Genomic DNA, 57,671 nt, shown 5'->3' on the forward strand with positions numbered 1-57,671 from the left:
TCTTTTCATAATAAAAACACTCCTATCAAATTCATTTTAATATGAATTCAACAAGAGTGCTTTTTTATTTTGTCTCACTAAATGGGGTCAGTTCGAAATGTTATTTGCTTTTTTAATATTGTTTATTAGTGGATTACTATTAACCTTTATTGAAATTATAGCTTGGGAAGAGAATGGATGGGATATGAGGTTATTGGGAGTCTTTTTAGCATTAACAATGTATTTTTTTTCCATGTTCTATCTAAAACATTTAGTTTTTAATAAGCCCTTAGTAACTATAAATGAAGAGGGATTTTATGATAATTCTTCAATGATAGCTACGGGTGATAGATTAGTGCATTGGAAAGAAGTTAAAGATATTTCCTTAAGATATTTTGGTGGACAGTCATATATTACTGTTGCACTGAAAGATCCATATAAAACATTAGAGCATGAAGATCTAGCGACACGCATGATAGCAGATTATAATACTCAATATACTGAAGGTGAAATTAATATAATGCTTAAATTTGTTACAAAGTACAGTGATGAAGAATGTTTAATGTTTATGCAGAATGCTTTTGAAGAATATAAAAGGAAACAAAAATTGTCTGGAAAAGAAGATAAAGAATTTGCATTTCTAGAGAATACACTTGATTAATTTAATGTCATACTTTACATCAGTAAAGTGTGATTTTTATATTACACGAAATTATATATAATAAAATATAACAGAAAAAATAGAGAGGTATGCTATGTACGGATATGAAGTAACCATCACGAATAGACTGTTAATCGTGTTATCGACGTTTTTAACTATTTTTACGATAGGTCTTTTTTTATTTTTGTATCCCTTGTTTCAGTTTATCCATGGATGGTATCAATTGATTTTAAATATTGGGCTTTTCGTATTATTCATCTTGATGTTCGTTGTTCTGAAACGCTCCAAACATGGTGAAGTTGTTATGATCATCAATGAGAAAGGCTTTTTTGATAGAATATCAAATGATGCTGAACCCAATAAGATGGTTGTCTGGAAGAATGTAAAAGATATTACATTACAAAAGCAGGGTGAAGAAAGTATTATTATAGTACAGTTGATTGATCCGAGGCGTCTATTTAAGGCGAAATCTACATATATAAAAGATGGATGTATACATATAAAGCTACCGAAGCATATAGGTGTTCAGCCAAAGGAATTACTGAGGGTAATGCATAATTACAAAGCATATTATGAATTATATATTGAGGACGAAAAGAAAAAGAAAGCTGAAAAAAAGAAAAAACATAAACAAAAAACAAAACAATAGAGGTCATTATGAGATACATAAAATTATTGATAATAATGCTAATATTGATGCTTGTTTCACCATTCCAAGTTAATGCGTATACATTTCCTGAATTGAATAAAGATCATTTATATGTACAGGATAATGCCAAAATCTTCTCTGATTCAGAAATTGATTATTTAAATCGATACAGTGAGCAACTGGAAGAAGAGACTGGTGTAGAAATGGCGGTATTTACCGTTAATACTACAGGTAAATATCGAGAATTGTACGCTACAGAAGTCATTAATCATTATGGTATTGGGAAAGAAGATTTAGATAATGGGATTGTTATCCTTCTGAATTTGGATAAAGGTAAAAAATATAAAAATCGTGGCATCGAAGTTCGTGTAGGCTACGGACTAGAAGGTTACTTTAATGATGCAAAAGTAGGTCGAATTATCGATAGAAGCGGTTATGAAACTTTAAAGAAAGGTGATTACAGCAAAGGAACAATTGAAGTATATGAAGCATTTTATGATGCGATTGAGGAAATGTACGCAGAGCTTCCTAAAGATGCATCACGAGAAGAAATATACGGATTAAGCAATTACCAATTTGTTATTAGGCAGTTCTATTTAGATTTATATGAAGAAAACGACTTTATAATGAAACCTGTTATTATAATGGCTTATTATTTATTAATTACAACGGTACTTTCATTTTTATTAAAGTATTACACAAAGGACTTTCATGATATATTCGGTGAGAACACAAATGAACGCAGATTTATGATCATGCATGGTCTAGCTGTAAATGGTCGAGCAGCGCGATACATTAAGATGAAATATAATAATCCTTTCGTGAATATATTATTTTTTCTTCATAGCATTCCTCTGTTATTTATGGAATTTGTGTGCATTATATATTTAGAAATTATAGGTGCATTAAAGGGAAAATTAACTTCAACCGGAATATATAATGAGACACGAAAAGACCCGATGTATCCTGACCTTGAAACTGATACGTTAATACGTATGGAGAAATTACTGCCAGTGAAGACAAGAATATTAGATACATCAGCACCTCAGTTTGGCGATGGTACTCCACTTGGAGGGGGTGGTGGATCGAGAGGAGGATCTGGCGGCTCATCAGGCGGTGGTGGATTCGGCGGCGGTTCATCAGGTGGTGGTGGTGCTGGCCGAAGCTTTTAATAAGTATTTTACATTAACAAGAATAAAGCGGATTGAGAATACACATTAAGGATGATACACATTAATGTATAAAGAATAACATAAACCACACTTTTTATGAGTGTGGTTTATTTATTTTTATCAATATTTTATTATTTTAAAATAGTAATTGATGGTAATTAAGATAGGGGGAAGATGATTAATTTAGCAATTATTATTTATGAATAATATAAATATCAACCATTTAAATTGTTGATAAATCATTGCCTTTTAAATCTGAATTATTTTTGTGAGAGAAAAATGTCAAAAAATATGTTACAATAATTAAACTGAAATTACTATATTAAAATATATTAGGGGATATTTATATGGAAAAGTACAAACTGACAAAAATAATTGCTGTTACATGTTTAACCTTCTCGCTTACTATATCGTATTCAATAGCAAATGCGAGTACTATCCCGGAGCAATTACGAAATGATGCTAGTGAACTGCGTGCTGAGCTTGATACTAAGAGACAGTCAGTAAGACAAGAGATTGCGCGTACTAAAGTGGATATAAAACAAAATCATGAAGTGATTAATAATGTGAAAGAAGATATAAATGTTGTGAAGGAGAAGCATGATGACATAGAGCAACAGCATCAAGAATTTAAGGACAAAGCTGATCGCATGATTGAGACGGTAAATCAGGACAAAGCTGATTATGACAGAGTGAAGCAAGATGTAAATGCGCGTATTGATGCTAAAGTAGAGGATATTGATAACAAAGTACAAAATGTTGAAAATACAAAAGATAATATTGTAATCAATACACCAAATTTACCTGATGTCACGATTAAAGAGAAATGGTTTAATGATGCTGATAAACAAACGCTTCAAGGTTTGTTAGATAAGCTTGAGCAAAAAGTGATTACTGATTTACAATATGAAAGAAAAGTGATTGATATTTTAAATCATACGTTAAAATCTTATTTAAAATTACATCAGTATGATTTTAATTTTGATCATCTATTAAATAGTGGGTTTGATATTTCTACATTATCAGAAAGAAATAAAGCTTTGATTGAAAGACTTCAAAATTTAAAGAGCCATAATAAGATAAGTGATGATTCATTTAACATGGAAACCCTGGATATCCTGAAAAATGACCTTAAAGAAAAAGCTGATAAATTAGAACAGCTCAACGCAAAATTGAAATCAGAAGAATCGTCAGATTTAACAAGTGGCTTTGCTGATAATTTTGTAGATAATATTGAAGCAGAACCTGCAGCTCAAACAACTATTCCAGTAAAACAAATGAGTACAAGTCCTACAGAGCATCATTCTAATTTACCTGATTCAGGGGAACAACGTAATACTACTTTAGTTTCAGTCGCTATTTTGCTGTTAATTGTAGCTGTGTTAAGTTTTCTTTTCTCAAGAAAACGCAAAAAATAATTTAGCATTTCATTAATTTAATGATGTCACATTTAAATCTAATGTTTTTAAAGTTATTTTTAAGGTTATAGTACTAATAACTATTAATAATAAGGGAGCAGATACGATGTTAAATTATATCAATAACTTATTCATCGCTAAAGAAATGTTTAACGCAGGTAAGGGAAAGCTTCAGGAAGATGAAAACTTAGTTAAAATGTTTGAAGAGTTTGGTTACTCTAAAGAATTTATGAAATTAATCGGTGGCGTTGAAACGACTGGTGCAGCGTTACTAGCTTTATCTATTTTTAATAAGAAATTTAATCAGGCAGGTTCATTACTTGTTGGTGGTGTGATGTTAGGTGCAATCTATTCGCATTTAAAAGCTGGACAAGGTTATGATGCTACGAAGAATGCGAGAAATATTTTAGCATTGAATACTGCATCGTTACTTGCAAGTTTTAAAGATGAGAAGTAATTTAAGATTTGTATTTAAAATCAATAATTAAATAATAAAACCACAAGTCTTCTTTTGAAGACTTGTGGTTTATTTTAGTTCTCAATTTTATTGTTGATATTACTTTCTCATCAATAATGCACTAACACCTAATGCTGCAGCACCTGCTACAACACCGTAAAACTTTGCGTTTGATTGAGATGCTTCTTTATGTGTGATAAATTGTTGTTTCACTTCATCTTTCGCTACTTTACTTGGTAACTCAACATGATGCATATCTTTAACTTCACCTTTATTTGTATGCACAGGATCAACGATACCTTGTTCTTTCTTCAGTTGATCGAATGACGTGCCGAATCCTTTAACGAATTTCGTTAATACAATAGATCCTTCAATAAAGTCTTTATTTGTTAATACGTTAAGTAATCCTAACCAACCTAAAGGCTTACTTTGGTTATACTCAGTTGAAAGTTTCAAACCTTTGTTAAACTTTAAAATCATTGGCTCGATATCGCTGAAGTTAAATTTACCTAATCCTTGAACAAGTAATAAAGCATTTCTAATAGCCTGATCTGTCTCGGTTTCATTAACAGCTTTTAAAATACGTGTTAAGATAGGATCACTTTGCGCTAATGCAGCATTTGCTGCATTTAATGCTTCATGATCATCAAGTTGCTCAAGTAATCTGAATAATTTGTTCAGTGTATCTTTATGTTGAATTAACTGGTCTTCTAACTCACGTAATTCTTTTGCACGTACCGCTTCAACATCCACTTCCATCGGTTTAACTACTCTTGTAGGTTGCGCCATTATTTATCACCTCTTTTTGATTTAACGATATCTCCAGGGAATACGTAATCAGCTCTATTCCATTTACCTTGAACATTTACGCCCATTTGAGGTACACGGTTACCGAAACGGAAGTTGTTTTCTGGTAATGGTGATTTTCTACTATTATCTAAGATGATTAATTTGGCTTTAGTTTCTTTATATGCTGGTGTTGAAGTATCTTTATCAGCGATAGAACTAGATAGTAGGTTAATTGCTGCATCGCCATTATCGTTCATTGGTAAGTATACTTCTTTACCGAATACGCGGTCAGTAATTAATACGCGAACATCAACTTTACCATAAGGTGATTGAAGTCTTACTAAGTTACCAGTATGAAGTCCTTTTTCATCCGCTAGCTCTTGAGATACTTCTAAGAATGCTTCTGGTGTTTCCATTGCAAGACCTTTAACTTGATAAGTCATATTACCTTCATGGAAGTGCTCAAGTAGACGTCCGTTGTTAACATGGATATCGTATTCTTCAGCATATTCTGTTGGTTCAGTCCAGTCAACAGGGAAGAAGTTAGCTTTCTTATCTTCAAATGGGAACCCATCTGTAAATAATAATGGTGAATCTGTACCATCTTCATGAACTGGCCATTGTAAACTGTTAAAGCCTTCAAGTCTATCGTATGATACACCAGAATAAATCGGTGTAAGTGATGCGATTTCATCCATGATTTCACTTGGGTGGCTGTAGTTCCAATCTGCACCTAAACGTTGTGCGATTTCCTGAATGATTCTCCAGTCTGGTTTAGTACCTTCTAAAGGCTCCATTACTTGATATAAACGTTGGATACGACGTTCTGTATTTGAGAATGTGCCTTCTTTTTCAAAACTTGGAGATGCAGGTAGGATAACATCTGCATATTCAGCAGTTTTTGAGAAGAAGATATCCTGAACAACGAAGAATTTTAATTTCTCGAATCCTTCACGTACGTAGTTGATATTAGAATCAACGATACCCATATCTTCACCTTTAAGGTATAACACATCTAATTCGCCTGCATGCATGGCATCTACCATTTGGTGGTTATTCTGACCAACGTTTGGATTCATTTCAACGCCCCATGCTTTGCTGAACTTATCAAGTACTGCTTTGTCAGCAATCTTTTGATAACCTGGTAAATGCGTTGGCATACTACCCATATCAGAAGCACCTTGAACGTTATTGTGACCACGTAATGGATATGATCCTGCACCTGGTTTCATATAGTTACCAGTAACAAGTAACATATTAGAAATCGCAGTAGAAGTATCACTACCTCCACGTTGTTGTGTAACACCCATCGCCCACATAACTACAGTAGATTTCGCTTCGTGAATCATTTCTGCAATCTTGATGATTTCAGCTTCACTCATGCCAGTATGTTTAGCAGCATATTCAATTGTATATTTTTGTAATCCTTCTACTAAAGCTTCGTAATTATTTACGTGTTTATCGATGAACGCTTGATCTTGCCAGTTATTATCGATGATGTATTTTGTAACAGCATTTAACCATACTAAGTCACTACCTGGGTTAGGACGGACAAACATATCAGCACGCTCAGCAAGTTCATGTTTACGGATATCTACAACTAATAATTTAGCACCACGTAATTTTTGGGCACTCTTTACACGTGTTGCGATAACTGGATGTGCCTCAGCAGTATTTGTTCCTAAGCCGATGATTAATCCAGCGCTTCCGATATCAGTAATTGAACCTGAATCGCCACCATAACCTACAGTTCTCCATAGTCCCATTGTTGCAGGTGATTGACAGTAACGTGAACAGTTATCAACGTTATTTGTTCCTACAACCTGACGTGCTAATTTTTGCATTAAGAATGATTCTTCATTCGTACATTTTGATGATGTGATAAACGCTAATTTTTCTGGACCGCGTGTATCGATTGTTTCTTTGAATTTGCTTGAGATTAAGCTCAGTGCTTCTTCCCATGTTGCTTCTCTAAAGCCATCAGCTTCACGAATCAATGGTTTCGTTAAACGCTCACCTGAATTTACAAAATCCCAACCGAATTTACCTTTAACACAAGTTGAAATTTGGTTTGCTGGACTTTCAGGACTCGGTTCAACTTTTAAGATTTCACGGTCTTTTGTCCATACTTCAAATGAACATCCAACACCACAGTATGTACATACTGTTTTAGTCTTTTTAATTCTATCTTTACGCATTTCTGCTTCAACATCTGAAATTGCCATTAACGGCGTATAACCAGTTTCAACAGCCTTTGTAACTTCTACTGCTGGACGGAATGCATCTTTCAGCATACCTGTTAAGAAGCCAGCTTCACCGACCATACCAACTTCCATCATTGCATTACATGGACATACTGTTGAACAGTGACCACAATTTACACATGAAGAATCATCGATATTTAAATCAGTATTACCGTCCCAGATAACACGAGGTCGTTCTAATTCCCAGTCAATCATTAATGTTTCGTTTACCTGTACATTCTGACAAGCTTGAACACAGCGACCACAAAGTATACATTGATCTGGATCATAGCGATAGAATTTACCGACATTCTTTGGAGCACCTTTTGGTGACTGCGCAGTTGCCTGGTGATCGATTTTTAAGTTTTTAACTGTATTATGTACTGTACAATTACCATTATTAAAATCACAAACAGTACAGTAAAGTTCATGATTTGCTAATATTCTATCCATAGCGATCATTTGTGCCTCAAATGCATCGCTTGAGCCCGTTCTAACAACGTCTCCGTCTTTTAATTCTGTACTACATGCACGAACGAGTTCCCCATTAACTTCAACGATACAAGCATCACAAGTTTCAATGGCCCCTAAATCTGGATGATAACAAAGTGCTGGTACATCAATACCTTTATAACGCAAGTAATCTAAAATACTTACTTGAGTAGGGACATCCATTGGTTTGCCGTTTAAAATAATGCTGACCATTTGAGATGTTGCTTCTTTCATATAAAAACCCCTTTTCATATTTAAGTTTCTAAAACAATATTTGTGCCCAATTTAATTATACGACTAATCGATAAATATTCAAAATAATGTTTAAAGAAATTACATAAAATTTAACATTACTTCTGAAGAATATTTTATGCTAACTGATTTTATAGTAAACGCTTTCAAATTAAATGCCATGAACACTAAAATAAATAGTGTATACAAAAATCCAAACGACTACCCAAATCGTAAGTTTTGTTTTGTATTTTAAGTTTTTACATAAATAGTGAGAAAGAAAATATGCCAATATTGAAACAATCATAAATCGTAATAAACGTGCAGGGATAGAACCTATAATAAATATTGGTAAACTCATGTGGTTTGGCGCTTCAAATCCAAACAGTTTATATGGTACTCCGAATATCGGGCCAGAAATAAGACCGGTGAAAGGGTGATTATTCATAGCCGTTTCAACATGCTCTATCATATAAGGTTGAACAGAAGGAACAGCTAATAATATGTTTTCTACTATGTCAGGATTATGTTTTGCAGTTAAATATATAATTATCCCTCCTGCAAGTGCACCGATGAGTGTTAGTATAAGAACTTTAGTAACTTTTTTTATATTTTTTTCAGTAATGGCAATATAAGATAAAAAAACGTCTGGAATGATAAAAAATATTGTTGCTTCAGCAAATCCCCATAACAATGCGATTAAACTGACCATAATTATCCCCTCAAAACAAATATTTTATGCAAAATGTATTTTATAATTAAAATAGTAATGTGTATAATTACATTAAATATATCATATTAAAATTAATGAGATGAAGTACATGGATAAAAATAAAACAATAAATTATTGTGATAAAAAGCAAGGAGAATTGTATGATTAGTATTTATGAAAGGAGAATTGTATGATTAGTATTTATGAACTGAAACCAAAATTTCAACAATTATTAATGCCTATCGTTGATAAGTTGCGCGCGGTAGGGATGACACCAAACCAAATAACAGTGAGTGCATTGGTTTTATCTATTATTACGGGAGCGATCATTGCATTGAATTACAACAATAGATGGATTTTTTTACTGATGCCGATAGTGATGTTTGTACGTATGGCACTCAATGCAATAGATGGCGTTATGGCAAAGAAATATAATATGAAATCTAATCTAGGTATGTTACTTAATGAAATTGGTGATGTAGTTAGTGATCTTGTATTATTCTTACCTTTTATATTGATAGTGCATGATAAAGGAATCTCTGTTCTTTTGTTTATTGGTTTTTCAATTGTTAGTGAAATGGCAGGAAGTCTTGTCCAGATTATCGGCGCTAAACGCATGTATAATGGTCCGATGGGTAAAAGTGACAGAGCATTCTTGATTGGTTTAGTATCATTATTGATTGCATTGAATATAAAAATTATTCCTTTTATACATATCATCCTGTACATCGCAACATTACTCATTATATTAAATACGTATATAAGAATCGCTAATGGATTGAAAGGAGCATCATATGAATCTGAATAGGTTGTCGGATGAAATGATAACTGTATTGATTGGTATTTTCATAGTACTCATCATTTCAACGATTATTAGTCAAATATTACTCAGGAAATATCCGAATAAAGATACTGAAAATATTTGGTTGCGTGTGAAATCGTGGTGGATGATGTGTATTATTTTCGCGCTCGCACTCATAATACATAAAACAGTGTCCCTTATCTTTATGGCATTTCTTTGTTTTATCGCATTAAAGGAATACTTTTCATTAATTCCAACAAATCGAAGTCATCGTTTAGTATATTTATGGGCGTATTTATCAATACCGATACAATTTATACTCATTTATAAAGGTTTTTATGGATTCTTTATTGTATTCATCCCTGTTTATATGTTCTTGTTTATTCCAATCCAGGCATTGATTGTTGGAGAAACGAAAGGATTTTTACATTCTATGGCAACGATTCAATGGGGAATTATGCTGTTTGTCTTTAGTTTAAGTCACTTAGCATATTTAATAGTGTTGCCGGGTGATGATAATATGGTATCTGGTGCAAGTCTAGTATTATTTTTAGTGATACTTACACAAGCGAATGATGTATTTCAATATATTACCGGAAAACTCTTTGGTAAACGAAAGATTATACCGAAAGTTAGTCCTAACAAAACATGGGCAGGATTTATTGGAGGAATCATTCTTACAACAATTCTCGCAACAATTTTAGGTCCTTTACTTACGCCTTTTACTTTAGCAGGAATGATTATTGCAGGAATATATATCAGTGTTAGTGGGTTTATTGGTGATGTGAATATCTCAGCACTGAAACGTGATTTAAATATAAAAGATACATCTCAGGCAATACCCGGACACGGCGGCATATTAGATCGTGTTGATTCGCTGACATATACTGCACCACTATTCTTTCATTTTACAAGATTCTTCTATTTTTAGAGAGGTGACGTAATTTATGCGCAATATATTGTTTGCACTGATTGTTCGTCCCATTGTATTTGTTGTTTTAGGGTTGAATATTAGAAACTATGAAAGATTACAGCAATCAGGTCCGTTAGTATTAATCGCCAATCATAATAGCCATCTGGATACAATTGTATTAATGAGTCTATTTAAAGGGAAGAGTTTTCGTCATGTACGACCAGTGGCTGCTGGAGATTATTTTCTGAAGAATAAACTATTAAGCTGGTTCTCAACAAAAGTAATGAATATTATACCGATTGAACGGAAGATGACAAAAGATTTTAAAGGGATGTTTCAACCGATATTAGATGAATTAGATAATGATGGTATTATCATATTGTATCCAGAAGGATCACGTGGTGAACCTGAGAAATTATCAAAATACAAATCAGGTATTTATTATTTAATGAGAGAAAGACCGGAAATACCGATTCAGCCAATATTTATGCATGGTTTAGGAAAAGCATTGCCGAAAGATAGCTTTATACTCGTGCCATTTTTTGTTGATATCTTTATAGGTGAACCATTCAAGTTCACTGCCGATAGGAAGTTATTTATGGAAGACGTAACAAATCGATTAAACGTTTTAAGAGATGAAGGAAACTTTAAAGAGTGGTAGTCTATTAAATAAATAATAATTATTAGGGGATGTTTGTATGTTTTTACCACAATTGTTTAAAGTAGAAGATTTTAATGCGCTAATTACTTTCTTGAAAAGAAATTCATTTGCAACGGTTATATCATCGCAAAACGATGTACCTTACGCATCCCAGGTACCAGTCATGGTTGATGTAATTGATGATGAAATTGTATTGTCATTTCATTTAGCAAGACCAAATCCGCAAACAAATACATTAGAAAACAATCAAAATGTTCTGATTCAATTTACCGGTGCACATGGTTATGTATCGTCTTCTTGGTATGAACAAGAAGAAGTTTCTACGTGGAATTATCAGGCAGCGCAGCTAAAAGGAGAATGTGCTGTACTCGATCAAGATGAACTGATGGAAGACTTAAAACGTTTGACTGATCATTATGAAACAGGTGACAATGCGAGAACTTTTGATACGTTAAGTGAAGATGTATTAAAACAGGCTAAAGGGGTTATCGGATATAAAGTAAAGGTTCGTGAAGCGGGTCTTAAATATAAACTAAGTCAGAATAGAAGTGACAAAGATTATAAAAATATCGTCTTGAATTTACGTGATAGTGATAATCAGGATGATAACCGCTTAGCTGATGAGATGGAAAAGATAAGAACGATATAAGGGATAAATAAATACAGGTTATTGATGATAAAATAAGCAAATAAAATGAATAAAAAAATAAAACGTAGTATGATGATACCACTTTGGAGGTGTGGTAATGGAACATATTAAGGATTATGACACATTGGTAGATAAAATGAATCAAGAGAAGTTTGTATTATATGTAATGAGTGAGGGATGTAGTGTTTGTCACGCAGACCTTCCAAAAGTAGAACGCTTAGTTGAAAATTATGATATACCGAGTGCAAAGATTTTAGTCAATGAAATCCCAGAAGCTGCGGGTCAGTTGTCTCTATTTACTGCTCCGGTGATTATATTAAACGCGCAAGGTAGAGAATTTCATAGACAAGCACGTATTATAGATTTTGAAGCATTAGAATATCGTCTAAGTCAGTTAAATGATTTATAGGGAAAGTGAATAAATATAATATGAAATGACAACTTCGGTTGTCTTTTTATTTTGACTTTTTATCAATGTATGATATATTTGTATCTGTATTAGATACAACAACAAATCGGAAGTGAGATGAAGTTCATGGATATTAAATTTTCAGTTGCACTGCACATTATGGTAATGATATCAGAATCAACAGAGGTTCAGAATTCAGACACTTTAGCGAATAGCGTAAATACGAATCCAAGTTATATCAGAAAGATTACAGCATTATTAAAGAAAGCATATTTAATCGAAAGTACACAAGGTAAGAGTGGGATGTCACTTCTTAAATCAAGTCGAGATATTAATTTATTAGAAATTTATCAGGCAGTACATCCAAAAGAAGTGAAACTATTAAATGTTCATACAGACGTAAATCCAGAGTGTCCTGTCGCTCAGAATATTGAAACGGTGCTCAATCCGATATTTACAGATGCCGAACAGCAATTATTTCAATCATTAAAAGCAAGAACGTTAGAAGATGTTATTAAACAAATGAAGGAGAATCATAATGAAAGCCATTCAAATCAAGCAATATAGTAAAGATATTAAAGTAGACACTAATAAAATAATATCGATAATTGATTATAAAAAGTAATTATATAAAAAGAAATTATATAAAATAATATTAGGAGTGAAATACATGTCAGTAGATAAATTATTTGAGCCACTTGTATTAAAGAATGGTGTAACGATTAAAAATAGATTATATAAAGGTGCGATGAGCGAAGGGATGGGTGACAAAACACATCGTCCTACAGAAGAACTAGTTAATGCTTATAAACATTGGGCTGATGGTGGTATCGGGATGTCGCTTACAGGGAATGTAATGGTTGATAGACGTTATCTAGGTGAGCCTGGCAATGTCGTCATTGAAGATGATAGAGATTTAGATATATTAACACGTTGGGCAGATGCAGGTAAACGTAACGGTAGTCATATTTGGATGCAAATTAATCATCCAGGTAAACAAAGCCCTAAATCAGTATCAAAGCAACCGATCGCACCAAGTGCTATCCCGATTGGAGGAGATGCTGGTAGTGCATTTAATCCACCGCGTGAAATGACAATCAATGAAATTAAGGAAACGATTGAACGCTTTGTTACAGCTGCAGTAGTAGCGAAGAAAGCAGGATTTACTGGTGTTCAGATTCATGGCGCACATGGATATTTAGTAAGTCAGTTCTTATCATCAAGAGATAACCGACGTTTTGATGAGTATGGTGGGACTTTAGAGAAACGTATGCAATTCTTAATTGATATTTATACAGGAATGAGAAACGCGCTTGGAGAAGATTTCCCAATCAGCTTGAAGATTAATTCAACAGATTTCAATGATAAAGGATTCTCATTAGAAGATTCAATTGCAGTGATCAAGAAAATGGCTGAATTAGGTATTGATCATATTGAAATATCAGGCGGAGATTATGAGAAACCTGAAATGATGGGTGACGGTGAAGTATACTTCTTAGATTATGCAAAACAAATCAGTGACATAGTAAATGTACCAATTTCAGTTATCGGTGGATTCCGAAAACAAGAAAGTATGATTGATACGATAACGAATACAAATGTAGCGATGATTGGTATTGCAAGACCACTAGTCTTAAACCCTGAATTACCAAATCAACTTCAAAATGGCACATACGAAGATATGACCATTCCAAGACTGACAACGAAAGTGAAGTCACTCGATAAAAAGTTAGGTGGATTTATCGGTATTGCATATTATGAACAGCAGATCAGAAGACTCGGAAACAATCAAAACCCGGTAGTCCATACAAACGCATGGAGTCCATTATTGGATTTAGCAAAAACGCACGGTGCTAGAGCATTCACAAAAAGAAGACGATAACAATCATCCGGGATGTTCATACATCTCGGATTTTTTACGTACATTCCTATCTTAAATAGATGATTTCATTTATTAAGCAAATCAATTTATAGTAAACTTAAGAAAAGGAGTGATATTCATGACTTTGCTAGAACGAATTCAGAACATCGAAATTTTGAAAGATGATCCTATTTATGATGAGATTCATGAGCATAAAGGAAACAATGAAAGATTATCATTTGAAATCAATGATGGCTATAAAACAAATTCAGAAGTATTAAAAATTCTTGGTGAAATGACGAGTCAAACGATTGATGAAAGTGTTGTCGTCTCTCTGCCATTCTATACTGACTACGGAAGACATATTAAATTAGGGAAAGAAATCTTTATCAACAAGAATGTAACGTTTGTTGATTTAGGTGGTATTGAGATAGAAGATAATGTGTTGATCGGACCATCAGCAAGAATAATATCAGTGAACCATATTGTAGATCCAGCGAAACGACGTGGTCTTGTTGTTAATAAAGTTGTTATTAAGAAAAATGCATGGATTGGTGCAAATGTCACTGTATTACCTGGTGTTACAGTTGGAGAGAATTCAATTGTTGCAGCAGATTCAACAGTAACAAAAGACGTACCACCAAATACTATTGTGGCCGGCACACCTGCTAAAGTAATTAAGGAAATTGAATAGGAGCTGATTTGATGAGTACACTTGTTATTATCACTCATCCGGAGATGAATAAATCAATTGTTAATCGTATGTGGAAAGAAGCTTTAATTGAAGCGGATATTGATGTCGTGGATCTTTACGAAATATATTCGGATTCAAAGCTGGATGTTTCTGAAGAGCAACAGAGGTTGCTAAAATACGATAAAGTGATTTTTCAATTCCCGTTCTATTGGTATAGCAGCCCACCATTGTTAAAACAATATCTTGATGAAGTATTCTTGTTTAACTATGCATATGGACCAAAAGGAACAAAGCTAAAGGATAAATCTTTTGGGTTAGCTGTCACTGTAGGTAGTCCGAAATCGGATTACACTGCAAAAGGATTCAATAAGTTTAATATGGATGAATTATTGACTCCATTTGAAGCAACGTTCCATTATGTTGGTGCGCAATATATTGGATACTTCGCGCAATTCGGCACCGTCAATCATGCGACTGAAAGTGAATTGAGAGAAGGTACAAAACGATATATTGAATTTGTGAATAGACAATATGAGAGATGAACTTAATTAAATAAAGAGTAAGTACTGGTAATTGAAATTTATCAGTACTTACTCTTTTTTTCTAGTGATTCAATCCATACTCATAAGAAACACCTAGATTCTCACGTAATGTTTCACCTCATATTCTGTATGGAATAATCCGCGTTCTTGTAAGATAGGAACAACTTGTTCTACGAAATCTTTAACACCATCATGTGATGAGTCTGGAACGATTGAGAATCTGTCTGTCGCATCTGCAACAGCTCCTGGCATACGCCACATCTTAAATTCACCACCATAACCAGAAACCATTTGTAACGCAAGTTTCATCTTGCCGCCTCGCGTTGAATATTCATTAACAGAGATGGGACAAGAGATATTACCGATTCTTAAAATGATGGAGTCTTATGGCAAGAAGCATGGGGAACAGGCAGAAGATTATATGTAACATAATTAAAAGCACAAGAAAGGAGTTTAATTCCTTCCGTGTGCTTTTTAAATTTCAAAATAATAGTGAAAATGATTTTTACATCCCGGATTGAATGGATGCGTACAGTTAGGACATTGAGTAACATTGACATACACATTAATCGGGATTTCTGTTTGGCAAACACCACATAAAACAGCTGTCACTTCAGAATGTATCGGATATTTTTCAGCTGGAGATTTATGATTAATCTCTTCATAACACAAATGACAAGGATAATATGTATTGCTATCAGGGAACCTATAGCACACTACATCTACAGGCGCGTTATAATGCGCACATCTTCCTTGTTCATCTACTGCTATACCTTCTATAAGGTGTTCCGTCATATATTCCACCTCTTACTGTTGTTCTAGTATCCCATCTTCCATATGGTACACTTTATCGAAATACTCAAGTAACCTCGTATCATGCGTTACAACAATCGCTGCCTTATTACTGTCTTTAACGATTGTACGAATCATTTGAATCACTTCAACTGCACGTTTCCCATCTAAACTTGCTGTCGGTTCATCAGCCAGAATAAGCGAAGGGTTAGTGTACATCGCTTTAAGAATTGCAACACGTTGACGTTGTCCGCCTGAGAGTTCAGCAGGGAATTGATTGAGCACATTTTCAAGGCCTAGTTGTTTTACCTGACTTTGAAATTCAGCTGTTTCAATATGATTTTTATTCACTTTGTCTAGTAACTTAAACTGATCTTTGACCTTCAGGAATGGGACTAAATTTGACGACTGTAATATAAATCCTATCTTCTTTAGACGTAGTTTCGCGCGTTGTTTCTCTGAAAGTTTACTTACATCATCATTATCGATTATTATTGTACCGTTTGTTGGTTGCTGAAGTAATCCGGCGATGGTTAAGAATGTACTTTTACCAGAACCAGATGGGCCGATGACAGCTACCATTTCTCCTGCATTGATATGGAAATCAACAGGTTTTAGTGCTTCGACATAAGTTTGGTCTTTACCAAATGATTTGTTAACTTCTTTTAATGTTAATACCATATGCTCACCTTATCCTATCGTTTTTAATGGATCTACTTTTTGGATTGAACGGATAGAGAATAATCCACCGATAATCGCTGTTAATATAATAACGCCGGCATAAATTCCAATCATTGACCATACAAACTTTATTGGTACAACATCAGGTATGATGTTAGCAGTGATTATAGTAAGTATCAGTGCAATGACGACAGCGATAACTGATAAGATTAACGTCTGGATGATTAATGATCGCGCTAAGAAGCCATTGCTAATCCCTTGTGCTTTAAGTAGACCAAATACGGGTGCTTTTTGAATCGTTAATATATAAAGGAATATCCCGATAATAAATGTTGCAATCGTAAATAAGAAATAACTCATGACATCTAGTGTCAGCTTTTGTTCTGTGTAACCTGGCAACTTAGTAATAAACGTTTCTTTATCAATTGCTTCAAAGTCACTATCGATTTTTTGGGCTTTATAATTCGAATCTTTAATTAAAAATGCATTCGCTTTGTCTTTCAAACGGTTCATAGAAAGTTTGTCTGCAGTTGCATTATTACTGTACAACACATTCGCTGCATTATATTTTGCGTTATTTGTAAATCCAACGATCTTTAAATCTTCATCACTACCAGCAATATCCACAGTATCTCCGAGTTTAAAGCCTTTTTGTTTTAATCCATCGTTCGCAACCACTTCGTAATCATCGTTAAAGGACTTACCTTCTGTAATATTAGGATTGATGAATGTGTCTTTATCTATTCCGAATAACAATGTATTTTGTTTTTTATCACCTTTTGCGATGATCACTGCAAGATTCTTAATTGGCGCGACTTTATCGAACTTATTATCCAATGCATCTTGCTCCATTAAAGATTGTGCTAAGTTTCTGTTAGATTCTTTCGTGACGACAATTGCATCTGGATTCCATTTATCAATTGCTTCTCGGTTCATTCCCATTAAGCCATTAGATAGTCCGGAAATTAAAAATAATAAATATGAAATTAAAACAAGTACACCGATAATCAGTGAGAACTTGAGTTTGTTATGCATGATTTCTTTCCAGGCTAAGAACATCTGTTTTCCTCATTTCTATAAAATTTAATGTCTAGATATAGACTCAATTATAGATTAATTGCGACATAATAATGAGTAATATGCATTAAAAATAATCTTTCTATTAAAAGCCTCCTCATTTTATTATACCAATAGTCAATTTATCATGCGAGGTATATGCAAAATGAATGGAAAAGTATATAAAGGGTATTGAATATAACGAAGACATTTATAAGGGGTGAGATAATGATAAAAAAATCCAAAGTTATAATACTTGGAGCAGGTGCTGGTGGTATATCAACTGCAAGTAGATTAAAAAATGCAGGGGTAAAAGATATACTTATTATTGATTATGCGGATAAACATGCATATCAGCCAGCCTGGCCACTTGTAGGTTCTGGGGATGAGAAGAAGAAAGATACGGTTAAGCCTATGAAAAAAGTTATACCGAATGGAATTGATTACGAACAGCAAAAGGTGAAATTTATTCAGCCGGTAGAACGTAAAGTTCATTTGGATAACGGTGAATATGTGATGTATGAATATTTAGTGGTAGCACTTGGCATCCAGCTTGATTTCAATAAGATAGAAGGTTTAGAAGAAACTTTAGGAAAGAATGGTGTATGTACGAACTATCTTTATGATTATTTAGACTATACGTACAAGACGTTGAAACAGACAAATGATGGCAATATCATTGTAACGAAACCGAAATCAGTAATTAAAGGTGGGGTCTCACCAGAAAATTCAATATTTACTTTTGATGAGTTTGTTCATGACAAGAAAAAGAATCAACCACATTTAATCTTTAAGACGGGAAAAGATACGCTATTTCCTGTAGAAAAGTATAGAGCATATATTGAAAAACATTTGAATAATAAGGATATTGAGTATGGATTGAATCAGGAACTTGTGAAAGTTGATGGCAAGAACCAGCGTGCTACTTTTAAAGATTTAGTTGCTTTGGAAACATATGAAGTGCCATTCTCGATGCTACTTGTTACACCGCCGATGAGTGCACCTGACGTCGTGAAGCAATCTACTTTAAGTGATGCTGAAGGATGGCTGGATGTAGATCCAAATACATTACAGCATGTGCGTCATCTAAATGTATTTGGAATAGGAGATTGTACGAACTTGCCAACAGTAAAGATGGGAGCTGCAGTGAGGAAACAAGTGCCTATTCTTGTGAAAAACTTATTATCACAAATGAATAATAGACCGTTATCTAGTCATTATGATGGCGCAACGGCATGTCCTGTAGCAACTGAATATGGACAGGCGTTTATCGCAGAATTCGGATATGATATGAAACCGAAAGAGTCGATGCCGATCGATCAAGGTAAGACCAATCCATTGCTATATCAAGTGAAGAAACGTGCGATTCCATTTATGTACTGGCATGCGATGTTAAAGGGCAAAGGTTAAGTGATGTTTTACGTATTCGCAGTAGGGTAAAGTAATCGTGTATACGAGCCAATAGGAAATAGTATATTAGGAGTGGTAAAAAATGAAGAAGCTTGCAAAAGTAATAGGTGCAACAACATTAGCCGCAACAATGTCTCTAGGTGTAGTGCAGGGTGAAGATGCACTTGCTAAACAGAAGATGGTCAAGGTTCAAAAGCCTTATTATAACTATTCAGGATACACAAGTGGAAATGCTAAATTTGTATTAGATAAAGACTTTGTGCGTGCTGTAAAAGTCAATAATGTGAAGATTAATAAACATAAAGTTGATTTACAACGCATTGTTTCAGGTGTATCAGGTACAGGTTACACAAAAGATGTATATGATCAGAACTATACGTTCTTTAAACAAGGGGACAAAAATCCATATACAGCTACTTTAGGCGTGAAGAACAAAGAGCTGAAAATGAGTAGTGTAAAAAAAGTATATGGTAATGATTATCTATTTAAAGGAAAACTCATATCAGATGGCAATAAAGCTATTCCATCAAAAGTTGATGGTGTATACATCTATAATCTGAATGGTAACGCTATACAGTTTGTTGTTGAAAAAGGATATGTACAGAAAATAATACTTGGTCATGTCGGAATGGCTTAATTAAGGGTGGAGATGAATCTCCGCTCTTTTATTATGAAAAATAAGAGTATTAAGGATGATAACATTGTAAGAGAGATTTCTATTGATGCCTTAATTACAGGATATGTTAATATTGATTTATATACTATATAAAATATGTATTTTTGTTAATGTATTTAAGTAATTTAATTAAGGAGTATCGTATATGAAATCATTTTTCCAATATTATAAACCATATAAAGGTCTGTTTATGCTGGATTTCGGTTCTGCAGTGTTTGTTGGAGTTTTAGAACTTGTCTTTCCACTGATTACGAGTCTTTTCATCGATAAGCTGTTACCGACAAAAGACTGGAATATGATTGTGCTCGGTGCAATAGGACTATTTCTTGTGTTTTCCTTTGTTACAGTTCTTAAGTTTATCGTCACGTATTGGGGACATAAGCTTGGAACAAATATAGAACGTGATATTCGTAATGAACTTTATCGTCATCTTCAGCGATTAAATTTCGGATTCTTCGATAACAATAAGACAGGGAAACTTATCGGTCGACTCACAAATGATTTGATGGATATTGGGGAACTTGCGCATCACGGTCCAGAGGAAGTGTTTGTCGCTGTAATGACAGTTATTGGGGCACTTCTCATTATGCTCACGATTGATGTGAAGCTTGCGCTTATTACATTCTGTATCGTACCGGTGATATTTATCTTAACAATTTATTTCAACAAAAAGATGACAACACAATTCCGCAGATTATTTGGCAATGTTTCTCAGTTTAATGATGTTATTAGCGAAAGTATCGGTGGTATTCGTCTTGTACAAGCATTTGCTAATGAACGCTTTGAAGAGAAGCGCTTCCTACAGACAAACGAAGACTTCCGTGCAACGAAATTAAAAGCATATAACTTTATGTCATGGAATAGTTCGATTGGTTATCTGGCACAGAAATTTACGTTGATTATTGTACTGATTCTTGGATGTTATTTCGTATTGAATAATGCAATGAGTTACGGAGAGTTTGTAGCATTTATTATGATTACGGATATATTATTTAAGCCGCTTCAATCGATTAACTTGATTATTGAATTGTTTCCAAAAGGGATTGCAGGGTTTAATAACTTTCAGGAACTGATGAAGACAACAACAGATATTAAAGATGCACCGAATGCGATTGCGTTTGAAGGCACACCTCAAGTGATTTCATACGAAAATGTAACATTTAAATATGGTGATAAGACAATACTTGACGATTTATCATTTACAATAAATCGTGGTGAAAAGATTGCTTTAGTTGGTCCAAGTGGTGGAGGTAAAACGACAATTTGTTCGATGTTACCAAGATTTTACGATCCGGTTGATGGACGTATCACAATTAACAATGTAGACATTAAACAGATGACACTTGAATCTTTACGCAGCAAAATTGGGCTTGTACAACAAGATGTGTTCTTGTTCAGTGGTACGTTAAGAGACAATATTGCTTATGGAAATTTAGAAGCAACGGATGAAGAGATTATGGATGCAATAACTAAAGCGCAATTGAAACCATTCATTGATACACTTCCAGAAGGGATACATACAATTGTTGGTGAACGTGGAACGAAACTTTCAGGAGGACAGAAACAACGTGTGTCAATTGCACGTATGTTCTTAAAGAATCCGGAAATTATTATACTTGACGAAGCAACAAGTGCGTTAGATGTTGAAACTGAGAATCGAATACAATCAGCATTTAAACAGTTATCTGAAGGTAGAACGACATTAACCATTGCACATCGACTTTCAACGATAAGAGACGTAGATCGCATCTTTTATATTGAAGATGGCCATATTGCAGAGATGGGTAGTCATGAGGAACTCATTAATCTGAAAGGAAGATACTACAAGCTACAACAAGCTCAATATGCGCAAGTGCTGGGATAAATATTTTTTAAAGAGAGTGTGTCAATAGACACACTCTCTTTTCTTGATACCTATCAATGTTTAATATTTTGAAACTTGTTACATTACAAGTAAGAACAGGAGGTAATTAAAATGCAACGTTTCATTATGAAAAGTAAAGATTACATTATGGTATTGTGCGGTATATTAATTGTTGTTGGATTGATAGCAGAATTTGTGCTTAAAGTTCAATTAATTTCTGAAATATTACTAGGTTTAGCATCGATTCTTGCTGTATCACCAATTTTGATACAAGGATATCATTCTTTACGTGTGAAGGTGATTAGCATTGATGTTTTGGTCTCTGTGGCTGTATTAGGTGCATTGCTAATTAGGAACTTTGAGGAGGCAGCAATTGTATCATTTCTATTTTTACTGGGTGCATTTTTGGAAAAACGCACGTTAAAAAAGACAAGATCAGCTATACAGTCGCTCGTTACACTTGTGCCTGAAAAAGTAGTAATCTTACGAGAGCATGGCAAGACTGAAACTATCGATATTGATGATGTCGCAACTAATGATATTTTATTAGTAAAAACAGGAGACAAAGTGCCGGTAGATGGTCATGTTGTTTATGGAAGCGGTGCATTGAATGAAGCAAGTATTACAGGTGAATCAAAATGGGTTCAGAAGAGCTTAAATGATAAAGTATACGCTGGAACAATAGTTGAGAATGGAACTATTCGTATTCTAACTGAGACAGTTGGAGAAGATACATTATTCGGTAAAATAATTGAACTTGTTGAAGAAGCACAAGATTCAAAATCAGCAGCAGAAAAATTCATTGACCGTTTTTCAAAATATTATACACCATTTGTACTATTACTAGCTGTAATCGTTGGGATTTTGACGAGAGATGTGGCATTAGCAATTACTATCCTGGTATTAGGCTGTCCAGGAGCATTAGTAATTGGTGTACCAGTCTCAAATGTAACCGGTATTGGAAATGGAGCCAAACATGGTGTACTTCTGAAAGGCAGTGAAATGATAAACGACTTTAGTAAAGTAGATACAATTGTTTTTGATAAAACAGGAACTTTAACTGAAGGCAATCCTACCGTTGCCTATAAAAAAATTATTGGTGAAAATAAACAATCTATATTATCTTACCTTTATAGTATTGAACATGAGTCGAATCATCCACTCGCAAAAGCAATTTTAAATGATATCGGAAGTCAGAAAATAGTTCGTTTTGATAAAGTTGATGTAATTAAAGGAAAAGGTATTGTGGCTTATAGCGGCGATAAGAAAATTATTCTAGGAAATTTAAGTTTAATGCATAATTATGATGTTGAAATCAATAATAATAATCGTGAAAAAATAAATAAATTAATTGAATCCGGTCAATCAATAGTGCTTATGGCAATTAATAAGGAGTTGGAAGTAATGATCGGTATTCAAGATCAATTAAGACACGATGTAAAACGAAATTTATTACAACTTAAACATCAAGGAGTAAAAAAATTAATCATTTTATCGGGAGATAATCAAGGAACAGTGAATCGTGTAGCTGAGCAACTACCGATTGATATTGCATTGGGCGGGATGTTACCCGAAGATAAAGCTGAATATATAAAGATGTTACAACATAAAGGAGAAAAAGTTGCATTTGTAGGAGATGGTATTAATGACAGTCCATCACTAGCAACTGCAAATATTGGTATTGCGATGGGCGGCGGAACAGATGTAGCAATTGAAACTTCAGATGTCGTACTTATGCATTCTGCAATGGAGCAATTATCCTATGCTCATGGGTTAACTAAAAAGATATCCAATAATATGAAGCAGAATATCATTATCGCACTCGGAGTTGTATTAGTATTATTGTTAAGTTTAATATTCGCTGAATGGATGAATATGACAATTGGAATGTTGGTTCACGAGGTGAGCATTATCGTTGTTATATTAAATGGTATGCGATTAATGCGCTATCGAAATAATACCAAACTTGATAGATATCAAGTTAATAATAAGCAAAAGGCGATATAATTGAACTAAATCATATAAAGGAGTGAACGGATATGAAAGCAACAATTCAACTAGAAACATTGTCTTGTCCATCATGTATTCAAAAGATAGAAGGTGCAGTTAAAAGTGTGTCAGGAGTAAACAAAGACTCTTTAAAGGTATTGTTTAATGCGAGTAAAGTAAAAGTAGATTTCGATGAACACATAACAGAAGTTGAGTCAATCAATTCAGCAATTCAAAACATGGGTTATGAAGTAATTAGTTCGAAAGTGAAATAATAATATGTTATTTTAAACATAACAGTAATGGAGGTGAAAAGATGAAGTGTCATCATCATTTTTGTGTAGAAAGAGTGCCGCTATTTAACCATTTGTCGTATGAAGAACAGGAAATGATCAATAATTTAGTTACACATCACCACTTTAAAAAAGGAAATACCATCTTTTCACCAGAAACTGAACCACAACTATCATTAGTTGCACAAGGTGTAATGAAAGTCTATCGATTATCATCGAATGGTAAAGAACAATTGCTGCGTATTGCAGAAGTCGGAGATTTTGAAGGAGAAAATTTTGTGTTAGGTGTTAACAATGAAAGCCTATATGGTGAAGCAATCACTGATACAGAAATCTGTGTATTAAAACAGAGTGATTTTCAAAATTTACTTCTACAGTACCCTAACATATCACTGAAATTACTTACAATTAATGCTATGAAGATGGAAGAAGTTGAAAAACAAACACAATTCTTAACGATGGAAAAGATAGAAGAACGACTAGCATTATACTTGTCATATCTTCATAAAACATCAGATTCATCTTACATCGAAATACCCATGAAAATGAAGGAACTTGCCGCTTTTTTAGGGACAAGTCCCGAAACAGTGTCTAGAAAATTTAAATTATTAGAAGATAAAAATATTATTGAAAGAGATAATAAACTGATTAAAGTAATTGATGAAAAAAAACTATATAATTTTCAATGACTATATTAAACATATAGTCATTTTTTATTGTTCTTTTATAATGGATATTGTATTGTTATATTTTGGTTAGAATAAATTCGGAGGTCTTTATGAATCAATATTTACAACGAGAATGGCTAGATAAACCATTTCAAAATATATTAGCGGGTATTGTTGTATCTCTCGCTTTAATCCCTGAAGTTATCGCATTTAGTGTCATTGCTGGAGTAGACCCTATGGTCGGATTATATGCATCATTTATTATTGCGGTGACGATTGCTTTTACAGGTGGCCGATCAGCAATGATATCAGCAGCAGCTGGTGCGATTGCATTATTGGTATTCCCGCTTGTTAAAACCCATGGGGTCGATTATTTACTTGCAGCAACAATCTTAATGGGTATCATTCAAGTGATATTTGGCATGCTTAAAGTCGGTAAATTGCTTAAATATATTCCAAATACAGTGATGATGGGATTTGTTGATTCACTAGCAATCTTAATATTTAGCTCTCAGTTACAACATATATTCGGACTGACAGGTGTTACTTATGTATTTGCGATTGTTACAATTGCGATTGTTTATATCGTTCCGAGGTACTTTACGAAGATACCGGCACCGCTCATCGCAGTGCTATTGCTAACAATCATTTCAATTATGACAAATGCCGATGTTAGAACAGTGGGTGATCTTGGAGAAATTAAACGTACTTTACCACATTTCTTTATTCCTGATGTACCATTTAATCTGGAAACTTTATTGATTATATTGCCATATAGTTTATCGATGGCTGTTGTGGGACTTGTAGAAAGTTTACTTACTGCAAAGATTGTCGATGATGCACTGGAAAATGAAAGTGATAAAAATGTTGAATCTCGTGGACAAGGCATTGCTAATATTGTTGCTGGATTTTTCGGTGGTATTGGAGGGTGCGCAATGATCGGTCAATCTGTAATGAATTTGAAGTCAGGCGGCACAACAAGATTGTCATCGTTAGTTGCAGGTAGTTTTTTAATGTTTTTGATCATTGTGTTAGGGCATTATGTGATTCAGATTCCTATGTCTATTCTTGCAGGTATTATGGTTGTAGTATCATTTAGTACGTTTGATTGGGGAAGTTTCAAATTCTTACGCAATGCTAAAGTTACAGATATTATCGTAGTACTTGTTACAATTATACTTGTATTAGTAACGCATAATTTGGCGATTGGAGTTATTGTAGGTAGTATAATTAACTTTATTATTAATAGAAATGATTATCTTAAGCAAACGAAAGAGGTGTAGAGATGTATCAGTCAGTAGTTATAGCGGTGGATGGTTCTGATAATAGCTTCAGAGCAGCGAAAGAAGCATTGAAGATAAATGCTATGAAATATACATTATTAAGTATCGTTTCACATGAAGATTCAAAAGATGCAGTACTGCATAGTGAAACAAGCAGTGTTGATCAAAGAAAATCTTTAATTCAACCCATTATAGAAGAATATGAGAATAATGATATAACATATGAAGTTCGCATAGAACATGGGGTACCGAAAGATACGATTATTCAAATAGGAAATACGCATGAATACGATTTACTTGTGATTGGAACGCGTGGTCTTAACGCATTTCAGGAAATGGTGATGGGAAGCGTCAGTCATAAAGTAGTGAAAGAAGTAAATATACCGGTGATGGTTGTGAAATAAAATGAGTAAGCTAACTTTTAGAGCGTTAGCTTATTTTTTTATAGAATTTTTCAAATCTTATATATTGACACATACCCCTTATGGGTATAAAATAGAACTAAATTAATACCTGATAGGGGTATATGAGAGGATGATAGTATGGAGCATCAACATACAGTAACACCAAGAACTGAAGAAGAAAAAGAAAAGATGGTAAAACGGTTAAAGCGTATTGAAGGACAAGTTCGTGGTATTCAGAAGATGATTGAAGAGGATCGTTATTGTGTTGATATATTGATTCAAATTAGCGCGATAGAAAGCGCGTTGAAGCAAGTAGGTTTCTCCGTAACAGAACGTCATATGAATCATTGTGTGAGTGATGCAATTAAAAAGGGCGAAGGTGCCGAATCAATTGATGAATTAATGAAAGTACTTCGCCAATTTGGAAAGTAGGTGGCAATATGAAAGACGTTACATTACCCATAGAGGGTATGACTTGTGCAGCGTGTTCTACTCGAATAGAGAAAGTACTCAATAAAATGGACGGTGTAGATGCAAAGGTTAATTTAACGACTGAAAAAGCAAGCGTTCAATATGATTCAGATAAAGTGAGTGTAGAAGATATCTCAGAAAGAATTGATAAGTTAGGCTATAAAGTTAAGCCTGAACATATTGAGCTTGATGTTATGGGCATGACTTGTGCAGCGTGTTCATCAAGAATTGAAAAGGTACTGAATAAACAGCCGGAAATTAAGAATGCTACTGTTAATCTTACGACAGAAGAAGCAACAATCGATTATTATCCAGGAAATATGGATGCACAAATGATTATCGAACGTATTCGTAAGCTAGGTTACGATGCAAAACTTAAAAGTTCGGATGAAAATAAGGCTTCAGCGAAAGCGGATGAATTGAGGAAGAAAAAGATTAAACTCATTATTTCAGCTTTATTATCATTACCGTTATTACTAACAATGTTAACGCATCTGTTTGGTATCCATTTGCCGCATATATTTATGAACCCGTGGTTCCAGTTAGCGTTTGCTTTCCCGGTACAATTCATTATTGGCTGGCAGTTCTATGATGGAGCCTATAAAAATTTACGAAGTGGCGGAGCGAATATGGATGTGCTTGTTGCATTAGGTACAAGTGCTGCATTTTTCTATAGTGTTTATGAAGGGTTGAAGACAATTAATAATCCAGATTACATGCCACATCTATATTTTGAAACAAGCGCAGTATTAATTACATTAATATTGTTCGGTAAATATCTTGAAGCAAGAGCGAAGTCACAGACAACGCATGCATTATCTTCACTACTTAATTTACAGGCAAAAGAAGCAAGAGTGATAAGAGACGATAAAGAGATAATGATACCTGTAGAAGACGTTATCGTTGGAGATACATTAATCATCAAGCCGGGTGAGAAAGTACCGGTTGATGGTGAAATTATTAAAGGTCATACATCTATAGATGAATCGATGCTTACAGGCGAATCGATTCCTGTCGAGAAAACTATCGGAGCAAATGTCTTTGGAGCAACGATGAATAATAATGGTAGTATTACAATTCGTGCAACGAAAGTGGGTCGTGATACCGCATTGCAATCTATCGTGAAGATCGTTGAGCAGGCGCAAGGTTCAAAAGCGCCTATCCAGCGTCTTGCTGATATTATTGCAGGATACTTTGTACCAGTAGTGATAGGGATTGCGATTATAACATTTATTATCTGGATGATATTTGTGACGCCTGGTCAGTTTGAACCAGCATTAGTGGCAGCCATTGCGGTGCTTGTTATTGCTTGTCCTTGTGCTTTAGGACTAGCTACACCAACATCTATTATGGTTGGTACCGGACGTGCAGCTGAATCAGGCATTCTTTTTAAAGGCGGAGAACACTTAGAAAGAACACATGAAATTGATACGATTGTATTGGATAAAACAGGTACGATTACAAAAGGTGAACCTGAAGTAACTGATTTTACAGGCGATGAATTAACGCTACAATATCTTGCAAGTAGTGAACAAGCTTCTGAACATCCATTAGCAACCGCTATCGTAAAATATGCAAAAGAAAAAAATATAGAATTATTAGAAACTAGTCAATTTAATGCAATACCTGGCCATGGTATTGAAACAGTTATCGATAACCATACCATACTCATCGGTAACAGAAAGCTAATGACAGATCATCATATTGATATTGATTCAAGTATCAATCGAATGGAGCAATTTGAAGCAGAGGGTAAAACGGCCATGCTGATTGCTATCGATAATGAGTTACGTGGTATTGTAGCAGTATTAGATACAGTGAAAGATACTGCAAAACAAGCTATTGAAGAAATGAAAGCAATGGGCTTACAAGTTGTGATGCTGACTGGAGATAATGCCATTACAGCTAACGCCATCGCGAAATCTGTTGGTATTACAGAAGTCATTGCTGAAGTGCTGCCAGAACAAAAGTCTAATAAGATTAAAGCGCTGCAGGATGAAAGAAGAAAAGTTGCTATGGTAGGAGATGGCGTCAATGATGCACCAGCGCTTGCATTAGCGGATATCGGTATCGCAATTGGCACAGGTACAGAAGTCGCGATTGAAGCAGCTGATGTTACGATTCTAGGCGGAGAGCTTACACTAATACCTGAAGCGATTAAAATTAGTCACGCAACAATTAAAAATATAAAACAAAATTTAGGATTCGCATTTGGATATAACATTCTTGGTATACCAGTTGCAGCCTTAGGATTACTTGCACCATGGATAGCAGGCGCTGCTATGGCTTTATCATCAGTAAGTGTTGTGAGTAACGCCTTAAGACTAAAAACTGTTAAAATAAAATAGAACATATAAAATACTAAAAAGTGAGGGAATTATTATGGAAACAATTCTTAAAGTAGAAGGTATGACATGTTTACATTGTAAAGAAGCGGTAGAAGGTGCAGTAAATAAATTAGATGGTGTTAAAACAGCTGCGGTTGATTTAGAAGCAGCAAATGTAACAGTTGATCACGAAGAATCAGTAACTGTTGAAACAATGAAAGAAGCCATCGAAGATCAAGGATACGATGTAGTTAAATAATAGATTAATAAGTATCATGTTCCGTTATGGAATGTGATACTTTTTTTATTACTTATTTATTAACATTTATATGGATGAATTATCAATAACACATCAAAATTTGATATGCTAAAGATAAGTATAAAGAATGAGGATATCTACTATGATTGAATTTAAAAATATATCAATGCAGTTTAAAGATACAATAGCTATCGATAATTTAAATCTTATCATTAGCTCAGGTGAGTTTGTCAGTATACTTGGACCGTCAGGATGTGGTAAGAGTACTACTTTATTTATGCTTGCAGGATTACTACAACCTACAGCAGGAGAGATTATCATAGACGGTAATGATGTAACGCATTTAAAGGCTGATGCACGCAATATTGGTATGGTATTTCAGGATTATGCGCTTTATCCACATATGACTGTCTTCAATAATATTGCCTTTCCACTGAAGATGAAGCGATTATCGAAACGTGAGATAAAAGAAAAAGTAGAATATGCTGCAAAGCTAGTAGAAATTGATGCATATTTAAACCGTTTACCAAAAGAACTATCTGGTGGACAACAGCAACGTGTTGCAATAGCACGAGCTATTGTTAGAGAACCAGAAATATTATTGTTAGATGAACCTTTATCAAATTTAGATGCAAGATTAAGAGTATCGATGCGTGAGGAAATCAGAGCGATACAACAGCGTTTAAATATTACGACGTTATTTGTTACGCATGATCAGGAGGAAGCCTTGAGTATAAGTGATAAGATTGTCATGCTGAACGAAGGAAAAATGATGCAATACGATACACCATATAACATGTATCATCATCCAAAACATGTGTTTGTTGCAACTTTCATCGGACGTCCACCTATGAATATATTGAAATTAGATAAACAGCAATCAAAGCAGTTAAATCCAAATCTAAATATCGATACCGATACAATGATCGGTATTCGCCCGGAACACATTATCATCTCAGAACAAGGTTATCCTGTGATTATTAAACGTATTGAACTATTAGGGAAAGATATCGCTGTTACAGCTGAGGATGCACAACATAGGCAGATAAAATATTATACAAATACTAATCCGTTATTAGGAAATAAAGTATATTTAACAGCTGCTTTAGAAAATATTCACCTCTTTGATTCATATGGCAATCGCTAATAACGCCTCTCATACTTTAGACCTATATAGATTGGAATGAATTGACAAATAGAGGTTGTGGAAGTAGTATTAATGAGTAATGAATTTATCTAAATAGGAGAGATTACGATGACAACAAAAATGATCAATAAATTAATCGCAACTGCAGCTGTTTCTACAGTTTTATTAACAGGGGTAAATGTTGCTAAAGCAGATACAGTAACAACAACTAAAACAACAACTACAACTACTGTAGTGACAACAGTTACAAAAACTGATGAAGTAAAAAGCGGAGCAATCAAAGCAGGAACAACTACGACTACAACTAAAGCGACACCAACAAAAAGTGCTACGAAAGTAACAGAACCTTATTATAACTATAATGGTTATACTTCTCGTAACGCTGATTTCGAATTAGATAAATACTTCGTACAAGCATTAAACTACGGTAACTTTAAATTAAATAATTTATCAGTTACTAAAACACCGACTATTCAATCTAAACCGGTTAAATCTATGGTAAATGATACTGTAGTTTACAAAACTAAAGGTGTAATTACATCTATGAGTTTTCCAGTTAAAAAAGGAGTTATTAAAAAAGCTGATTTCTTAAAAGCGCATGCTGCAAATACTTTAATCAGTGACAAAACTTCAAAAAGTAAGAATTCAGTAGCAACTTTCAAAACAAAAGTTGGATCTTACTCAGCAAACTTTGATAAAGCGGGATACTTAACTTCAGTTAAAATCAATCCATCAGTTGTAACTTATACAAAATAATAATAAAGAAATAGGGAGACGAATATTCGTCTCCCTATTTCTTTATATTTTTATTTATGAACTGCAATTGAATAAAATATGAACAAACTCACGAAATTTATTCGTGAGTTTTAATTTATGTATTTAACTTTTTTAATGTGGCAAGTGTGCTTTTAGCATCTTGATAGATATGTTCAGGATAATCATATATTCGCATTAATTCAATAGCATTTGAAGTAGTGGTAATTCCTTTACGGATTGTGTAATCAAATTCAATGTCGTTATTTTCAGTTAAATGTTCTCTGAAGTAATAGAAATCGAAAGTATCTTTCAATAATTCGGTTAATTCGATGTCGTGTGTAGCTGCAAATAATGTTGTGTTTTTATTGCTATTAATATGATTAAGGATGGCAGTTGCAGAAGAAATTCTTTCTTTTGTATTAGTCCCTCTTAGAATTTCATCTATAAAGATATAAGTCATCGGGAAATCCTCGATAGCTCTTATAATACGTTTGATTGATTTTATCTCTGCAATGAAGTAACTATCACCTTTTGATAAACTGTCTTCTAAGTTCATAGATGTTAAGACATGACCAGGTTGATAACGAAATACTTCACTAGTTGTTGTGTTAATGGCTTGAGCTAGAACGATGTTGAGTGCAATCGTCTTCATAAATGTTGACTTACCAGATGCATTTGATCCAGTCAATAAAATCCCTCTATTATGCGTATAGTCATTGGCAACTGGATGTGTGAGTAGGGGATGATAAATTTCTTCAGTATGTAACGGACCGATTTCGGGTAATTTGTAATAAGGTAAGGTACGGCGATACATGCCTACACTATAGCTTGAATCATATTGACCGACAACTTGATAATATTCAGCATAAGATGCTTGATTCTTTCTTAGTATTCGCAGTGCATAGTGATAAATATGATAATCTGTCATGAAAAACATCTTCAAGGCATTAATAATTTGTAAAGCAAAATTAGTTTCGTTATTATCGTCACTTAGCATTAAATAACTCAAGAACTTAATTGAACGTATGTTAGGTGGCTTTGTGTCTAAGTGACTTTCTTTCAGGTTGAGCAGATCTGAAGCAGTATCTATTATCTTAACAGCATAAAATATATCATCATAAAGCAATTCACTTTTAGACTTAAATCTCATCGATAATGACATAACGATGCTAATTGCAAGAATTACAGTAAAAATACCAACACTTATTCCAAAATAGAAAGAAAACAAGCTTAAAAAGGGAAGTAAACTTACAATGATCATCCAGGGATTATATTGTTCGTCAGACTTGTGCCTGAAAGCGAAGCGGCTCGCATTGTTATTTGTACTGCGTCCTAAATCAGCAAGTATAAAAGATACGCTTTCTCTAAAATGCTGGTCATTTGTTATTTTTTTAATAAGTGATTCATTGACGGTATGATTTGGCATATTTCTGAGTGAAGCATACATATATTCCTCGCCAACCGTTGTGAAATTGTAATTTAATTTTGTAAACATACGATGTAAATCAAGGTCATTCCATGTGATATCATCTATATAATGCCTACTATTTATTTGTAGATAATCGAAATATTGGTGATATTTTATATGATTTCCCTTAGGTCGATTGAGCGTCTTTTGGTTATTCCAGAGTGTTTTAATGCGTTTCTTTCTTTTGATTTTATCCCAAATTGCTAAAATAATACCTATTAATAGTAAGCCGATTGAAATAAGTATATATGTTCCCCACCAAGGCATATAAAACCAACTTTCTGTAGAATTATAGTTATTTTCATAATAACAAACTCATTTATTACATTAAAGAAAAAACAGACAATATACTTTTATTTGTACATTGTCTTTATACTTCGATATTCTTTTAAATGCGGCTTTTATTAAAGTAGTTTTTTGATAAATCCTGATGATTTAACAAGATAACCATTATTTTTATAGAAGTGATGCGCAATATCTCTTTCAGAACGATTCCCACTATTAAAGGTTACAATTGGAGCATTCATTTCAATAGCTATTTCTTCAATAGCTTGAAGTAATTTGGAACCATATTTCTTTCCACGATAATCGGAGTCGATTACAAATGCAAGAATTCTTATATATGATTGGTCAAACTCAAACATATACATTTTACAAAAGCCACAAAATCCAACAACTTTATTTTCTTGAAGTAGAACAACCATATAATAATCAGGATGGTCCAATAGTTTTTCTAGACGATTTTTAATCGATTTTTCATCTGATGGATAGCCTAAATCACTGTAAAGTTTAACGAGTTGAGGAGCATCTGTAGATTTATAATTACGAATATCTAATTGATTAGTTTTATTCATTCTCTATCTCCAGCTTTAATATGTCTCCTTTATCACCGTAAAATAGAATTCTTAAATATTCACCCCATACACGTGACCTTCCTTCCTCTGAATTCATCCAATTATCTCGACTAACGATTACATCTCCATAGTATGTATCAAATGTAAATGGAATGTACCTGATATGTTTAGGTAAATGTTTCATCAGTGTACGTATTTGTCTTCCGGCAGCATGACTTTTACATACTACCAGCATATTATTCATATCATCAAAATTATATATTTCTTTAGCGTAAATGACGTTTTCTAAACTATTCGTTGATTTATTTTCTGAGAAAATGCACTGTCTTGGCACACCAGCATCTAATAGATGTTGGGTTATTATCTCTGATTCAGTTGCATCTTCATAGTTCCAATCTGAATGGGGGATTCCGGTTAAACTTTTTCCACCAGTTACAATGATTTTTTGGATATAGCCTTTTTTATAAGCTTCAATTGATTTTTCCCAATGTCCTGGATGAGTTCCTGAAAACAAGAAAAGAATATCACTTTTTTCAGGACTTACTTTTTCACCGAAAGTAACGTATGTAAGAAATTCTATTTCTTCATTTGATAGAGTTGGTACCTCTGGCGTTTTAGGTATAATAGGTTTCATATTTATCCCTCACTTTGCGATAATTAATTCTAAATTTGTAGTTATCATTGAAAGATCCTTTTGTTTAGCTTTTGAATCGGTAATAATTATGTCTATTGATTCTACATTTGCAATTTTACTAAATAATGTTCTATTCATTTTACTATGTGGTACGAGAGCAATTTTTCTTGTACTATTTTTAATAATATTTTGATTGAAAAGTGCAACATCTGTTGAAGTAGTGGAAAGAACATCGCCATTAAAACCACCACATGTAATGAAACAAATATCAAAATGGAAAAGTTGTATCATGTTAAGCGCTATTGTATCAGTCATATTTCCAGATTCTTTTACAGTACCGCCAATTAAAATTAAATGAATATTGTCCATTGATTTGATTTTTTCTGCGATAACTGATGAATTTGTAACAACTGTATATTGGATATGATTAGGTAAATAATCTGTCATAGCATAATGAACTGAACTTCCGCTTATGAAGATTGTTTCTTTTTCTTTTATAAATTGTACTGCAGATTTAGCAATAGAATATGTTTCATTATCGATGTTTGAGTAACGATCATTTGGTGGAGGAGGATAGATTAAAGATTGTTGCTTTAAAATAGCACCACCATGTGTTCTCTGTAACAAACCTCTATTCTCAAGTGTGATGAAATCTCTACGAATTGAATCGATAGATACGTTGAGTATATTAGCTAATTCTTTAGTTGTCATACGTTTATTTGCTTCTAACAAAGTAATAATTTTTTTGTGTCTTTCTTCTGTAAACATAAACTCTCCTTCATAAGAACATATTGGTATCATTCCAAAATGATTGTTTTGTACTGATATAAAGTGGGGGGATTGATTTTTTGAATTGTTCAGCCTTATGATGTAATTCAGTTTGTACTATTTTTTGTTCAATGGCATAATAATGATTAATATTTTTATACTCCCAAATTGCAATAATTTTAGTTTTTTCTTCGTTTATAAATCGACCGATTAATTTAGCACCATAATATTGTTGGTTTGGAAGTAAATAATGATAAAATAGATAATTAAAATCAGAAAACCTATTGGGATGAATGTCGTATTCTCTAATGCGATATATCATATTAACCTCCTATATTAAGTATATACATATTTCTGATTTGTGCAAATATAAATTCTGATTTATGCAAATTTAAGGAGGGAATATGAATATTCATAATATAACAAATACGATATTTATTGAAGATAAATTGAAGAAATCTGACGTATTACTAATTCCGGGTAGTTCAGAACTTGGTTTAGCAGAAAAGGCGTGCCAACTATATCTTCAGAAATATGCGAATATGATTGTCGTGAGTGGTGGTTTTAATAAAAAATTATCTATAGAAGATAATGAAGCCAGTTATTTAAAAAGATATATGATTAAGAAGGGAATACCTGAACATAAAATTATAGTGGATACATTTGCTTCAAATACGCAAGAAAATGCAGAAAACAGCAAAATAATATGTGAAGAATTAGACGATATTAATTCAGCTATCATCGTTTGTAAAAATTATCATGCCGGCAGAGTTAAGAAAACATATGAGAAATATTTCATTAGTGGATGTGACCTGATGATTTGTCCTGTGATTGATTCCAGGAATGTGAATAAAAAAGATTGGTGGAAAAGAACTGAATCGAAGAAAATAGTTTTATCTGAATTTGAAAAATTAAATAAATATTTTAAAACCCACGAATCTTAACTCGTGGGTTTTAAAAGTTAAACTTCTGTATTTTCAACTACAGCGTGTTTATCATTAAATATATTTTTATTGAAGTTTCCTAAGAATTTAGAAGTTAATGTTCCTGAAAGCATACTACCATTTACATTAAGCGCAGTACGTCCCATATCAATTAATGGTTCAACTGTGATTAATACCCCTGCAAGTGCAATTGGTAATCCCATCGATGATAGAACGATGATAGCAGCAAATGTTGCACCACCACCAACACCGGCTACACCGAATGAACTGATCGCTGTGATAATCGCTAATTGAACGATAAATTCAGGTGAAAGTGGATTAATACCAGCAGTTGGTGCAATCATTACTGCAAGCATTGCAGGATAGATACCGGCACAACCGTTTTGACCCATCGTCGCACCAAATGATGCTGACATATTTGCTGTTGCATCATCTACACCTAAAGCGTTTTTTTGTGCTGCGATATTTAAAGGAATTGTTCCAGCACTAGAACGAGATGTGAAAGCAAATGCTAATGTTGGGAAAACCTTTTTTAAATATTGAATTGGATTTAAACCAGTTAATGTAATGATAAGTAAATGAATGATGAACATTGTTCCTAAAGCAACATAAGATGCTAATACGAATTTACCCAGTTCGACTATACCCGTGAAGTTTGTACTTGCGATCATATTTGCCATTAATGCAAGTACCCCGTAAGGTGTTAAGCGTAAGATGATTGTCACAAGTCGCATTACAACAGCAAATACAGCATCAACCATGTTTGTAAACATAGCAGCATGTTCCGGTTGTTTTCTTCGAACCCCAAGTACTGCAATGCCAACTAAGAATGAGAAGATAACGACAGCGATTGTTGAAGTAGGTCTTGCACCTGTCATATCCATAAATATATTGCTCGGAATAAAATTGACGATACGTTGTGGCATTGTCTTTTGTTCCATCGTATCGTAACGTTCTCGAATTTCAGTACCACGTGTCTTTTCGTCTTGACCAATGCTAATATCTTCTGCGTTTAAATCAAATAATAACGCTGATGCGATACCGATTGTTGCGGCAATTAAAGTTGTAGTAATCAATATTCCGATTACCCAGCTGGCCATCTTACCAAGTTGATCCGTAGTATTTAAATTAATGATAGAACGGATGATAGATACCATTACAAGTGGCACAACAATTAACATTAATAGCTGAACGTAACCACTACCGACAATACTGTACCAATCTAGCGTACCTAAAGTTACTTTAGAATCAGTGCCATAAGCGAATTGAAGTCCGACCCCTAATAAAATCCCTAAAATCATACCTGTGAAGACACGTTTAGAGAAAGAAATATGTTTTTTGTTCATGAATGTAAGTATTCCTATGAGAATACTAAGAATTAAGACGTTTAAAAAAATAAACCCGTTATCCATTGGTTTATACCTCCATAAATAGTGAATTTAATTGAACTTTAGGATAACATTGACTGTAATGATAAAACAATAGCATTCGTAAAAATTACGTAATTAGACAAAATTAAATTTCTTAAAGTAGGTGTAAAGGCATGAATGAAATCCATAAGGTATATGCTTTTGCTCGTGAAATCGAGCAGTTAAAAACGATTCAAAGAAAAAGTGATACGTTAGATGGAAGATATGAAAATAGTGCTGAACATTCATGGCAGGCAGCACTTGTTGCGATGCAGTTTGAACAGTTCTATCCTGAACAAGTAGACATTAATCAGGTGATCAAGATGCTATTGGTTCATGATTTAGGTGAAATCTATGCAGGAGATACATGGGTATTTGATGACCAGGCGAAAAGTGACTCGTTTGATAGAGAACTTGAATCTCTGAAGAAAGTAGTTTCAATGTTAGATGAAGATGATCAGAAGCGTGTAATAGATCTATGGACTAATTTTGAGCGTGGTGATAATCATGACGCAAAGTTTGCGAGAGTGATTGATGCATTAATTGCTTTGATTAATCTGTATGAAGTAAGTGAAGAGAATTACAATCCATATAATCTGACTAAATCACAGGTGACAAATAAAAAGATATTTATTAAGAATGATGCGCCAGCAATCTGGGAACTCGCTGAAGAAATTATTGAGAAGTGTGTTCGGAAAGGATTGTTGAGGGATGCGTGAGTTCGATGCGATACGTTCTGCAGAAATTGAATACCATGATGCTTTTTATAAATCTACGAAATTATATGAACCTGGTAGTTGGATAGGAAAGCCAGTCGCAAACGTAATGGAAGCATTTGAAATGATAGACATCTCAAAACCGCTAAAGATTTTGGATTTAGGTAGTGGTGTTGGTAGGAACGCGATCGCCATTGCACAGATGTCGATAGATGGCACAGTTATAGATTGTGTTGATTTACTGCCATCAGCAATTGAAATACTTAATGACAATGCTAAAGCGTATCATGTTAAAGATAAAATTAATGGAATTGTATCTACTATTGAAGATTATCAAATCAATAAAGAATATGATTTCATCATTGGTGTTTCAACACTTGAACATGTCAATGATGAAGCGGCGTTTAAAAAAATATTAAAAAATATAAAAAATCATCTCGTAATCAATGGTGTTGCCTGTTTAATTATTAATTCTGAAGTTCAAGAAAAAGATATCGAAACAGGAGAATTATTAGTACCGCAGTTTGAAGTGAATATGCTGACAAAGGATATGCAGAAATTAGTTCATGATATTTTTGTGGGATTTGAATTTGTTAAAGAAGAAATAAAATTATTGAATTACAGAATTAATCGTGCAGGCAAGGATGTTAATTTAAGTACGAATGCAGTGACATTTATTATTAGGAGGACGATATGATAATAGAAGGTAAAGAAATTCATTTCGGTATAGACAAACCGGTTCCTTATTTCCAGGTAAGCGATGAATACAGAGTTCGATTTGGTTATGAAATGATGAAGGGAAGTTTAATAAAGCAAATACTTACGGACACATATTCTGATGATAATTTTGATATGGAGTTTTTATTGAGGGTAATTAAAGGTCATTATATTCAAAATGAAAAAACGAATTTAGGTCGTTATTTCAAGATTACAAATTGGAAAGAAGTATTTCATAAAGGTGCTGAAGAGGTTGATTACATCAATGTAATTGTAAAAGGTATTGAGCTCAAACCATTGATAAAATATATAACGAAAGTCATTTGTGGGAATGAAAGAGAGTCATTTATTATATTTTATAAATCAGATAAAATCATTTATGTAAGTAATGATGTAATCGATATTGTCAGTCATGATACGAAGTTTATTGAAGTAATGAAGAAAAAATATGAAGGTATTTATGACACGTATTGGGTAGGTAGACCTAACGACGAATAAAATACTGGCAATGAACACATATAAATCGCGTTTATAAACATTTATAACCAAATTTAAGTCATTCCATAAGGGATGACTTTTTATTGACGTTTTTACAGATTTCCCATAAGCTAATAAAAATCGAAAAATTTAGATAATAAGAAAAGAGGACAGACATGAACAGACTATCTATTAAAATTGATGAGCGTATTGAACTGGTACAAGCAGAAATATTTCATGGGGAAAATTTGTATAATGTGATTGATCAAAATAGAGAGCACCTAAGAACATTTTTGACTTTTATAGATATCATCACTGAACCGGCACATGAGACTGCATTTATTAAAAAGATGATGAATGAGTTTGCGCAAGGGACGGGACGTTTATTTTTGATATTTGTTGATGGAGAGTTATCTGGCACGCTAGATTTACATGCGATTAATCAGGGATTTAAGAAGGCGGAAATCGGTTACTGGTTGAAAGAAGATTTAAATGGTCAAGGGATTATGACGAAATCAGTAATTGCTTTATGTGATTTTGCATTCAATCAAATGGGTTTGAACAAACTATCGATCAGTGCTGATGTTGACAATATTGGTAGTAATAAAGTTGCAGAGAAATCTGGATTTGAGTTTGTTGGTATGGATAAACAGGATGTTTTATTATACGGTGAATTTAGAAACATGAATCGTTATGCTTTATTGAAGGAAGATTTTAAGCGATAGACTGACGATTTTGTGAATGTTTGTGAGAAAGGTCCCAGCATTACTTTGTAAGGTGTATATTAAATGTATCTTATATAATGAGGTGTACTATGATAAATTTCGAACTTACTAATGAAATAAAATCAATACTGACAAATATTCAAAGTAATAAGGAAGATCATTCAGTTGCTAACTTAGAAAAATATTCGTTGGTTGATTTCTTAATCGCTGTTATACAAATACATTATACGGAAGGTATTTCTTCAATAGAAGAAATTCATAAATTGATTGATATGTATAATTGTCATATGAACGAAATGATACAGGAAGTATATATTTCACTTGACGATGATCATCCGTTAAATATTATGAAAAGAGAAAATGATACATTCATTACTGTTTTAGAACGTATGGAAAAGAAATTGACGATTGTAGCATCTAAAAAAGACAGTTCAATGCTTGAAGAAGATTTAAAAATAATAGGTGCATTATATGCACATTATAACCGTAAAGAAAAATTGATATTTCCGATATTAGAACGAAAACAAGTTTATACATTACCAAGAAAGATTTGGGCACTTGATGATGATAATCGCGCTACTTATCATCAATTCAAAAACCGTCTAAAACGAATTGATGAAATTGAGTTTAAGCATATTAGAAAATCGTTTGATACGTTAAATAAAGGTATGAAGCAAATGATATTGCATGAGGAAGACATTCTTATTCCTTTAATTCAGGAATTATTTACAGCACAGGAATATGAAGTTATCGCCAATGAAAGTAAAGCATTTGGTTATGCAGTAGATGTTAAATCAGTATGGTCTGATAAAGATAAAGTATATCCAACAAAAGAAAAGAAAAGTGAAGATAAAAATCAAAACATTAAAATAGGTGGCGGTTACTTAACCTTGAAAGAAGCGGAATTAATACTTAATAATATTCCGTTAGAACTGACATTTGTTGATAAGAATGGATTATTTAAATACTTTAATGAAATTACTGAATCTGTGGATATGATGTTTATTCGCACACCGATTTCTATTGGTAGAAGTGTAGCGAATTGTCATCCACCGAAGAGTTTGAAGAAGATGATGCAAGTTATGCGTAAACTTAAAAATAGAGAGCAGGAAACTGTGACAATGTGGTTTAAGAAAGGTGAAGAATATATTTATGTAACATACAAAGGCGTCTTTGATGAAAAAGGTGAGTATCAAGGAATTCTTGAATACGTTCAGGATATTCAGCCGTTCCTGGATTTGCCGAGTGTCGTTAAACGTGATATTTAAAAGGGGTGTTAGTATGCATGTTGAAATGATGTTTATCGGAAAACCAAAACAACTAGGTAGTGAAGAAGCTTCAGATAAATTAAATCAGTCATGGATTTCAGCTATCAATCGAGATGCCGTTTCACGTGGAAACTTGACCGAACATGGCTTTGAAGATGATGAGGTTGCGGATAAAAAGCATCATGGTGGTGTAGACAAAGCTGTATTTTGCTATGCAATCGAACATTATCCGTTATGGCGAAATGAATTGAATAAAGATATACAACCAGGTGGTTTTGGTGAAAATCTCAGTGTTACACATATGAATGAACAAACAGTATGTCTAGGTGATATCTATCAAATTGGTAATGCACTTCTTCAAGTTACGCAACCACGTAAACCATGCTGGAAGCCGGCAAGAAAATATCGAGAAATAGAATTATCTAAGATCACTGAAGAAAATGGTAGAACTGGTTGGTACTTAAAAGTGCTTTGTCCTGGAGTAGTGAGTGTAAATAATAAAATTGAGTTAATGGAAAGATCAAATCCAGAGTGGACCATTGCAAAGTGTAACGAAGTGATGCATTTTTCTGCTGATTTAAGTCTAGTGAAGGAATTATCTGAAGTTGAAGTTTTGGCTGACTCATGGAAAGTCAGTTTAAAGAAAAAACTATCAGGAGAAATTGAAGACAAGACACATAGATTATATGGACCGAATATTTAGTGGGTGATATGATGGGAAAATTTATTATTTTAAGAGGTAATTCAGGAAGCGGTAAAACCTCAACTGCTAAATTACTGCAAGAAGCTCTAGGTGAAGGGACGATTCTTATTTCTCAGGATTTATTGAGAAGAGAAATGTTACGTGTTAAAGATAAGGTTGGTAATATTTCGACTGAATTGATGAGAACAATGATTGAATTTGGTATGGAACAATGTAAATATGTTGTAGTAGAAGGAATATTAACACGTCGTAAACATGGAGATATGTTGATAGAGATGGTTAATAAATATAATGATGCATCTTACGTTTATTACTTTGATATTCCATTTGAAGAGACTTTGCGTCGCCATCAATATAAACAAAATGTTGAATTTGGTGAAGATGAAATGCGTCAATGGTTCCTGGACAAAGATTATTTAGGAGTAGAAGGAGAATTTATTATTACGGAAGAATTGTCTCAAAAAGATATAATTGAGATGATAAAAGAGCTAGTGATGTAAGAAGCAGATTATAGCGGGATTTGAAGAAAATAATTAAAGATTTCGCTAAAATTATGGAATAATAGCGGAATCTGCTCGAAGAAACTAAAGATACCGCTAAAACGTGTGAGTAACAGCGGTATCGAGCTATAAAAGATTAAGATACCGCTAAAACGTGTGAGTAACAGCGGTATCGAGCTATAAAAGATTAAGATACCGCTAAGACTAATGAATTATAGCGGTATGAGAAAATCTACAAGTAAGATACCGCTAAAACTAAGGAGAGATAACATGATTCGATTTGATAATGATTATTCAACTGGTGGACACCCGTTAATTCTAGAACGTTTAGTAGAAACAAATGATGAACAGCACCCGGGATATGGCGTTGATGACCACTGCACGCGCGCAGCAGAATTAATAAAAGAACATTGTAGTGGAGATGTTGATGTTCACTTCTTAGTTGGTGGTACACAAACTAACAAGACAGTGATTGCATCAATGCTACGTCCCCATCAGGCAGTCATTGCAGCCGATTCAGGGCATATCGCAGTTCACGAAACAGGTGCAATCGAAGCAACGGGTCATAAAGTGATTACAATTCCAGGTATCGATGGGAAGTTACGTCTGGAAGATGTAGAAAATTATGTTGAAGATTATTGGAATGATGTGACATTCGAACATATTCCGCAACCGAAAATGGTCTATATCTCACAACCAACTGAATTTGGAACATTATATTCTAAGCAGGAGTTAACGGATTTATATGATTTCTGTAAACAAAAAAATATGTACTTAATGGTTGATGGAGCACGTTTAGGTTATGCATTAGCGGCTAAGGAAAATGATGTAACGATTAAAGATCTTTCTGAACTCAGTGATGTATTCTATATCGGTGGCACTAAAGTAGGCGCACTATTTGGAGAAGCAGTAGTGTTTACTAATGATGCATTAAAATCTGATTTTAGATATTTCATTAAACAAAACGGTGGAATGCTTGCAAAAGGTAGATTGCTCGGTATTCAATATGAGGTACTCTTTGAAGACAACTTGTATGAAGCAATTTCAAAACATGCCGTTGAACTTGCCGATAAATTGACGAAGGCATTTGAAGAAAAGGGTATACAAATGAAATATCCATCACCTACGAATCAAAGATTTCCAATATTAACGAAAGCGCAGATTGAAACACTTCGTGAGAAATATACATTTGCTGATTGGGAGAAAATTGATAACAATTTGTTTGCAGTACGCTTCTGTACGAGCTGGTCAACAAAGCGTGAAGATGTGGATACATTAATTCAAGATATTAAAGCACTTTAAGGAGGAACTTATGAATCATTGGGATGATAAGTTTAAAGATGACACATATCTATATGGTGAGGAAGCGAATCAATTTGTTAAAGAACAATTTCAAGATAAAGGTAAAGGATCAATTGCATGTTTTGCTGAAGGTGAAGGGCGTAACTCAGTATATTTAGCGCAATTAGGATATGATGTTGCTACATTTGATTATTCTAAGGAAGGTTTAAAGAAGACAGAAAAATTAGCAGAGAAGTTTAATGTACATGTGGAAACTAACTTAAAGGATCTTACAGTTGAAGAAGCAGTAGATAAAGCACAGTTTGACAATGCTGTAATGATCTTTGGTCACGTTGAAGAAGATAAACAACAAGTGTTATTTAATAATATGATTCAGTCCGTTAAAGCTGAAGGGAAAATATACTTTGAATTATACGCAAAAGCTCAGGTTGATTATGGCACAGGTGGACCAAAAGATACTTCTATGTTGTATGATTTAGGGGACGTTAAAAAGTATTGTGAATCTAACGATGTTAATATTATTGAACTTGCTGAAAGAGAAGTTGTACGACACGAAGGTGATAAACATAATGGAAAATGTCGTGTTATTCAAGGTATCATGGTAAAAAAGTAAAATTTACGAAAAAACTTCGCTCATTAGGGCGATGTTTTTTTAGATTTTCTTATTATATATAATAATATATTTGTATTATTACTTTTTTATCTAGCTGATATTATTTAGTTATAAATCAGTTGGAGGTAATTCAAATGGATAATTATATTGGTTTAAATCATGTACAAGTTTCTGGGCCAAAAGGTAAGGATAAAATAGCTATTGAATTTTATGAAGGGGTACTTGGATTTAAGCAAATTGCAAAGCCTGAATCATTAAAAGCTAGAGGTGGCGCATGGTTTGAAATCGGTAATAATCAACAACTACATTATGGTGTTGAAGATGAATTTACTGCTGCCAAAAAAGCGCATCCAGCATTTGAAGTAAAAAGTTTAGAGACATTGAAGAACATCTTAAAAAATAAAAATTATGATTATAAAATAGATGATTTATTACCACATGCCGATAGAATATTTGTTAACGATCCATTTGGTAATAGATTAGAATTTATGGAATTAAAATAAATATTAAATTTAAAAGAATATACTAATAAGCAATTTGTAATTAAGTAAGCATCTCTTCAGAGGTGCTTTTATTTATCTTTTGCTTTATATGATATTTACTGCTACGATTTTAATCATTAAAACAATCGGGGTGTATTTATGAACATTGCAATTATTGGTTTAGGTGTAATCGGTGGGACATTTGCTAAAGCAATTCGTGCAAGTTATGGACAAAAGCATCGTATAATGGCGATCGATGTGAATCAGGAAACGTTAAATATGGCGATTGCTGATGGGGTCATAGATGTTGGTGAAACGAGTAATCAATCTATCCTGAGTGAAGCTGATCTGGTTATATTTGCGATTTATCCTAACATGATAAAAGATTTTATTGTACAGCATCGAAATGATTTTAAAGATGGCGCAACGTTAACAGATACTGCTGGCGTAAAGTCTGTGGTAATGAAAGATGTGGAAGAAATACTACCTCATAATGTTTCTTTTATTTTCGGTCATCCAATGGCGGGCCGAGAAAAGAAAGGATATGCATACGCAGATGCTAGTGTATTTCAAGACGCAAACTATGTCATCACGAAGTCAGATTTGAATTCAAATCAAGAGTTAGAAGCATTTAAACAATTTTTATATCCACTCGGTTTTAAACGTATCACAGTTACAGATGCTGTGATGCATGATGAGATGATTGCACATACGAGTCAGTTAACGCATGCAATTGCCGTGTCGTTAATCAACAGTGATGATAGATTGGATGAAACGATAAAATTTATCGGTGATAGTTATCGTGATCTTACGCGTATTGCTAATATGAATGAATCTCTTTGGCCGGAATTATTTAGCCATAATAAAGAAGCTTTACTGGATAATATGGAGCGTTTTGAAGATGCATTTACTACTTTGAAAGAAGCGGTTAAAAATGATGACTTGAAGGTGATGGAGAGCATTTTCAAAGCATCAAGTCATCGCAGAATTCGCTTGGAACAAAGTGATATGAAGAAGTGAATATCATAACTTTTTTAGTCTATTTTCAGTTTTGACGTAAACGATAATAACTGTAATCAGTAATAAAATAATAGATGCAATTGAACTTTGCTCTTCATAGCCTATAGTTATTTCAATCAAGAGTTGAACAATGCCGATGATGAGTAAGATTGGGCACAGTTTTTGGATAAGTTTTGTAGAATATTCCTGCGCCAATTGCCAATGTCTTTCACTTTGTAGAGACCTTGGTGTACGGTAGCCGGCAAAGTAGTTTGGTTTATCGGTAAGGATTGTTTTATAGAGAAGCGTGTCAATAATATATAATGCGATAGCCATAATAATTGTAATCATATTAGCACCTCCGTTTTCTTGATGATAACAGTTTATAAAATTTATTTCTATTTTCTTTTTATTATAATCATGCTATTATATTAAATAATTTAATAACAATTTGTTTACACGAAGAGAGTAATATTGATTTGTTCATAAGTAGCGAGCTATAGAAGGTGGAAGTATAGCATGATAATTGATATGAAGCGCACTTCGTAAATGATATGTTGAACTTATAGTAGGGATATCCGGTGGAAACATCGTTAACAATCATTGAGTATGTCTGTTGACATGAACAAGAGTGGTACCGTGAATCTAGCATTCGCCTCTTTTTTTAGAGGTGGATGCTTTTTTATTTTAAAAATTTTTAGGAGGAGAATAGATGAAACATTTATTAGCTAATATTTTAAGAAAAGAAATTGAAGTATTGAGTGAAACTGAAATATTAAAGTTGATTGAATATCCGAAGCATGCGCATCAAGGAGATTTATCATTCCCATGTTTTACGTTAAGTAAGCATCTGAAAAAGAGTCCAATGATTATTGCACAGGAAATAAGCGAGCGTTTGAATGATGAACAAATTGATAAAGTTGAAGTTGTGAATGGCTATTTAAATGTATATTTTAATAAACAAACACTAGGAACAAATGTTATTCAGGAAGTATTGCGTGATAAAGAAAACTTTGGTGCTCAAAATATTGGTCAAGGTAAAGTGATAACGATGGATATTTCTTCACCGAATATCGCCAAACCTTTCTCGATGGGGCATTTAAGATCAACTGTTATCGGTAATGCAGTAGCCAATATTACAGAGAAATTAGGTTTTAAACCAGTAAGAATAAATCACCTTGGAGACTGGGGAACGCAGTTTGGTAAATTGATTGTAGCTTATAAAAAGTGGGGGAATGAAGCTGACGTTAAAGCAAACCCAATACCTGAATTATTCAAGCTATATGTTAAATTTCATGACGAAGCAGAACATGATGAAGCTTTAAATGAAGCAGGAAGAACAGCATTTCTAAAACTAGAGCAAGGTGAAGCTGAGCATGTAAGACTCTGGACATGGTTCAGTTTCGCTGCAATCGTTTAATGAGATATATGCACGTCTTGGTGTTTCTTTTGATTCGTATAATGGAGAAGCATTTTACAATGACAAGATGGATGCTGTCGTAGAAAAGTTAGCAGCATTAAACTTACTCGTTGAAGATCAAGGTGCAGAAATAGTGAAACTTGATGATATGCCGCCAGCGCTGATCAAGAAAACGAATGGCTCAACTTTGTATATTACAAGAGATTTAGCAACAGCAATCTATAGAAAAGAAACGTATGATTTTTCTGAGTCATATTATTTTGTAGGTAATGAACAGTCACTTCATTTCAAACAATTGATAGCAGTATTAAAGATGATGGGTTATGAGTGGGCAGAAAATATGGAGCACATATCGTTTGGTATGATCTTAAAAGATGGTAAAAAGATGTCTACGAGAAAAGGGAAAGTTATCTTTTTAGAGGAAGTGCTGGATGAAGCGGTGAATATGGCGAAACAAAATATAATCGCGAAATCAAATGAGATTGAAAACATCGATAAAGTAGCTGAACAAATCGGTATTGGTGCTGTAATATTTAATGACCTGAAATACGATCGTCAAAATGATATTGAATTTGATTTAGAAGATATGTTAAAAGCTGAAGGCAATACGTGTTTATATCTTCAATATACAAACGCTAGAATCCATGCCATTGTTAGAAAGAGTGGACTGGAAACAACTCACATTAAAGTGAATGAAATAGATGATGTGGCATGGGATATCGCTAAAGATTTAATGATGTTTGAAGAAGTCATCTATAATGCATATGTAAAGCAATCTCCTGCAGAGATTGCTAAGTATTTACTGCAACTTGCACGTCACTTCAATAGTTATTATGCGAATGTAAGAATATTAGACGACGTAGTAATGAAGGAAAATAGAGTAGGAATATTATTAGCAGTTTCTATCGTAATAGAAGAAGGATTAAGCTTACTAGGTATTGAGACACCGAGAGCACTTTAATATATTTATAGCGTTGAATGAAACTTCACTAAAATGATATATCCTCATCAAACATTTCATCAAGAATTTTAGTATAATGTGGATATTATCATATTTAGGAGGATATCTCTTGAGGTTATTATTATTATCCGTTGGAGTTATTTCGACCATCCTCGGATTTGTTGGTACATTTTTACCGCTCTTACCAACGACACCATTCTTATTGCTCGCAGTCTTCTGTTTTGCGAGAAGTTCAGATAAGTTTCATAATTGGTTAGTGCGAACAAAAATTTATAAATCTTACGTTCAGGAGTTTTATGAACGTGGTGGCTATACATTGAAGAAAAAGTTTCAGTTATTATTAAGCGTCGTTATTGTTGTAGGGATTTCGATTTATTTAGTGGATAATATTTATGTAAAAATTGGACTTAGTGTAATGCTGTTGATGCAGGCAATTGTTTTGTTTACGGTAATAAAGACGTTAGATGAATAAAAGCTTATGACAAATTTGTCATAAGCTTATTTTTTTACTTTAAGTTAATAACAGTTTCACGTTCGATTAATTCATGAGGCACAACAATCTTAGTGTTAGAAATGTCTTCTCCATTCAAATGTTTAATAAGCATTTTGACTGATTCGTGACCGAGTTTTGCGGTATCGATATCAATGGTAGTTAAGTATGGGTGTGTTAATGTCGAGAGTATCGAGTTATTAAAGCTGATAACAGAAAGATTATCAGGTACTTTATAGCCGTACATTTGTACAAGTTGCATAACACGTAGTGCAAATATATCGTCAAGCACCACGATAGCAGTTGCTTTTGTTCGGATCAAAGTATCTTCAAAGTCAGCATAATCTGTATGTTCTATAATTGGAATACTATCAAATACTTTGAGTTGATTGAGCATCATTGCCTTCTGATAGCCGAAATATCTTTCGAAATAAATACCTTCTTTAATCGTATTAGTAACAAAAAGAATATTGCGATGACCATTTTCAATCAAATGTTCTGTAGCATGTTGGCCAAGTAACTGATTGTCATTGTCAATATAACTAATTATATTATGCTGTGTATAAGGTTGCCCAATGAGTGTAAATGCAATTTGCTTTTCAAGCAAGTATTTTATTACGGGATCACCTTGGTGAGCATATGCTAATATGAAACCACCAACTTGCTTTTGCTTGTGCATCACTTTAACATCTTCTAATAAATCTTCTAAGTTCTTAGCTATAGCCACCGCAGTAGTCATATTATTTCTTCTTGCTTCATCATTAATAGCTTCGATTATTTCTAAGAAGAATGGATTGGCCATTCGTTCTTTTGAATTGAGTGGAGGTAGGATAATTCCTATTGCATTTGAAGTTTGCTTCCCTAAGTTTCTGGCAGCGATATTTGGAACATAGCCCATTTCCTGCATCACTTTCTGAACTTTTCTTCGAGTAGCTTCAGAAATAGAAGGATGATTATTAACAACACGTGAAACTGTTGATGTAGCGACACCAGCTTGTTGTGCAACATCTTTAACTGTAATGGCCATAATAATCCTCCGTAAGTCTTTTTCTTAATAATATATGCAACCGATTGCATTGTCAATGATGGTTTTTCCACAAAATTTCATAGCATTTATGCAAATAAAGTATATTATTTTATGAATTACTGTTTACAAAACAAATTTCTGATGATATATTTATCTCAAGTAATGCAACCGATTGCATAAAAAGGAGAAAAAATTATGAAACAGTTATTAAGCTTTGAATTTTGGCAAAAGTTCGGTAAAGCACTGATGGTTGTTGTAGCAGTAATGCCAGCAGCAGGTCTTATGATTAGTATTGGAAAATCGATCCCATTAATTAGCCCAGACATGCAAATGTTAATCACAATTGGTGGTGTCATTGAAAGTATTGGTTGGGCGATTATCGGAAACTTACATCTTCTCTTTGCGTTAGCTATTGGGGGAAGTTGGGCAAAAGAAAGAGCAGGCGGTGCGTTTGCAGCAGGTATCGCATTCGTATTGATTAACCGTATTACAGGGGCAGTATTTGGTGTTAACAGTGCAATGCTTGCAGATGATAAAGCATTCACGCATACATTATTCGGCACAAAGATTATGGTTAAAGGTTTCTTTACGAGTGTATTAGAATCACCGGCATTAAACATGGGGGTATTCGTTGGTATCATCGCAGGTTTCGTTGGTGCGAATGCATATAATAAATACTATAATTATAGAAAGTTACCTGACGCATTATCATTCTTTAATGGTAAACGATTCGTACCATTCGTTGTTATTCTTTGGTCAACTATCGTTGCATTAATTCTTGCTATCGTATGGCCATACATTCAAGCAGGTATTAACAACTTTGGTTTATGGATTGCTACAAGTAAAGATACAGCACCAATCTTAGCACCATTTTTATTTGGATTCTTAGAGCGTTTATTATTACCATTCGGTCTTCACCATATGTTAACGATTCCGATTAACTATACACAACTAGGTGGAACTTACGAAATATTATCAGGTTCACAAGCAGGTACAAAGGTATTCGGACAAGATCCACTTTGGTTAGCTTGGGCAACAGACTTAGTGAACCTAAGTCACGCTGGAGATACAAGCCAATATAATCAAGTACTAAATGACTTTACGCCAGCACGTTTCAAAGTAGGACAAATGATTGGTTCAACAGGTATTTTAATGGGTCTTGCACTTGCAATGTACCGTAACGTTGATAAAGATAAATTACCAAAATATAAATCAATGTATTTCTCAGCAGCATTAGCAGTATTCTTAACAGGGGTTACTGAGCCGTTAGAATTCATGTTCATGTTTGTAGCAGTACCTTTATATGTTGTTTATGCATTCATTCAAGGTGCAGCATTTGCGATGGCAGACATTATTAATTTACGTGTACACTCATTCGGTACAATTGAATTATTAACAAGAACACCACTTGCGATTAAAGCAGGATTAGGTGGAGATTTAATCAACTTTGTATTAACGACAATCGGATTTGCAGTAGTAACTTACTTCTTAGCAAACTTCTTAATTAAGAAGTTCAACTTCGCAACACCTGGACGTAACGGAAATTATGAAGCAGACATGGCAGAAGGATCAGAAATATCAAATGTTCATGCAGATGATCAAGTTGTACAAATTATTCATTTACTAGGTGGTAAAGCAAATATTAAAGATGTTGATGCATGTATGACACGTTTACGTGTTAGTGTAAATGATAAAGGATTAGTAGGTAATGAAGCAGCTTGGAAAAAGGCTGGTGCGATGGGATTAATCGTTAAGGATAACGGCGTTCAAGCAGTTTATGGTCCAAAAGCGGATGTATTAAAATCAGATATCGAAGATTTATTACAATCTGGTGCTGATATTCCAACGCCAAAGCAAACTGTTGTAGAACCAACTGTATTAGATAACACAGATACTAAAGGATTTACTGGTACTACGAAAAACTTATATTCAGTAGCAGATGGTGAAGTTATCAGTATTGATCAAGTCAATGATCCAGTATTCTCACAAAAAATGATGGGTGAAGGATTTGCAGTGAAACCAGCTGACGAAACAGTTGTAGCACCAGTTGATGGTGAAATCGTAAGCATCTTCCCAACAAAACACGCAATTGGTATTAAAACAACAGATGGAATTGAAGTACTTGTACACATGGGTATTGAAACTGTAAGTATGCAGAAGCCAGCATCACGTGTAGTCGTAAATGATGGACAAAAAGTTAAAGTAGGCGATACGTTAGCGATTATGGATATCGAAACAGTTCAAGCTGAAGGCAAAGATACGACAATTATTGTAGTCATTACGAACAGTGAACGCGTTGAGTCTTTAACATTGGATAAATCAGGTCAAGTAGCAAAAGCTGAAAACATCGGTCACATTGAAATATAATAAAGGGGTAGCTTCGGCTGCCTTTTTATTTTGATTAAAGGAGAGAATAAGATGAAGTTGCTAACACTAAATACGCATAGTTGGTTAGAAGAACATCAAGAAGCTAAGATTGATCAAATTGTAGCACAAATCATAAAAGCAGATTATGATGTCATTGCATTACAAGAAGTGAATCAATTAATTGAGAATACGAACGTCGTATCTGATCAAAATTATTGCCTAGGTAATGATAACATTAACATAAAAGATGATAACTTCGCTTATATCATCGTGAATAAATTAAGAGCCCAAGGTCATAATTATTACTTTAGCTACGCGATGAGTCATATCGGTTATGATAAATATGAAGAAGGCAGTGCGATACTATCAAAACAACCAATCAAACCATATTCAGAATTTGTTTCAATAGATCAATCTCCTGATAACTATCGTTCAAGAAAAATATTATTTGGTGAAACTCAAGTGAACAGGAAATCAATTGTTGTGGCAAGTTGTCATTTCTCTTGGTGGGTAAATAATCAGGATGGATTTAGTTATGAATGGATGAATACAAAGCGTATATTAGAACAATATAATCAACCATTGATTGTTATGGGTGACTTTAATAACCCAGAAGGTACAGAAGGCTATGACTTCGTATTAGACAACAGCGATTTACTAGATACGTATACAAAAGCTGAAGTTAAATACGGCCATCATACAATTGAGAAGAATATCGCAGGATGGGAGAACAATGGCGGAAAGTTACGCATTGATTTCATTTTTGCGAGCAATGAATTTAAAGTGCAATCGAGTAAGACAGTATTTGATGGTGTGAATGCACCGATTGTTAGTGACCACTTTGGCGTTGAAGTTGAAATCACAGAATAGTCATATATTCTCTATATTTAAAGTTGTTTGCAGGTAGGAATTGCAATATGCTTTAAGTATAGAGATTTTTTATGAGGAGGATGATGATGAAAAAATTAATGTTAATCACAGGTGCAATCTTAGTTGCAGTATTTATGGGATTTGCTTTATTTATGAATCAAGGTGGCGGAGAAGATAAGTTGAAACGTGACTTTACGCCGGCTGAAGAGAAGATAATGAAAGACAACGTTTATGATGCAGAAAAGTTGAAAGCATTTGACGGTAAAGACGGACATAAATCTTATGTCGCTGTTGATGGTGTTGTATATGATGTCAGTGACGTTGAAATGTGGAAAGGCGGAAAGCATAACGGTTTAGAAGCAGGTAAAGATTTAACAGAGGGATTCAAATCATCACCTCATAGTGGAGGATTCCTAAAAGAACTTAAAGTTGTAGGATCATATAAGTAAGTGCGAGACACCTCAGGAATGAGGTGTTTTTTTGTTTATGTAGTTTGGGGCGATTCAAACAAGGAACCGACCCAAAATAATACGTCATCATCCTAAATCCTCAACTTACACGCCACATTTATGTCATAATAATAAAAAACGACGGTGGTGGTGAGATGATGAAGGTTTTGATTGTAGAGGATGATTTGGTCATCGGGAAGATGATCGCTGAGGAACTGAAGAAATGGCAGCTAAAACCTATCTTAATAGAAGATTTTAATCACGTGATGGATGCTTTCAACACAAATGCACCAGAACTTGTACTACTCGATATTAATTTACCAGCATTCAATGGTTATCACTGGTGTCAGGAGATTCGTAAAGTTTCTACTGTTCCAATAATTTTCATTAGTTCTCGTAATGATAGTATGGATCAAGTGATGGCGATGCAGATGGGTGCTGATGATTTCATTGAAAAGCCGTTTAATATGACGGTCACGATTACTAAGATTCAAGCGCTATTACGCAGAACATATGATTTCACTACTCAAGTAAATAATTTAACTGTAAGTGCGTGTGAACTTCTACTAGAATCGGCAAAACTCAAATATAATGATGAAACTATTGACCTCACACACACAGAACTTCAAATCATACATGCTTTATTCCAGAATAAAGGGAAGTTTGTCAGCCGTCATACATTAATCGAAAAATGTTGGGAGTCAGAGCATTTCATTGATGATAATACCCTTGCAGTGAATATGACGCGATTACGCAAAAAGCTTCAAAAGATTGACCTTCATGATTTTATTGAAACGAAGAAAAATGTCGGATACCGTGTAGGTGATGTATGAGTTTCTTTAAAACGATTCAACGTGAAATTTATATTGTTGTTTTAATATGCACATTATTCTTATTTATTTTATGGATGTATGATGTACCATTTCAAGCGTATCTTTTAAGTGTATGTATCGTATTATTTATTTCATTGCTATATTGGATAATTCAATATATGAACTTTAAAAAAGAGCGTACGCTATTTGAAGAAAATGAACTGTTAAAGCATGAAAATCATAGGCTGCGCAATGATTTTATCAACTATCAAAGTGAAGTAGAGTCATATTTCTTAATGTGGGTGCATCAAATAAAGACACCGATTACGGCATCGAAACTATTACTTGAAGATCCGGATGAACAAGTGATATCTCAAGTTCGTAATGAAGTGCTGCAAATTGATAACTATACCAATCTTGCACTCAACTATTTGAAACTAATGAACCAGAAGACGGATATGGTATTTATGGAAGTGAGTATCGATGAACTTGTTCGTCCGCTTATCAAACGTTATGCCATTCAGTTTATTCATTATCAAACAAAGTTGCATTACGACAAGAGTGAAGCCTTAATCTTAACAGATGCAAAGTGGGCTTCTATCATGATAGAGCAAATTTTGAACAATGCTTTAAAATATGCGCGTGGAAAAGAAGTATGGATTACGTTTGATGAAACGACAAAGACATTATCCGTCCGAGACAACGGTATCGGCATTAATGCGAGTGATTTACCGAGAATATTTGAGAAAGGTTTCTCTGGATACAACGGTAGGTTGAGTGAGAAATCGAGTGGGATTGGTTTATATATCGTCAGCACAATCTCTAAACGATTAGGTCATAAAATCAATGTTATATCTACAATAAACGAAGGTTCGACATTCACGATTCAATTTAAATAACTCCAATCTTTCATTTTTGTAAGATTAACGGCTGTCTTTGTAAGAATAAATAAAGGCAGCCGTTTCAATTAGCACGTAAGATAAAGGTAACAACAAACAAGGAGTGAACGTAATGTTACTTAATATAAAAAATGTTAAAAAAGTATTCGGTAGAGGTGCCAATCAAACAGTTGCTTTAAAAGATATGAATTTCTCAATTAATGAAGGTGAGTTTGTTGCAATAATGGGTGAGTCAGGTTCTGGGAAATCGACATTGTTAAATATCATCGCAACATTCGATACACCAACTGAAGGATCTGTAACAATCGGTGGACAAGATTTAAGTATGCTAAAGAATAAAGAAGTTGCAAAGTTTCGTCGTGATACTTTAGGATTCGTATTCCAGGATTTCAATGTATTACATACGATGAGTAATGCGGATAATATTTTAATGCCGCTAGTACTTTCAAATATGAAACCTGATATCATGCACGAACGTCTTGCAAGTCTAGCACCGAAACTTGGTATTACAGATCATTTAAAGAAGTTTCCGAATCAAATTTCTGGTGGTCAGCAACAACGTGTTGCAATAGCTAGAGCATTGATTTCAGATCCTAACTTATTACTCGCTGATGAACCAACCGGTGCTTTAGATTCTAAGACGTCAACGGACATTATGGAGTTATTTCAGGACATTAATAAAGACAATCAAACGATTCTTATGGTTACTCACTCTGCAAGGGATGCTGCGTATGCGAGTCGTGTTGTATTTATTAAAGACGGTATTTTATATCATGAAATATACCGAGGAGATGAATCGCAAAACGAATTCCAGAAACGCATTTCTGACAGTCTATCAATGCTATCAGAAAGAGGTGAGTAGCATGATGCAATTATTATTCAAGCTAGTAATGAAGAACTTTAAAGCATTAAGACAAATATTTATACCATTTTTATTAGCAACAAGCGTTATGATGGGATTACAGTATATTATGCTGTCGATGATAAATAATGATTATATCCAAAAGCGGCATGCTGACTTACCGCAGTTGCTTGTATATTCAAACATCCTGGTTGGTTTATTAACGGTTGTGTTTATCATTTATGCGAATCGCTTCGTTATGAAACAACGTCGACAGGAGTTCGCATTAAATATGATACTTGGGTTAGAAAAGCGTCATATAAGATTGATGTTATGGTTCGAAGCAATCATACAATTTGTAGTTATCAGTGTTATTAGTATCATTGGTGGTTATTTATTTGGAAACCTGATCTTCCTGATGTTAAATAAATTAGTTAAGACAAAAGGAATGTCACTGATGAACTATCCATTTGATTTCAAAGCAGCAGCTATTACGCTATTCATCATGGCAATCACTTTATGTATATTGTTTATAATAAATAACATTACACTTACGATGCAAAGTCCAACACAATTAATGCGCACTCGACTTGCTGGTGAGAGGACAACGCCGAAATGGAAGCTTGCAGTGCTGTTCATCATCGGGATTTCTACTTTAGGTTATGGTTATTATTTAGCACTGGATGTAAAAGGTGTACTAGATTCTCTTCAATCTATATTTTTTGCAGTACTACTTGTAGGTGTTGGAACATATTGTTTATTCATGTCGTTAACTATAATTGTGTTGCAGTTGTTGAAAAGAAATAAGAATATTTATTATAAGCCTAATCAATTTTTTTCGATTTCTGGATTATTATCGCGTATGAAATCTAATGCGGTAGGACTTGCTAGTATTACAATGCTTATGACGTTTTTAATGGTGACGCTCGGGATGTCACTTTCTGCATATCGTGGTATTGAAGCACAAGTTGCAGGTAGTATGACCCAACAATACGAAATTAATTTATATGGGGATCAGAAAAAACAAGTTAAAAATATCCAGCAAGATATCAGTAAAATTGCTGACGTTGATAAATTTAGGTATAGTGAACTGTCATTCTTCCCAATTATTAAAGATGGCCATAAATTAGTACCGATAAATGATCAGGTTGGACTTAAGTTAAAAGGTAAAGATATGACGTATGTTGTACTTACAACTGAAAAAGACCATAATATTGCACGAGACGAGCAAGTTTCAGTAAAAGACGGTGAAATCATTGTCAGTACAAACGCAGATAGATTTAGTCATGATAAAACGTTAAAGATTATGGGTAAAGAGGTAAAAGTACAGATAGAGTCTGAAAATTATATCGGCAATCAAGTTGCTATTGATGCGATGTATATTATTGTTAAAGATAAAGCTCAATTTGATGCATACAGAAGTTATTTTAAATCATTGAATAATCAAACAAACAAAATAGAAGTTCCAGAAGCGAGTGGAACACTTGGTTTTAACGTGGATGCACATGAAACAACTTTAAAGAAAGCTATTCCAAAGCTTCAGAAG

The 57,671-nt window shown here is 33.8% G+C and carries 60 protein-coding genes, 4 pseudogenes and 1 other annotated feature (1 of these 65 running past the window's edge); of the genes and pseudogenes, 49 read left to right on the plus strand and 15 right to left on the minus strand.

Annotated elements, in window-relative coordinates; all coding sequences use genetic code 11:
- Positions 1 to 91: 91 nt before the first annotated feature.
- The 5 genes and pseudogenes from BHU61_RS12030 to BHU61_RS12050 form a co-directional block, all read left to right on the plus strand.
- Positions 92 to 640 (plus strand): annotated as a pseudogene (locus BHU61_RS12030) (STM3941 family protein); the annotation flags it as partial.
- Between the two features lie 94 nt (positions 641 to 734).
- Positions 735 to 1,289, plus strand: a complete 555-nt coding sequence (locus BHU61_RS12035) for a hypothetical protein (RefSeq protein ID WP_111717186.1) — start codon at positions 735 to 737, stop codon at positions 1,287 to 1,289.
- Positions 1,290 to 1,297: 8 nt separating this feature from the next.
- Positions 1,298 to 2,461 carry a TPM domain-containing protein gene (locus BHU61_RS13510; protein WP_111717188.1) on the plus strand — a complete coding sequence of 388 codons (1,164 nt, stop codon included), beginning with the start codon at positions 1,298 to 1,300 and terminating at the stop codon, positions 2,459 to 2,461.
- 347 nt (positions 2,462 to 2,808) lie between these two features.
- Positions 2,809 to 3,879, plus strand: a complete 1,071-nt coding sequence (locus BHU61_RS12045; protein ID WP_111717190.1) for an LPXTG cell wall anchor domain-containing protein — start codon at positions 2,809 to 2,811, stop codon at positions 3,877 to 3,879.
- Between the two features lie 106 nt (positions 3,880 to 3,985).
- Complete coding sequence (locus tag BHU61_RS12050; RefSeq protein ID WP_096077452.1) at positions 3,986 to 4,336, plus strand: DoxX family protein; 351 nt, start codon at positions 3,986 to 3,988, stop codon at positions 4,334 to 4,336.
- A gap of 99 nt (positions 4,337 to 4,435) precedes the next feature.
- Here the strand turns inward: BHU61_RS12050 and BHU61_RS12055 are convergent, their stop codons facing one another.
- From BHU61_RS12055 to BHU61_RS12065, 3 genes are all read right to left on the minus strand, one after another.
- Positions 4,436 to 5,125, minus strand: coding sequence for a helical membrane plugin domain-containing protein (locus BHU61_RS12055; protein ID WP_111717192.1), 690 nt, complete (start codon positions 5,123 to 5,125; stop codon positions 4,436 to 4,438).
- Positions 5,125 to 8,094 carry a formate dehydrogenase subunit alpha gene (gene fdhF, locus BHU61_RS12060; protein ID WP_111717194.1) on the minus strand — a complete coding sequence of 990 codons (2,970 nt, stop codon included), beginning with the start codon at positions 8,092 to 8,094 and terminating at the stop codon, positions 5,125 to 5,127. The genes BHU61_RS12055 and fdhF overlap by 1 nt, the downstream gene beginning before the upstream one ends.
- A gap of 169 nt (positions 8,095 to 8,263) precedes the next feature.
- Positions 8,264 to 8,803 carry a hypothetical protein gene (locus BHU61_RS12065; protein ID WP_111717196.1) on the minus strand — a complete coding sequence of 180 codons (540 nt, stop codon included), beginning with the start codon at positions 8,801 to 8,803 and terminating at the stop codon, positions 8,264 to 8,266.
- Between the two features lie 190 nt (positions 8,804 to 8,993).
- Here BHU61_RS12065 and BHU61_RS12070 point away from each other — a divergent pair, with 190 nt between their 5' ends.
- The 9 genes from BHU61_RS12070 to BHU61_RS12110 all read left to right on the plus strand — a co-directional run bounded on the left by BHU61_RS12070 (position 8,994) and on the right by BHU61_RS12110 (position 15,334).
- On the plus strand, positions 8,994 to 9,611 hold the full coding sequence (locus BHU61_RS12070; protein WP_111717198.1) for a CDP-alcohol phosphatidyltransferase family protein: 618 nt from the start codon (positions 8,994 to 8,996) through the stop codon (positions 9,609 to 9,611).
- A complete protein-coding gene (locus tag BHU61_RS12075) occupies positions 9,598 to 10,536 on the plus strand; it encodes a phosphatidate cytidylyltransferase (protein WP_111717200.1) in 939 nt (312 codons plus the stop codon). Before BHU61_RS12070 ends, BHU61_RS12075 begins: the two co-directional genes overlap by 14 nt.
- A 16-nt stretch (positions 10,537 to 10,552) precedes the next feature.
- A complete protein-coding gene (locus BHU61_RS12080; RefSeq protein WP_111717202.1) occupies positions 10,553 to 11,179 on the plus strand; it encodes a lysophospholipid acyltransferase family protein in 627 nt (208 codons plus the stop codon).
- 37 nt (positions 11,180 to 11,216) lie between these two features.
- Positions 11,217 to 11,828, plus strand: coding sequence for an FMN-binding negative transcriptional regulator (locus tag BHU61_RS12085; RefSeq protein WP_111717204.1), 612 nt, complete (start codon positions 11,217 to 11,219; stop codon positions 11,826 to 11,828).
- A 97-nt stretch (positions 11,829 to 11,925) separates the two neighbouring features.
- Complete coding sequence (locus BHU61_RS12090; protein ID WP_111717206.1) at positions 11,926 to 12,237, plus strand: thioredoxin family protein; 312 nt, start codon at positions 11,926 to 11,928, stop codon at positions 12,235 to 12,237.
- A 126-nt stretch (positions 12,238 to 12,363) separates the two neighbouring features.
- Positions 12,364 to 12,804 carry an Rrf2 family transcriptional regulator gene (locus BHU61_RS12095; RefSeq protein ID WP_111717208.1) on the plus strand — a complete coding sequence of 147 codons (441 nt, stop codon included), beginning with the start codon at positions 12,364 to 12,366 and terminating at the stop codon, positions 12,802 to 12,804.
- Between the two features lie 103 nt (positions 12,805 to 12,907).
- The gene (locus BHU61_RS12100; protein WP_111717210.1) at positions 12,908 to 14,119 is read left to right on the plus strand and encodes an NADH:flavin oxidoreductase/NADH oxidase family protein; all 1,212 of its coding nucleotides are present in this window, start codon (positions 12,908 to 12,910) and stop codon (positions 14,117 to 14,119) included.
- A gap of 109 nt (positions 14,120 to 14,228) precedes the next feature.
- Positions 14,229 to 14,792 carry a DapH/DapD/GlmU-related protein gene (locus BHU61_RS12105; protein WP_242444258.1) on the plus strand — a complete coding sequence of 188 codons (564 nt, stop codon included), beginning with the start codon at positions 14,229 to 14,231 and terminating at the stop codon, positions 14,790 to 14,792.
- Positions 14,793 to 14,803: 11 nt separating this feature from the next.
- Positions 14,804 to 15,334, plus strand: a complete 531-nt coding sequence (locus BHU61_RS12110) for an NAD(P)H-dependent oxidoreductase (RefSeq protein WP_111717213.1) — start codon at positions 14,804 to 14,806, stop codon at positions 15,332 to 15,334.
- A gap of 93 nt (positions 15,335 to 15,427) precedes the next feature.
- Here the strand turns inward: BHU61_RS12110 and BHU61_RS12115 are convergent, their stop codons facing one another.
- The gene (locus BHU61_RS12115; RefSeq protein ID WP_242444259.1) at positions 15,428 to 15,643 is read right to left on the minus strand and encodes a hypothetical protein; all 216 of its coding nucleotides are present in this window, start codon (positions 15,641 to 15,643) and stop codon (positions 15,428 to 15,430) included.
- A 1-nt stretch (position 15,644) separates the two neighbouring features.
- On the opposite strand from BHU61_RS12115, the pseudogene BHU61_RS12120 reads away from it, so the two are divergent.
- Positions 15,645 to 15,761 (plus strand): annotated as a pseudogene (locus BHU61_RS12120) (winged helix-turn-helix transcriptional regulator); the annotation flags it as partial.
- A 47-nt stretch (positions 15,762 to 15,808) separates the two neighbouring features.
- Here BHU61_RS12120 and BHU61_RS12125 read toward each other — a convergent pair.
- From BHU61_RS12125 to BHU61_RS12135, 3 genes are read right to left on the minus strand one after another with little or no spacing between them, the layout of a single operon-like run.
- Positions 15,809 to 16,129, minus strand: a complete 321-nt coding sequence (locus BHU61_RS12125; protein ID WP_111717217.1) for a CHY zinc finger protein — start codon at positions 16,127 to 16,129, stop codon at positions 15,809 to 15,811.
- Between the two features lie 12 nt (positions 16,130 to 16,141).
- Positions 16,142 to 16,807, minus strand: coding sequence for an ABC transporter ATP-binding protein (locus BHU61_RS12130; RefSeq protein ID WP_099578899.1), 666 nt, complete (start codon positions 16,805 to 16,807; stop codon positions 16,142 to 16,144).
- Between the two features lie 9 nt (positions 16,808 to 16,816).
- Positions 16,817 to 17,866: an ABC transporter permease gene (locus tag BHU61_RS12135; protein WP_111717219.1), complete on the minus strand. Its 1,050-nt coding sequence runs from the start codon at positions 17,864 to 17,866 to the stop codon at positions 16,817 to 16,819.
- A gap of 225 nt (positions 17,867 to 18,091) precedes the next feature.
- Here BHU61_RS12135 and BHU61_RS12140 point away from each other — a divergent pair, with 225 nt between their 5' ends.
- From BHU61_RS12140 to isaB (BHU61_RS12200), 13 genes and pseudogenes are all read left to right on the plus strand, one after another.
- A complete protein-coding gene (locus BHU61_RS12140) occupies positions 18,092 to 19,273 on the plus strand; it encodes an NAD(P)/FAD-dependent oxidoreductase (RefSeq protein ID WP_111717221.1) in 1,182 nt (393 codons plus the stop codon).
- Positions 19,274 to 19,355: 82 nt separating this feature from the next.
- Positions 19,356 to 19,910 (plus strand): immunodominant staphylococcal antigen IsaB family protein, encoded by a 555-nt coding sequence (gene isaB / locus BHU61_RS12145; RefSeq protein ID WP_111717222.1) that lies wholly within the window; start codon positions 19,356 to 19,358, stop codon positions 19,908 to 19,910.
- Positions 19,911 to 20,094: 184 nt separating this feature from the next.
- Entirely contained in the window at positions 20,095 to 21,813 is a 1,719-nt protein-coding gene (locus BHU61_RS12150; RefSeq protein WP_111717224.1) for an ABC transporter ATP-binding protein, read from the plus strand.
- A gap of 111 nt (positions 21,814 to 21,924) precedes the next feature.
- Positions 21,925 to 23,820 carry a heavy metal translocating P-type ATPase gene (locus tag BHU61_RS12155; RefSeq protein ID WP_111717226.1) on the plus strand — a complete coding sequence of 632 codons (1,896 nt, stop codon included), beginning with the start codon at positions 21,925 to 21,927 and terminating at the stop codon, positions 23,818 to 23,820.
- Between the two features lie 32 nt (positions 23,821 to 23,852).
- Positions 23,853 to 24,077, plus strand: a complete 225-nt coding sequence (locus BHU61_RS12160) for a heavy-metal-associated domain-containing protein (RefSeq protein WP_111717228.1) — start codon at positions 23,853 to 23,855, stop codon at positions 24,075 to 24,077.
- A 41-nt stretch (positions 24,078 to 24,118) separates the two neighbouring features.
- A complete protein-coding gene (locus tag BHU61_RS12165) occupies positions 24,119 to 24,784 on the plus strand; it encodes a Crp/Fnr family transcriptional regulator (RefSeq protein WP_111717230.1) in 666 nt (221 codons plus the stop codon).
- Positions 24,785 to 24,873: 89 nt separating this feature from the next.
- Positions 24,874 to 25,998, plus strand: a pseudogene (locus BHU61_RS12170) (SulP family inorganic anion transporter); the annotation flags it as partial.
- A gap of 50 nt (positions 25,999 to 26,048) precedes the next feature.
- Positions 26,049 to 26,450 (plus strand): universal stress protein, encoded by a 402-nt coding sequence (locus BHU61_RS12175; RefSeq protein ID WP_111717234.1) that lies wholly within the window; start codon positions 26,049 to 26,051, stop codon positions 26,448 to 26,450.
- 138 nt (positions 26,451 to 26,588) lie between these two features.
- Positions 26,589 to 26,882 carry a metal-sensing transcriptional repressor gene (locus BHU61_RS12180; protein ID WP_096077431.1) on the plus strand — a complete coding sequence of 98 codons (294 nt, stop codon included), beginning with the start codon at positions 26,589 to 26,591 and terminating at the stop codon, positions 26,880 to 26,882.
- A gap of 8 nt (positions 26,883 to 26,890) precedes the next feature.
- A complete protein-coding gene (locus BHU61_RS12185) occupies positions 26,891 to 29,269 on the plus strand; it encodes a heavy metal translocating P-type ATPase (RefSeq protein ID WP_111717235.1) in 2,379 nt (792 codons plus the stop codon).
- A 34-nt stretch (positions 29,270 to 29,303) separates the two neighbouring features.
- On the plus strand, positions 29,304 to 29,507 hold the full coding sequence (copZ, locus tag BHU61_RS12190) for a copper chaperone CopZ (RefSeq protein WP_111717237.1): 204 nt from the start codon (positions 29,304 to 29,306) through the stop codon (positions 29,505 to 29,507).
- A 142-nt stretch (positions 29,508 to 29,649) separates the two neighbouring features.
- Positions 29,650 to 30,654: an ABC transporter ATP-binding protein gene (locus BHU61_RS12195; RefSeq protein ID WP_111717239.1), complete on the plus strand. Its 1,005-nt coding sequence runs from the start codon at positions 29,650 to 29,652 to the stop codon at positions 30,652 to 30,654.
- Positions 30,655 to 30,762: 108 nt separating this feature from the next.
- Positions 30,763 to 31,410: an immunodominant staphylococcal antigen IsaB family protein gene (gene isaB / locus BHU61_RS12200; protein ID WP_111717241.1), complete on the plus strand. Its 648-nt coding sequence runs from the start codon at positions 30,763 to 30,765 to the stop codon at positions 31,408 to 31,410.
- A gap of 115 nt (positions 31,411 to 31,525) precedes the next feature.
- On the opposite strand, the gene BHU61_RS12205 is transcribed toward isaB (BHU61_RS12200), so the two are convergent.
- The 5 genes from BHU61_RS12205 to BHU61_RS12225 all read right to left on the minus strand — a co-directional run bounded on the left by BHU61_RS12205 (position 31,526) and on the right by BHU61_RS12225 (position 35,456).
- Positions 31,526 to 33,145, minus strand: coding sequence for a MutS-related protein (locus BHU61_RS12205; protein WP_111717242.1), 1,620 nt, complete (start codon positions 33,143 to 33,145; stop codon positions 31,526 to 31,528).
- 137 nt (positions 33,146 to 33,282) lie between these two features.
- A complete protein-coding gene (locus tag BHU61_RS12210) occupies positions 33,283 to 33,732 on the minus strand; it encodes a GNAT family N-acetyltransferase (protein ID WP_111717244.1) in 450 nt (149 codons plus the stop codon).
- Positions 33,725 to 34,366 carry a YdcF family protein gene (locus BHU61_RS12215; RefSeq protein WP_111717246.1) on the minus strand — a complete coding sequence of 214 codons (642 nt, stop codon included), beginning with the start codon at positions 34,364 to 34,366 and terminating at the stop codon, positions 33,725 to 33,727. The genes BHU61_RS12210 and BHU61_RS12215 overlap by 8 nt, the downstream gene beginning before the upstream one ends.
- A 9-nt stretch (positions 34,367 to 34,375) precedes the next feature.
- On the minus strand, positions 34,376 to 35,134 hold the full coding sequence (locus BHU61_RS12220) for a DeoR/GlpR family DNA-binding transcription regulator (protein ID WP_170122555.1): 759 nt from the start codon (positions 35,132 to 35,134) through the stop codon (positions 34,376 to 34,378).
- A 10-nt stretch (positions 35,135 to 35,144) separates the two neighbouring features.
- Positions 35,145 to 35,456, minus strand: coding sequence for an NIPSNAP family protein (locus BHU61_RS12225; RefSeq protein WP_111717250.1), 312 nt, complete (start codon positions 35,454 to 35,456; stop codon positions 35,145 to 35,147).
- Between the two features lie 82 nt (positions 35,457 to 35,538).
- Here BHU61_RS12225 and BHU61_RS12230 point away from each other — a divergent pair, with 82 nt between their 5' ends.
- Complete coding sequence (locus BHU61_RS12230) at positions 35,539 to 36,078, plus strand: YdcF family protein (RefSeq protein WP_111717252.1); 540 nt, start codon at positions 35,539 to 35,541, stop codon at positions 36,076 to 36,078.
- Positions 36,079 to 36,095: 17 nt separating this feature from the next.
- On the opposite strand, the gene BHU61_RS12235 is transcribed toward BHU61_RS12230, so the two are convergent.
- Positions 36,096 to 37,490, minus strand: a complete 1,395-nt coding sequence (locus BHU61_RS12235) for an L-cystine transporter (protein ID WP_111717254.1) — start codon at positions 37,488 to 37,490, stop codon at positions 36,096 to 36,098.
- A 131-nt stretch (positions 37,491 to 37,621) separates the two neighbouring features.
- On the opposite strand from BHU61_RS12235, the gene BHU61_RS12240 reads away from it, so the two are divergent.
- From BHU61_RS12240 to BHU61_RS12290, 11 genes are all read left to right on the plus strand, one after another.
- Complete coding sequence (locus BHU61_RS12240; protein ID WP_111717256.1) at positions 37,622 to 38,206, plus strand: HD domain-containing protein; 585 nt, start codon at positions 37,622 to 37,624, stop codon at positions 38,204 to 38,206.
- Positions 38,199 to 38,900, plus strand: coding sequence for a class I SAM-dependent methyltransferase (locus BHU61_RS12245; protein ID WP_111717258.1), 702 nt, complete (start codon positions 38,199 to 38,201; stop codon positions 38,898 to 38,900). The genes BHU61_RS12240 and BHU61_RS12245 overlap by 8 nt, the downstream gene beginning before the upstream one ends.
- Complete coding sequence (locus BHU61_RS12250; protein WP_111717259.1) at positions 38,897 to 39,418, plus strand: hypothetical protein; 522 nt, start codon at positions 38,897 to 38,899, stop codon at positions 39,416 to 39,418. The genes BHU61_RS12245 and BHU61_RS12250 overlap by 4 nt, the downstream gene beginning before the upstream one ends.
- A 155-nt stretch (positions 39,419 to 39,573) precedes the next feature.
- Entirely contained in the window at positions 39,574 to 40,122 is a 549-nt protein-coding gene (locus tag BHU61_RS12255) for a GNAT family N-acetyltransferase (protein ID WP_111717261.1), read from the plus strand.
- A gap of 89 nt (positions 40,123 to 40,211) precedes the next feature.
- Positions 40,212 to 41,390, plus strand: coding sequence for a PAS domain-containing protein (locus BHU61_RS12260; protein WP_170122556.1), 1,179 nt, complete (start codon positions 40,212 to 40,214; stop codon positions 41,388 to 41,390).
- 13 nt (positions 41,391 to 41,403) lie between these two features.
- The gene (locus BHU61_RS12265; protein ID WP_170122557.1) at positions 41,404 to 42,093 is read left to right on the plus strand and encodes an MOSC domain-containing protein; all 690 of its coding nucleotides are present in this window, start codon (positions 41,404 to 41,406) and stop codon (positions 42,091 to 42,093) included.
- 11 nt (positions 42,094 to 42,104) lie between these two features.
- Positions 42,105 to 42,593 (plus strand): kinase, encoded by a 489-nt coding sequence (locus BHU61_RS12270; RefSeq protein WP_242444260.1) that lies wholly within the window; start codon positions 42,105 to 42,107, stop codon positions 42,591 to 42,593.
- A gap of 270 nt (positions 42,594 to 42,863) precedes the next feature.
- Positions 42,864 to 43,895 (plus strand): threonine aldolase family protein, encoded by a 1,032-nt coding sequence (locus tag BHU61_RS12275; RefSeq protein ID WP_111717269.1) that lies wholly within the window; start codon positions 42,864 to 42,866, stop codon positions 43,893 to 43,895.
- A 10-nt stretch (positions 43,896 to 43,905) separates the two neighbouring features.
- On the plus strand, positions 43,906 to 44,508 hold the full coding sequence (locus BHU61_RS12280) for a class I SAM-dependent methyltransferase (protein ID WP_111717271.1): 603 nt from the start codon (positions 43,906 to 43,908) through the stop codon (positions 44,506 to 44,508).
- 134 nt (positions 44,509 to 44,642) lie between these two features.
- Positions 44,643 to 45,011 carry a VOC family protein gene (locus BHU61_RS12285; protein ID WP_111717273.1) on the plus strand — a complete coding sequence of 123 codons (369 nt, stop codon included), beginning with the start codon at positions 44,643 to 44,645 and terminating at the stop codon, positions 45,009 to 45,011.
- A 138-nt stretch (positions 45,012 to 45,149) separates the two neighbouring features.
- Positions 45,150 to 46,010 (plus strand): prephenate dehydrogenase, encoded by an 861-nt coding sequence (locus tag BHU61_RS12290; RefSeq protein WP_111717275.1) that lies wholly within the window; start codon positions 45,150 to 45,152, stop codon positions 46,008 to 46,010.
- A gap of 3 nt (positions 46,011 to 46,013) precedes the next feature.
- Here the strand turns inward: BHU61_RS12290 and BHU61_RS12295 are convergent, their stop codons facing one another.
- Positions 46,014 to 46,340 carry an SdpI family protein gene (locus BHU61_RS12295; RefSeq protein ID WP_111717277.1) on the minus strand — a complete coding sequence of 109 codons (327 nt, stop codon included), beginning with the start codon at positions 46,338 to 46,340 and terminating at the stop codon, positions 46,014 to 46,016.
- Between the two features lie 94 nt (positions 46,341 to 46,434).
- Positions 46,435 to 46,652, plus strand: a binding site (T-box leader).
- Positions 46,653 to 46,701: 49 nt separating this feature from the next.
- Between BHU61_RS12295 and argS the strand changes: the two are divergent.
- Together argS and BHU61_RS12305 are read left to right on the plus strand one after the other, a co-directional pair.
- Positions 46,702 to 48,370: pseudogene (gene argS / locus BHU61_RS12300) on the plus strand (arginine--tRNA ligase).
- A gap of 109 nt (positions 48,371 to 48,479) precedes the next feature.
- On the plus strand, positions 48,480 to 48,842 hold the full coding sequence (locus tag BHU61_RS12305) for a YbaN family protein (protein ID WP_111717279.1): 363 nt from the start codon (positions 48,480 to 48,482) through the stop codon (positions 48,840 to 48,842).
- Between the two features lie 34 nt (positions 48,843 to 48,876).
- On the opposite strand, the gene BHU61_RS12310 is transcribed toward BHU61_RS12305, so the two are convergent.
- Positions 48,877 to 49,887 carry a LacI family DNA-binding transcriptional regulator gene (locus tag BHU61_RS12310; protein WP_111717281.1) on the minus strand — a complete coding sequence of 337 codons (1,011 nt, stop codon included), beginning with the start codon at positions 49,885 to 49,887 and terminating at the stop codon, positions 48,877 to 48,879.
- Between the two features lie 195 nt (positions 49,888 to 50,082).
- Here BHU61_RS12310 and BHU61_RS12315 point away from each other — a divergent pair, with 195 nt between their 5' ends.
- The 7 genes from BHU61_RS12315 to BHU61_RS12345 form a co-directional block, all read left to right on the plus strand.
- Entirely contained in the window at positions 50,083 to 52,254 is a 2,172-nt protein-coding gene (locus BHU61_RS12315) for a PTS transporter subunit IIBC (RefSeq protein ID WP_111717283.1), read from the plus strand.
- Positions 52,255 to 52,305: 51 nt separating this feature from the next.
- Complete coding sequence (locus BHU61_RS12320; protein ID WP_111717285.1) at positions 52,306 to 53,124, plus strand: endonuclease/exonuclease/phosphatase family protein; 819 nt, start codon at positions 52,306 to 52,308, stop codon at positions 53,122 to 53,124.
- An 86-nt stretch (positions 53,125 to 53,210) separates the two neighbouring features.
- The gene (locus BHU61_RS13515; RefSeq protein WP_199798236.1) at positions 53,211 to 53,573 is read left to right on the plus strand and encodes a cytochrome b5 domain-containing protein; all 363 of its coding nucleotides are present in this window, start codon (positions 53,211 to 53,213) and stop codon (positions 53,571 to 53,573) included.
- Between the two features lie 158 nt (positions 53,574 to 53,731).
- Entirely contained in the window at positions 53,732 to 54,406 is a 675-nt protein-coding gene (locus BHU61_RS12330) for a response regulator transcription factor (protein WP_111717287.1), read from the plus strand.
- Complete coding sequence (locus BHU61_RS12335) at positions 54,403 to 55,284, plus strand: sensor histidine kinase (protein ID WP_170122558.1); 882 nt, start codon at positions 54,403 to 54,405, stop codon at positions 55,282 to 55,284. The genes BHU61_RS12330 and BHU61_RS12335 overlap by 4 nt, the downstream gene beginning before the upstream one ends.
- Positions 55,285 to 55,396: 112 nt before the next feature.
- Complete coding sequence (locus BHU61_RS12340; protein ID WP_111717288.1) at positions 55,397 to 56,146, plus strand: ABC transporter ATP-binding protein; 750 nt, start codon at positions 55,397 to 55,399, stop codon at positions 56,144 to 56,146.
- A 1-nt stretch (position 56,147) separates the two neighbouring features.
- Positions 56,148 to 57,671, plus strand: the 5' portion of a protein-coding gene (locus BHU61_RS12345; RefSeq protein ID WP_111717290.1) for an ABC transporter permease. Its footprint extends 447 nt past the window's final position; 1,524 of the gene's 1,971 nt are visible here — the first part of the coding sequence; the start codon lies at positions 56,148 to 56,150; its stop codon lies beyond the right edge, outside the window.

The organism is Macrococcus epidermidis, from assembly GCF_003259695.1.
Classification (GTDB): domain Bacteria; phylum Bacillota; class Bacilli; order Staphylococcales; family Staphylococcaceae; genus Macrococcoides; species Macrococcoides epidermidis.

Bases quoted from the DNA above. Each gene is read 5' to 3' on its own strand.
- BHU61_RS12035 (WP_111717186.1), top strand. From the start codon at position 735: ATGTACGGATATGAAGTAACCATCACGAATAGACTGTTAATCGTGTTA.
- BHU61_RS13510 (WP_111717188.1), top strand. From the start codon at position 1,298: ATGAGATACATAAAATTATTGATAATAATGCTAATATTGATGCTTGTT.
- BHU61_RS12045 (WP_111717190.1), top strand. From the start codon at position 2,809: ATGGAAAAGTACAAACTGACAAAAATAATTGCTGTTACATGTTTAACC.
- BHU61_RS12050 (WP_096077452.1), top strand. From the start codon at position 3,986: ATGTTAAATTATATCAATAACTTATTCATCGCTAAAGAAATGTTTAAC.
- BHU61_RS12055 (WP_111717192.1), bottom strand. From the start codon at position 5,125: ATGGCGCAACCTACAAGAGTAGTTAAACCGATGGAAGTGGATGTTGAA.
- fdhF (WP_111717194.1), bottom strand. From the start codon at position 8,094: ATGAAAGAAGCAACATCTCAAATGGTCAGCATTATTTTAAACGGCAAA.
- BHU61_RS12065 (WP_111717196.1), bottom strand. From the start codon at position 8,803: ATGGTCAGTTTAATCGCATTGTTATGGGGATTTGCTGAAGCAACAATA.
- BHU61_RS12070 (WP_111717198.1), top strand. From the start codon at position 8,994: ATGATTAGTATTTATGAACTGAAACCAAAATTTCAACAATTATTAATG.
- BHU61_RS12075 (WP_111717200.1), top strand. From the start codon at position 9,598: ATGAATCTGAATAGGTTGTCGGATGAAATGATAACTGTATTGATTGGT.
- BHU61_RS12080 (WP_111717202.1), top strand. From the start codon at position 10,553: ATGCGCAATATATTGTTTGCACTGATTGTTCGTCCCATTGTATTTGTT.
- BHU61_RS12085 (WP_111717204.1), top strand. From the start codon at position 11,217: ATGTTTTTACCACAATTGTTTAAAGTAGAAGATTTTAATGCGCTAATT.
- BHU61_RS12090 (WP_111717206.1), top strand. From the start codon at position 11,926: ATGGAACATATTAAGGATTATGACACATTGGTAGATAAAATGAATCAA.
- BHU61_RS12095 (WP_111717208.1), top strand. From the start codon at position 12,364: ATGGATATTAAATTTTCAGTTGCACTGCACATTATGGTAATGATATCA.
- BHU61_RS12100 (WP_111717210.1), top strand. From the start codon at position 12,908: ATGTCAGTAGATAAATTATTTGAGCCACTTGTATTAAAGAATGGTGTA.
- BHU61_RS12110 (WP_111717213.1), top strand. From the start codon at position 14,804: ATGAGTACACTTGTTATTATCACTCATCCGGAGATGAATAAATCAATT.
- BHU61_RS12115 (WP_242444259.1), bottom strand. From the start codon at position 15,643: ATGAAACTTGCGTTACAAATGGTTTCTGGTTATGGTGGTGAATTTAAG.
- BHU61_RS12125 (WP_111717217.1), bottom strand. From the start codon at position 16,129: ATGACGGAACACCTTATAGAAGGTATAGCAGTAGATGAACAAGGAAGA.
- BHU61_RS12130 (WP_099578899.1), bottom strand. From the start codon at position 16,807: ATGGTATTAACATTAAAAGAAGTTAACAAATCATTTGGTAAAGACCAA.
- BHU61_RS12135 (WP_111717219.1), bottom strand. From the start codon at position 17,866: ATGTTCTTAGCCTGGAAAGAAATCATGCATAACAAACTCAAGTTCTCA.
- BHU61_RS12140 (WP_111717221.1), top strand. From the start codon at position 18,092: ATGATAAAAAAATCCAAAGTTATAATACTTGGAGCAGGTGCTGGTGGT.
- isaB (WP_111717222.1), top strand. From the start codon at position 19,356: ATGAAGAAGCTTGCAAAAGTAATAGGTGCAACAACATTAGCCGCAACA.
- BHU61_RS12150 (WP_111717224.1), top strand. From the start codon at position 20,095: ATGAAATCATTTTTCCAATATTATAAACCATATAAAGGTCTGTTTATG.
- BHU61_RS12155 (WP_111717226.1), top strand. From the start codon at position 21,925: ATGCAACGTTTCATTATGAAAAGTAAAGATTACATTATGGTATTGTGC.
- BHU61_RS12160 (WP_111717228.1), top strand. From the start codon at position 23,853: ATGAAAGCAACAATTCAACTAGAAACATTGTCTTGTCCATCATGTATT.
- BHU61_RS12165 (WP_111717230.1), top strand. From the start codon at position 24,119: ATGAAGTGTCATCATCATTTTTGTGTAGAAAGAGTGCCGCTATTTAAC.
- BHU61_RS12175 (WP_111717234.1), top strand. From the start codon at position 26,049: ATGTATCAGTCAGTAGTTATAGCGGTGGATGGTTCTGATAATAGCTTC.
- BHU61_RS12180 (WP_096077431.1), top strand. From the start codon at position 26,589: ATGGAGCATCAACATACAGTAACACCAAGAACTGAAGAAGAAAAAGAA.
- BHU61_RS12185 (WP_111717235.1), top strand. From the start codon at position 26,891: ATGAAAGACGTTACATTACCCATAGAGGGTATGACTTGTGCAGCGTGT.
- copZ (WP_111717237.1), top strand. From the start codon at position 29,304: ATGGAAACAATTCTTAAAGTAGAAGGTATGACATGTTTACATTGTAAA.
- BHU61_RS12195 (WP_111717239.1), top strand. From the start codon at position 29,650: ATGATTGAATTTAAAAATATATCAATGCAGTTTAAAGATACAATAGCT.
- isaB (WP_111717241.1), top strand. From the start codon at position 30,763: ATGACAACAAAAATGATCAATAAATTAATCGCAACTGCAGCTGTTTCT.
- BHU61_RS12205 (WP_111717242.1), bottom strand. From the start codon at position 33,145: ATGCCTTGGTGGGGAACATATATACTTATTTCAATCGGCTTACTATTA.
- BHU61_RS12210 (WP_111717244.1), bottom strand. From the start codon at position 33,732: ATGAATAAAACTAATCAATTAGATATTCGTAATTATAAATCTACAGAT.
- BHU61_RS12215 (WP_111717246.1), bottom strand. From the start codon at position 34,366: ATGAAACCTATTATACCTAAAACGCCAGAGGTACCAACTCTATCAAAT.
- BHU61_RS12220 (WP_170122555.1), bottom strand. From the start codon at position 35,134: ATGTTTACAGAAGAAAGACACAAAAAAATTATTACTTTGTTAGAAGCA.
- BHU61_RS12225 (WP_111717250.1), bottom strand. From the start codon at position 35,456: ATGATATATCGCATTAGAGAATACGACATTCATCCCAATAGGTTTTCT.
- BHU61_RS12230 (WP_111717252.1), top strand. From the start codon at position 35,539: ATGAATATTCATAATATAACAAATACGATATTTATTGAAGATAAATTG.
- BHU61_RS12235 (WP_111717254.1), bottom strand. From the start codon at position 37,490: ATGGATAACGGGTTTATTTTTTTAAACGTCTTAATTCTTAGTATTCTC.
- BHU61_RS12240 (WP_111717256.1), top strand. From the start codon at position 37,622: ATGAATGAAATCCATAAGGTATATGCTTTTGCTCGTGAAATCGAGCAG.
- BHU61_RS12245 (WP_111717258.1), top strand. From the start codon at position 38,199: ATGCGTGAGTTCGATGCGATACGTTCTGCAGAAATTGAATACCATGAT.
- BHU61_RS12250 (WP_111717259.1), top strand. From the start codon at position 38,897: ATGATAATAGAAGGTAAAGAAATTCATTTCGGTATAGACAAACCGGTT.
- BHU61_RS12255 (WP_111717261.1), top strand. From the start codon at position 39,574: ATGAACAGACTATCTATTAAAATTGATGAGCGTATTGAACTGGTACAA.
- BHU61_RS12260 (WP_170122556.1), top strand. From the start codon at position 40,212: ATGATAAATTTCGAACTTACTAATGAAATAAAATCAATACTGACAAAT.
- BHU61_RS12265 (WP_170122557.1), top strand. From the start codon at position 41,404: ATGCATGTTGAAATGATGTTTATCGGAAAACCAAAACAACTAGGTAGT.
- BHU61_RS12270 (WP_242444260.1), top strand. From the start codon at position 42,105: ATGGGAAAATTTATTATTTTAAGAGGTAATTCAGGAAGCGGTAAAACC.
- BHU61_RS12275 (WP_111717269.1), top strand. From the start codon at position 42,864: ATGATTCGATTTGATAATGATTATTCAACTGGTGGACACCCGTTAATT.
- BHU61_RS12280 (WP_111717271.1), top strand. From the start codon at position 43,906: ATGAATCATTGGGATGATAAGTTTAAAGATGACACATATCTATATGGT.
- BHU61_RS12285 (WP_111717273.1), top strand. From the start codon at position 44,643: ATGGATAATTATATTGGTTTAAATCATGTACAAGTTTCTGGGCCAAAA.
- BHU61_RS12290 (WP_111717275.1), top strand. From the start codon at position 45,150: ATGAACATTGCAATTATTGGTTTAGGTGTAATCGGTGGGACATTTGCT.
- BHU61_RS12295 (WP_111717277.1), bottom strand. From the start codon at position 46,340: ATGATTACAATTATTATGGCTATCGCATTATATATTATTGACACGCTT.
- BHU61_RS12310 (WP_111717281.1), bottom strand. From the start codon at position 49,887: ATGGCCATTACAGTTAAAGATGTTGCACAACAAGCTGGTGTCGCTACA.
- BHU61_RS12315 (WP_111717283.1), top strand. From the start codon at position 50,083: ATGAAACAGTTATTAAGCTTTGAATTTTGGCAAAAGTTCGGTAAAGCA.
- BHU61_RS12320 (WP_111717285.1), top strand. From the start codon at position 52,306: ATGAAGTTGCTAACACTAAATACGCATAGTTGGTTAGAAGAACATCAA.
- BHU61_RS13515 (WP_199798236.1), top strand. From the start codon at position 53,211: ATGAAAAAATTAATGTTAATCACAGGTGCAATCTTAGTTGCAGTATTT.
- BHU61_RS12330 (WP_111717287.1), top strand. From the start codon at position 53,732: ATGAAGGTTTTGATTGTAGAGGATGATTTGGTCATCGGGAAGATGATC.
- BHU61_RS12335 (WP_170122558.1), top strand. From the start codon at position 54,403: ATGAGTTTCTTTAAAACGATTCAACGTGAAATTTATATTGTTGTTTTA.
- BHU61_RS12340 (WP_111717288.1), top strand. From the start codon at position 55,397: ATGTTACTTAATATAAAAAATGTTAAAAAAGTATTCGGTAGAGGTGCC.